Below are 57671 nucleotides of genomic sequence, written 5' to 3' on the forward strand. Positions count from 1 at the left end.
GTTACTTTGAGAAGTTACCGTTACCTATCATATCCCAACTTCAACAATGAACGAACTTGACTTTACCTGTCAAATAGATTACAATAAAGGTACGAAGTTTAGTGTAGTTTGATAGTCAATCCTCTGGTTGTCAGACGCATTTTTTTATTCAATTTTCAATGATCTCAGACAAGGTCTTGAAAAAGGTTATTATTTCCAAAACAATACAACCATTGATTGTGCTTGTCAAGAGATTATTTGAAACAATTTAAATTATTTTTGAGGAAAAAAGGAATGGGATTCTTGGAATGTTTAAAGGAATCACGTAAACAAGCTAGATTAATATAAATTGATGTCGCTGAAAAACTAGGAATTTTGCAACAAGTCTATGATTCTTGGGAATGTAGCATTAAAAAAACCAACTCAGGAAAATCTTGTCAAAATCGCTTAGATTTTAAATGTAACAGTTGATTATTTAGTTGGTAATTCTGATGAAGAAATTCTGAATAATAAGTTAGAGGATATTGAAATTCTTTTCCGTAAAAATTCAGAAGGCTTAACTGATGCAGAAAAGTCTGTTTTTAGACAGGAGTTAATCGCATTTATAGAGGAACGGAAAAAACAGTTTGGGAAGTTGTAGATATATGGATACTAGTACTAATTTTGTAATATGTTTTGATACAAATATATATGATAATACAAAATATAATTTTGATGGTCAGTTTTATAAGACATTTAAGGAGTTAAAAAAGGAAAAATTTCCAAATTTAGAAATTTATATCAACTCAATTATTTACAGAGAGGTTATGGCTCATCTGGAAGAGAAGGGGCAAGAAAATAACGAGGTGATTGAAAGGTTTAAAAAAGATGTTTGGAATTTAGAGATTTTTGATGAATTACAAAGAGTATTAAATGATATAGACTTTTTAAGGGAAGCTAGTATTAAAGAAGCTAAAGATAAATTCAATAATTTTCTTTCTCTCTTTTCTGTGGATATTAATAGTCTGAAAGGTAAACTGATTCATGCTGATAATCAAAATTTTGATTTAGGTGAGGTTCTAGATGATTATTTTAATCATAGACCTCCGTTTGAAAATAAAAATAATAAAAAGAACGAATTTCCGGATGCGTTAATTATCCAAAATATCAGTCAACGATTTAAAAATCATGATAATTTTATTGTGGTTAGCTCTGATAACGGATTTCGTAAAGCTGTGGAGCAAAAAATTCCTAAAGCAACTATGTTTGCAAATTATAGTGAGTGTGCTAACTATCTTAACAAGCATCATGAAAACTATGACAAGGTCTGTATGACTATTGAAAAATTGGAATCAGTTATTGAAAAGGAAATTAATCAATTTCTTTCTGATTTAACCTATGATTTCGTCCCAACTTATCATGCTGAGAATTTTGGGATAAAAGTTGATGTTACTAACTATGATCGAAAGGGTCATAGTGAGTTATCCGAATTGGATGAAATGATGATTCAAAAATTCGAACTGAATGATTCTCCTTTAGTTCGTATTTTGAATATAGAGGATAACGGTAATACTACTGCTGAAATAGCTTATGAAGCAATATTTTCAATTTTAGGAAGTGAAGATTCTTCTTATGATTTGATTAATGAGACTCACAAGGTAAAGTATATTGTGGATATTATTGTTAACATTGATACGGATGAGATTTTAGATGTTAGTCCTCAAGAGATCTTTTTAAACAAAGACAGTTTAATAGGTAGAATTATAACAAGGGATTATTTTGAACTTGAGTACGACTAATATAGTCCTATTCTTTATCCCAAGAGTGAAAGTTATGAAGTGATTCATGTTCCTGTGAGAACGTGTTTCCTTTTCCAAAAATGTATGATTTTTCAAGTTGTACCTTGGAAAAAGGTTTAGATGGGATACATATTATGAGCTAGAAAAGTATGAAGTCTGTGATATATGTGTTTGAAATTTCCATATAGATATAAAAATTAACGTACACATGGATTCTACAATTGAGGAGGCAAATATTTATTGTTCTGGAGGTAAAATGGATTTAATATTTGACTTTGTCTGAAAGAATACCATTGCCAAATAAAATTATTGGAAGAGTATCAATATGATGGGAGAAAGATAGGCTGGATAATGTTTGTTTTAAGTATGTTGTGAAAATAGCAGAGATTTCGGTATTAAGATGGAATCTCTAATTAGTGAGAAGTAGGATATATATTAAAATGAACCAAAAATAGTACATAATGTAGTATAGTCTTCTTATGGCATATTCAATAGATTTTCGTAAAAAAGTTCTCTCTTATTGTGAGCGAACAGGTAGTATAACAGAAGCATCACACGTTTTCCAAATCTCACGTAATACCATTTATGGCTGGTTAAAGCTAAAAGAGAAAACAGGAGAGCTAAACCATTAAGTAAAAGGAACAAAACCAAGAAAAGTTGATAGAGATAGACTCAAAAACTATCTTATTGACAATCCAGACGCTTATTTGACTGAAATAGCTTCTGAATTTGGCTGTCATCCAACTACTATCCACTATGCTCTCAAAGCTATGGGCTACACTCGAAAAAAAAGAACCACACCTACTATGAACAAGATCCAGAAAAAGTAGCTTTATTTCTTAAGAATTTTAATAGTTTAAAGCACCTAGCACCTGTTTATATTGATGAAACAGGATTCGATACTTATTTTTATCGAGAGTATGGTCGCTCATTAAAAGGTCAGTTAATAAGAGATAAAGTATCTGGAAGAAGATATCAGAGGATTTCTTTGGTTGCAGGGCTAACAAATGGTGAGTTAATCGCTCCAATGACTTACCAAGAAACAATGACGAGCGACTTTTTTGAAGCTTGGTTTCAGAAGTTTCTCTTACCAACATTAAATACACCATCAGTTATTATTATGGATAATGCAAGATTCCATAGAATGGGGAAGCTAGAGATTTTATGTGAAGAGTTTGGGCATAAACTTTTACCTCTTCCTCCCTACTCACCTGAGTACAATACTATTGAGAAAACATGGGCTCATATCAAAAAGCACCTCAAAAAGGTATTACCAACTTGCAGTACTTTTTACGAGGTGCTTTTGTCTTGTTTTTACTTCAATTGACTATATAGTAGTAATAGAGGATGTTATGAATAAAGTGAAAAAATTGTTAAAATTTGTTACAAAAGGGCAAAATTTTTCTGGGGCAAGTGTGGCTATTATCTTGTATACATTGATAGTTGCTATGTTTTTTAAGGGAAACATAATACTTATATTATTTGCGTTACTTTTATGGCTGGTTTTGGCTGCTTGGATTATCGTATTTATTATATATAGCATATGCTCATTGTATAAGAAAGAACGATTTGTACTATATCTTCAAATGTTACTCACATTTTTGATTGTCTCCCCTTTGTTGTTAATCGTTTTTTTAAGGGAGACCCCATCAATAGATTCAGTGAAAACATTTTATGCTATAGGTGTTAGCATTGGAGCTAACTATGTAATTGATAGTGCTTTTAAGCGGGCAGAAATAGGACTTACATCTCTTCAGAAAGACTCACTAACAAAAAAAGCTACTCTTACTAAAATATTGTTTAATACTGTATACATTTCAGAGTATTCATCATTTATTTTAGTAAATTTCTTTGAAGATAAAAAGAACGACATTAAACCAGAATTACTAAATACTATTTTAAAGCCCTTTTCTGAGTGGGATAGTTGGGTGAAGGTACTTATTTTAACAATAATAATATTCATTATACTTATATCAGTAACATTTGACATAGAAAGAGCAGTTAAAGAAGAAGTTTTACAAGAAACTCCTAATGAATTGACTAAAGTCAAACAGAAATTATCAGAGGAAATAGAACAAATAAATCAATTACAAGGTTCACTGAAAAAGGATGGCCTCACAGAAAGAGTAAAGGAAATTCAAGATAGTTTGGAGAATGAAAAAAGGGAAGTAGATAGACTATTTGATCTATTGAATAAGGATAATATTCTAGCAGAGTTGGAAAAAATTAAGTATCAAAAGCAAGATGAACGTAAAAAATTGGACAAAGATGTAGAGTAAGAATAAATTTCCAGTCTTGGTCTGATAAAAATCCTAAAAACCAGTGGAATTCCGTGTCAGGGTAAGTTCCACTGGTTTTACTAATGCTTGATTTCAGCGCTTTTGTAGCCAAAATGAATCGAAAAAAAGAGCGCACAAAATTCCCTCATCTTAATAATTTTATATCACATTTATTTTGACTTAATCATAACACTATGTTACAATTAATTATATAGAGGAAGTTCTTCTATTTAAAAAGTGTTACCTAGAGTATACTTAGGCATTTACGTAAAAAAATACCCGAAAATTTTTTTACTAGTCTTATTATAGGGTTTTTGGTGAAGACCTCGCCGGGGAAAACCATAAATACGTAAGAGGAGAAATTTTCTCCTCTTTTTTGAAAGGATTAAATATATTTATGCCTCAGAAACTATTAGATGCCATAAATGAATATAAAAAATTAAGATTTACAGGTTATTTTTTTGCTTTAATCTACTCCAAAAAAGGAAAAATAATTTATGATACAAATTTTTTAATACGATTTGAAAAGGAAAATTTTCGGCATCTTATTTTAGGGACTAAACATCTTCAAAATGATCACCTTATTGAAGCAAACTCAAAAAAATTATTTGATGATTTTTCTAAATTAACAAAAAGCAATTATACAAAAAATAAAAATTTCAACTTAATAGTCAACGACCCAAATTATAACTCTATTATAGATAGATTAGAAAACATAAAAAATCTTGATTTATTACTCAAAAATAAGGATATACAAGTTTTTCAAAAATCACAAAGTCCTAATGTTTTACCAACAAGTATCACATTTGATTTTCTTTTGAAATTAAATCGATATAATGATACCATAGATACTCCTTTTCTGTTTATAGAAAGAACAAGCGATAACAGTGTTATCTGTAATCCTGTTAGTACCTTTAGATCAGACAAACGATATGAACAAAATCATAAATTGAAACAAGTACTAACTTTAGATACTACAAAACAAATATATAAAAACTAAGTCATCTAGTAAAAATATGACTTAGTTTTTATATGTTTTTTAAAAGCTTCCAGTTAATTGAATTTATGACTATATAGGTCACAAATATAGAATTTCATTAGACTTCCTGCGAAACAAAACCGGATTGCTAAAAATCTTCTTAGCAACCAAATCATTGGTCGGGCTAATGCCCGGATGACGTAAGGTCATATTTCTTCTCCTTTCATTATAGCACATTTTTTAATCTAGGTTTGCTAGATTCTATGCTTCTATCTATTTATTCGGAAAAAGTATGAAAAATATTGGGTATGGCTCTTTCCAATGGTATTTTTTGGTGCTTTCCTTTATAATGGGTGTATGGATAAGAAAAAATTATTATTGATTGATGGGTCTTCTGTTGCTTTTCGGGCGTTTTTTGCGCTCTATCAGCAGTTGGACCGTTTTAAGAATGCGGCTGGCTTGCATACCAATGCGATTTATGGCTTTCAGTTGATGTTGAGCCATTTATTGGAGCGGGTTGAGCCTAGTCATATTTTGGTGGCTTTTGATGCGGGGAAGACGACCTTCCGGACAGAGATGTATGCGGACTATAAGGGTGGTCGGGCTAAGACTCCGGATGAGTTTCGTGAGCAATTTCCCTTTATTCGTGAGTTGCTGGATCATATGGGGATTCGTCACTATGAGTTGGCTCAGTATGAGGCGGATGACATCATTGGGACACTGGATAAACTAGCAGAGCAGGATGGTTTTGATATTACCATTGTCAGTGGGGACAAGGACTTGATTCAGCTGACGGATGAGCATACGGTGGTTGAGATTTCCAAGAAAGGTGTGGCTGAGTTTGAGGCCTTTACGCCAGATTATCTCATGGAAAAGATGGGCATTACACCGACGCAGTTTATCGATCTCAAGGCGCTTATGGGAGATAAGTCGGATAATATCCCTGGGGTGACCAAAATCGGTGAAAAGACGGGTATCAAGCTCTTGCTGGAGCATGGTTCGCTTGAGGGAATTTATGAAAATATTGATGGGATGAAGGCTTCTAAGATGAAGGACAATCTCATCAATGATAAGGAACAGGCTTTTTTGTCTAAAACACTAGCGACCATTGATACCAAGGCACCGATTGAGATTGATTTGGAGGATTTGGTCTATAGTGGTCCAGATGTGGAAAATCTTGGGAAATTCTACGATGAAATGGGTTTCAAACAGCTCAAGCAGGCTTTAAATGTGTCGTCAGCTAATGTGGCTGAGAGTTTGGACTTTACTATCGTTGACCAAGTCAGTCAAGATATGCTGAGTGAAGAGTCTATCTTCCATTTTGAACTCTTTGGTGAGAATTACCATACGGATGATTTGGTTGGTTTTGCCTGGTCTTGTGGGGATAAGCTCTATGCCACAGACAAACTTGAACTTTTGCAAGAGCCGATTTTCAAGAACTTTTTAGAAAAAACACCTCTGAGAGTTTATGACTTTAAGAAGGCTAAAGTTCTTTTGCATCGTTTGGGTGTGGATTTGCAGGCACCTGCTTTTGACAGTCGCTTGGCTAAATACCTCCTTTCGACTGTGGAGGACAATGAAATTGCGACTATTGCTAGTCTTTATGGTCAGACTTATTTGGTTGATGATGAGACTTTCTATGGTAAGGGAGCCAAGAAGGCCATTCCTGAACGTGAGAAATTCTTGGAACACTTGGCACGTAAACTTGCCGTTTTGGTCGAAACAGAGCCTGTTTTACTTGAAAAACTCAGCGAAAATGGGCAATTAGAGCTTCTTTATGATATAGAGCAGCCTCTGGCTTTTGTCCTTGCTAAGATGGAAATTGCTGGGATTACGGTCAAGAAAGAGACCTTACTTGAGATGCAGGCTGAAAATGAGCTTGTCATTGAAAAACTGACTCAGGAGATTTATGAACTGGCTGGTGAGGAGTTTAATATCAACTCGCCTAAGCAATTGGGTGTACTTCTCTTTGAAAAATTGGGACTTCCTCTAGAGTACACTAAGAAAACTAAGACTGGATACTCGACAGCGGTGGATGTCTTGGAGCGCCTGGCTCCTATTGCTCCGATTGTTAAGAAAATCCTAGACTACCGTCAGATTGCCAAGATTCAGTCTACTTATGTAATTGGCTTGCAGGACTGGATTTTGGCTGATGGCAAGATTCATACTCGTTATGTGCAGGATTTGACCCAGACTGGGCGTCTGTCTAGTGTGGATCCAAACTTGCAAAATATCCCTGTGCGTTTGGAGCAGGGCCGTCTCATTCGCAAGGCTTTTGTGCCAGAGTGGGATGATAGTGTTCTTCTGAGTTCTGATTATTCACAGATTGAATTGCGTGTTTTGGCGCATATTTCTAAGGATGAGCACTTGATTAAGGCCTTCCAAGAAGGAGCGGACATCCATACTTCGACAGCCATGAGGGTCTTTGGCATTGAACGTCCTGAGGATGTGACTGCAAACGATCGTCGCAATGCCAAGGCTGTCAACTTTGGAGTGGTTTATGGAATTTCAGACTTTGGTTTGTCTAATAATCTGGGCATCAGCCGTAAGGAAGCCAAAGCCTACATTGATACCTACTTTGAACGCTTCCCAGGCATCAAAAACTACATGGATGAAGTGGTGCGTGAGGCGCGTGATAAGGGCTATGTGGAGACCCTCTTCAAGCGTCGTCGTGAGTTGCCAGATATCAATTCGCGTAACTTTAACATTCGTGGTTTCGCAGAGAGGACGGCTATCAACTCACCTATCCAGGGTTCGGCAGCAGATATTCTCAAGATTGCTATGATTCAGCTGGATAAAGCCTTGGTTGCAGGTGGTTATCAAACTAAAATGCTTCTGCAAGTGCACGATGAAATCGTCCTTGAAGTGCCTAAATCTGAATTGGCAGAGATGAAAAAATTGGTCAAACAAACCATGGAAGAAGCCATTCAACTCAGTGTTCCCCTTATCGCAGATGAAAATGAGGGGGCAACCTGGTACGAGGCTAAATAAAAAGGGGGCTAGTCCTCCTTTTTTGTAGCAGAATTCTGCAAGCCTTTTCAAAATGTGCTATACTGATGAAAAAGGAGGATTTTTATGAGTCAAGAATTTATCAATCCAAGTGATGGTGTGATTCGTCAGTATCTAGCAACGAGTAAAACCCTTGCTGTGGTGGGCTTGTCAGACCGTGAGGAAACAACTAGCAATCGAGTGACCAAGGAAATGCAGGCTCGGGGTTATAAAATCATCCCAGTCAATCCCAAGGCGGCAGGTGGCGAAATCTTGGGTGAGAAGGCTTATGCCAGCCTAGCTGAGATTCCTTTTCCTGTAGATATTGTCAATGTTTACCGTCGCAGTGAGTTTTTGCCAGATGTGGCGCGTGATTTTCTCAAGGCTGATGGTAAGATTTTTTGGGCACAGCTGGGACTTGAAAATCTAGAAGCGGAAGAAATCTTGCGTGCTGGTGGATGCGATGACATTGTGATGAATCGCTGCATTAAGAGAGAACATACTCGCTTGATTGAGGAAGCATAAAAAAAGGTAGCTGGTAGGCTACCTTTTGTGTTATACTCAATGAAAATCAAAGAGCAAACTAGGAAACTAGCCGCAGGCTGCTCAAAACACAGTCTTGAGGTTGTGGATAGAACTGACGAAGTCAGCTCAAAACACAGTTTTGAGGTTGTAGATAAGACTGACGAAGTCAGTAACCATACCTACAGCAAGGCGACGTTGACGTGGTTTGAAGAGCTTTTCGAAGAGTATTAGAAAATACCGATAAGGGTCTGCATACCAAGACTGGTGAGGATGATGGCGATCCAGCAGATGGCTCCGAGAACAATGGATTTTCCACTGGATTTGACCATAGCTACCAGATTGGTTTTGAGACCGATAGCACTCATGGCCATGACAATAAGGAATTTAGAGAGTTCTTTGAGAGGGGTAAAGAAACTACTGGATACACCTAGAGAGGTGAGTAGTGTAGTGAGGAGAGAGGCAAGGATAAAGTAAAGGATAAAAAGTGGGAAGACTTTTTTCAGTTGTAGGCTTTGCTTGTTTTCTTGTTGGCGACTTTGCCAGTAGGATAGAAAGAGCGTGATGGGGATGATAGCTAGGGTGCGCGTGAGTTTAACAATGGTTGCAGACTCGAGGGTATTGCTTTGGTAAAGGCTGTCCCAAGCGCTGGCGGCAGCCGTTACAGAGGAAGTGTCGTTGACCGCAGTCCCTGCAAAGAGGGCGAAGCCTTCATTGGATAGATGAAGCCAGGTGCCGAGGGTTGGAAAGATGAGCGCAGCCAAGACATTGAAGAAAAAGATAACGGAAATGGATTGGGCTACTTCCTTTTCCTTGGCATGGATAACGGGCGCTGTCGCAGCAATGGCAGAGCCCCCACAGATAGAAGAACCTACTCCAATCAAGGTGGCCAGTTTTGTGTCCAGTGCAAAGAAGCGCTGGAAGAGATAGGCAACAATCAAGGCTATTGAGATGGTGGACAGAATGACAGGGAGTGAAGATTGCCCAACTGCGAAGACTTGCGAGATATTGAGACCAAAACCAAGCAAGATAACAGCATACTGGAGCAATTTCTTGGAACTAAAGGTCAATCCAGCATCCAGTTGTTTATATGACGAGAGAAAGGGATGTAGGAGCATGCCCATAAAAATCGCAAAAACGGGTGCACCAATAACAGGAAAGAATCCTCCTAAGTACCAAGATACGATTGAAATGAGAAGGCAGGCCAAGATGCCTGCTCCATTTTTTGATAGAAATGACATAAAAACCTCCAAATAAAATCTTTTACCATTGTAGACATAAAAACAGGAAAAGTCAAATAGAAAGTGGAGCTAACAATTATTTGACAAGTAGTGCTAATTATGTAATAATAATCCTACAAGAACTGTAACGAAGTCTTGGCAAAAACAAAAATACCAGAGCTCCACCTCTGGTATTTCTTTTTGTCCAGTTACATTAAAACTAAACTCAGGTTATATTTTTTTGTCGCGCTTATCTAACCACTTTCTGACTATCCACTCAGAAATGACATTACCGGTAATAGTAATCAGTAATGGTGCTAGAATAACTGTAACGAAGATTAGCAAAAACTCAATACTCGTCGAAAATCTCATGATACGTTGTCATCTTCGGCTTACCTAACTTTAGTTATGCTTTCACCTTGATTCCTAGTCTCATGAGATTTTCATTGAGTATTCTAAAAACATAGTGTTGTGATGAATTTAAATTAACATACTTCAATTTGTTATGCTAGCGTTATTCTATAATGTATTTTTGCGGTCAGGGGGCTTTTGTAGTATAATAGAGATACGTTTTGACAGTAGGAGGTATCTATGGACTTAACTAAGCGCTTTAATAAACAGTTAGATAAGATTCAAGTTTCGTTGATTCGTCAGTTTGACCAGGCTATTTCGGAGATTCCTGGGGTCTTGCGTTTGACCTTGGGAGAACCTGATTTTACAACGCCAGATCATGTCAAGGAGGCGGCCAAGCGAGCGATTGACCAGAACCAATCCTACTATACAGGGATGAGTGGCTTGCTGACTCTACGTCAGGCGGCCAGTGATTTTGTTAAGGAAAAGTATCAACTGGACTATGCTCCTGAGAATGAAATCTTGGTTACAATTGGGGCGACAGAGGCTTTATCTGCTACTTTGACGGCTATTTTGGAAGAGGGAGACAAGGTGCTCTTGCCAGCTCCCGCTTATCCAGGCTATGAACCGATTGTCAATCTAGTTGGGGCAGAGGTTGTCGAGATTGATACGACTGAAAATAATTTTGTCTTGACTCCTGAAATGTTGGAGAAGGCCATTTTGGAGCAGGGTGATAAGCTCAAAGCGGTTATTCTCAACTATCCAGCCAACCCGACAGGAATTACCTATAGTCGGGAGCAGTTGGAGGCCTTGGCAGATGTTTTACGCAAGTATGAGATTTTCGTTGTCTGTGATGAGGTCTATTCAGAATTGACCTATACGGGCGAAGCTCATGTGTCTCTAGGAACCATGCTGAGAGATCAAGCTATTATTATCAATGGTTTGTCTAAATCGCATGCTATGACAGGTTGGCGTTTGGGTCTGATTTTCGCTCCTGCGGCCTTCACAGCCCAGTTAATCAAGAGTCACCAGTACTTGGTCACTGCTGCAAATACCATGGCTCAACATGCTGCGGTAGAAGCCTTGACGGCTGGTAAAAACGATGCGGAACCTATGAAGAAGGAATACATCCAGCGTCGGGACTATATTATCGAGAAAATGACTGCTCTTGGTTTTGAGATTATCAAACCAGACGGTGCCTTCTATATCTTTGCTAAGATTCCAGAGGGTTACAATCAAGACTCCTTTGCTTTTCTGAAGGATTTTGCTCAGAAGAAGGCTGTTGCCTTTATCCCTGGTGCAGCCTTTGGGCGTTACGGGGAAGGTTATGTGCGCCTGTCTTATGCGGCTAGCATGGAGACTATCAAAGAAGCCATGAAACGACTTGAGGAGTACATGAGAGAAGAATGATTCAGTCTATCACGAGTCAAGGCTTGGTGCTCTACAATCGCAACTTTCGTGAGGATGATAAGCTAGTCAAAATCTTTACAGAGCAGGCTGGCAAACGCATGTTTTTTGTCAAACACGCTGGTCAGTCCAAACTGGCTCCTGTTATTCAGCCCTTAGTGCTGGCACGATTTCTCTTACGAATCAATGATGATGGGCTTAGCTACATTGAGGACTATCATGAGGTGATGACTTTTCCCAAGATTAATAGCGATCTCTTTGTCATGGCTTATGCGACCTACGTAGCAGCTCTTGCAGATGCGAGTTTGCAGGACAATCAGCAGGATGCTCCCTTGTTTGCTTTTTTGCAAAAGACTTTGGAGTTGATGGAAGCTGGCTTAGATTATCAGGTTTTGACCAATATTTTTGAAATCCAAATCTTGACTCGATTTGGGATTAGCCTCAATTTTAATGAGTGTGTCTTCTGCCATCGGGTTGGTCAGGCTTTTGACTTTTCTTTCAAATATGGAGCCTGCCTCTGCCCAGAGCATTATCATGAGGATGAGAGACGTTGCCATCTCAATCCCAATATCCCTTATCTGCTCAATCAATTTCAAGCCATTGATTTTGAGACTTTGGAGACCATTTCGCTCAAGCCTGAAATCAAGCAAGAGCTACGCCAATTTATGGATCAACTCTATGAAGAGTACGTTGGGATTCACCTAAAATCAAAGAAATTTATTGATTCCCTAGCAGACTGGGGACAATTACTAAAAGAGGAAAAGAAATGAAAAAAATCGCAGTAGATGCCATGGGGGGCGATTACGCACCTCAAGCCATCGTTGAGGGTGTCAATCAAGCTCTAGCTGACTTTTCAGATATCGAGGTTCAACTCTATGGAGATGAAGCTAAAATCAAGCAATATCTGACAGCGACAGAGCGCGTCAGCATAATCCATACGGATGAAAAGATTGATTCAGACGATGAACCTACGAGAGCTATTCGGAAGAAGAAAAATGCCAGTATGGTATTGGCGGCCAAGGCTGTCAAAGAAGGTGAAGCAGACGCTGTTCTCTCGGCTGGGAATACAGGTGCTTTACTAGCAGCAGGATTTTTCATCGTGGGTCGTATCAAGAATATCGATCGTCCTGGACTTATGTCGACCTTGCCGACTGTAGATGGGAAGGGTTTTGACATGCTGGACCTCGGTGCTAATGCAGAAAATACAGCCCAGCACCTCCATCAATATGCAGTTCTAGGTTCTTTCTATGCTAAAAATGTTCGTGGCATTGCGCAACCACGTGTTGGCTTGCTCAATAACGGAACAGAGAGTAGTAAGGGCGACCCGCTTCGTAAGGAAACTTATGAATTACTGGCGGCTGATGAAAGTTTGAACTTTATCGGAAACGTGGAAGCGCGTGATTTGATGAATGGCGTTGCAGATGTTGTTGTGGCAGATGGTTTCACGGGAAACGCTGTGCTCAAATCCATCGAAGGGACAGCTATGGGAATCATGGGCTTGCTCAAGACCGCTATTACAGGTGGTGGTCTTCGAGCGAAACTAGGTGCCCTCCTTCTCAAGGACAGCCTCAGAGGTTTGAAAAAACAGCTCAACTACTCAGATGTTGGTGGAGCGGTCTTGTTTGGTGTCAAGGCACCTGTTGTCAAGACTCATGGCTCAAGCGATGCCAAGGCTGTTTATAGTACAATTCGCCAGATTCGTACCATGCTAGAGACAGACGTAGTTGCCCAGACTGCGCGTGAATTTTCAGGAGAATAAAAGAGATGACAGAAAAAGAAATTTTTGACCGTATTGTGACTATTATCCAAGAGCGACAGGGAGAGGACTTTGTCGTGACAGAATCCTTGAGTCTGAAAGACGATTTGGATGCTGACTCAGTTGACTTGATGGAGTTTATCTTGACACTGGAAGATGAATTTAATATCGAAATCAGTGACGAGGAAATTGATCAACTGCAGAGCGTAGGAGATGTGGTTAAGATTATTCAAGGAAAATAAAGATAAGAAGTTCCAAGGCATTTGCTTTGGAATTTTTCTTTGGTTCAAGTGACCGTTTAGGAACAGATTTAGTCTTTCTAGGGACAGTAGAAATCTGAGGACAAATAAGGGATATAATGAAATCAGAAAAATCAATCTCCAAAAAGGAGAAAAAGAAAGGATTTTCACGATGAAAAAATATCTTTATTCTAGTTTGTTGGTTCTTGCAGGAGGCGTTCTCCTAGCAAATACTACGGTAGCCTATGCTGATTCTCCATCAGCAAGTGAGAAAGAAGCGATTGCTCAATTAGTTAATCAAGGCAAGATAAAAGCTGAAGAAGCTGATCAAGTAAAATTGATTGGTTTTGAAGATAAAGAAACTCAAGCAGAGGGCAATCAAGAGAAGAAAGCTTTCAATCAATATCGTGATCCGAAAGGAACATGGATGCAAACCAATGGTAAATGGTGGTTTAAATACGGTTCAGGTGGGTATGCTAAAAATTGGGAACAATTAGATGGCAAGTGGTACTATTTTGATGACCAAGGATGGATGAAAGAAAATACTTGGATTCAACCTGATGGTAATTATTACTACTTATCTGCTAGTGGTGCTATGGTCACTGGTTATCAACGTGTGAATGGTACACCATATTTCTTTAGAGAAAGTGGTGTATGGGTAGAAAATCGTGGGCAAGCTCTTGGTGAATACGCAAAGACATTTGTAGGAAAAATCCCATATGTTTGGGGTGGGGCAGATTTGAATAGTGGCGTAGATTGCTCAGGATTTACGATGGCTATTCATGCTAAGTTTGATATTAGTATTCCTAGAGTAACCTATGGTCAAGCGACAGGAGGAAGCTATGTAAGTAATGGCTCACAACTTCCTGGAGATTTAATATTGTACAATGGCGACCAAGGTTCAAATCAACATGTGGGTATTTATGTTGGTGGTGGCAAGGTAGTTCATGCTCCAGATAGAGGTCAAGATGTTTCTTATATGAATCAATACGGTATTACTCAAAATACAATTCGTAGATATTGGTAATATTGTCTAATTTTTCACAATATTATTGACTTTGACAATGAAAAGTATTAGAATATAGCTAAATAAAGAGGGGAAGCCCTCTTATAGCTGTTCGATAAAGGAGGAAATAGCTATGAAAAAATCTAAATTACTTACTCTTGGTTTGCTTGCAGGTGCTGGTCTGCTTTTGTCTATTAACCAAGCACAGGCTGCAGATACTTGGGTTAAAAATGGGTCTGACTGGAATCTTTCTCAAGATGGTAGCCTCGCTAAGGATAAATGGGTGCAAAATGCTGGTTATTGGTATCACTTCGACAGCACTGGTAACATGCAGACAGGCTGGCTAAAAGACGGCAATACTTGGTATTCACTAGCAGATAGTGGTGCTATGCGCACTGGCTGGTACAAGGAAGGCAACACATGGTACTCACTAGCTAATAGTGGTGCCATGCGTACAGGTTGGTACAAAGAAGGGTCTACATGGTACTATCTTCATTTTAGTGGTTCTATGATGACAGGTTGGGTGTTCATAGATGGTAAATGGTCTTACTTTGAAAAATCAGGTGCTATGGTTGCAGATAGAGCTGTTCCAGCCAGTGATGGGGAAAGTTATGTCATTGGTAAGGATGGCTATCTAGCAAATAGAAAAGATGCTGGATACAGTATTCATGATATTGTCAAACTTGGAGATGGGCAAGAATATTTGCTAAATGCTAAAGGTGACGATGTTATTATTGAAAAAAATGCTTGGTATATCAGACCAGAGTTCAAGAAGTTTTCTAATAAATATGGAGATGAGGTTGCAAATACTACCTTAGCTTTAGTGGATAATAAAGAAGAAGGACAAGAAATTGATCCTAAGGCAGTTGTACAGAACTTCCAAAACTTACCAAATCGCTACTACTTTGATGAAAATGGACATCGTGTGGTTAATATCCCAGCAATGACAACCTATTCAGAGATTAAAAAAGTTGGCAATGATGTCTATTTAGAAAATCCAGGTGCACGACTTCGTCTTGGAGCTACCCACTTTACAATCAATAACAATAAACTATACTATTTAGAAAATGAGCAAGGTAAGCTCAAAACAGGTTACTTTGTATTGATTGATGATGGTATGGCTACAACCCACTATCACATCCTAGCCTATGCGGATCAATCTGGTGAAATTCTTAAGATGAAACGCTTGCCATCAGGAGTTTCAGATTATCTGGATAAAGAAATCGATGGTTTATATGGTGAAAAAATTAAGATTGAATCTCCACACTCAAACGAATATTATAAAGTGGTTGTGGTTAAATAAAAATAACATCTTCACAACTAATCGTTAACGCTCTAACCAATATACCATTTTCAGGAGGCTTTAGATTTCTTGTATTTTAAAAGGAAACTAAAGCCTTTTGTAGATGGAGCAGGGGATAGAGTTATCTATAAAATAATGAAAAGGAGTCTGTCATGGAAATGAAAAACACATTTGTAGAATTGGAACAATTTGAAGAGTTAACCCCAGAGGTTTTGGAGGAAGTGAATGGTGGAGGGATTTTTGAAGATACTGTAAAATGGTGCAATAAATTATTTGGTACGGGTAGACACGTTGCTTAAATTCACAGTATTAGTTAGAGATTAGATTTATTTATGCTTATTTTAGAATTCTTATTTTCTGTGATATATCTACTGTTGGTAGTCGTTTCAACCATAGTTCCTACTATTTATTTGGGCGCTCAAATTTCCCCAGAATTTTATAAAAAACGTTATTGGATACTTATATTTTTAATTAGTTTATCTGCTCGTCAAACATTTGGAGAATTATTTCATATAGGAGTTCTTATCTACTTTTACTGTATTTTTTTATTAGTATTGCACAAGGGAAAAGGGGAATCTCTTTTTCTTTCTCTGTATCTTTTTCTCTTCTTTCAAAGTATTCGTTATTTATTTTTGACAATTTGGATTCGTGTATTATCTGGTGAGCATTGTTGTTTCGTAGATTCGTTTTCTACTTTATATATATCTATATTTGATTTATTATCAATCTTTCTATGTTGTAAAATTATGAAGCGTTGGTCTTTGGATTTGGATTTATTCTTTTCAGATACTTTTAAAACCCACTATCGTAAGAGCTTTTTCATTATCCTACCTCTGACTGGATTTAGGATATTCTCTTCGTTCATGACCAATAGAAATAGTTCTTTTTACGTTCGCTTTGACACGACCATTTCTCTCCTGATTTTCATTCTCTTTTTCTCCTGGCTCTTTTATATCAGACACTTAGAGCAGGTTTATCGTGATGAGCAGACCATTCAGAGACAGGAAGAAGAAAATCGTTCCTTGCAAGGGATGGTGGATAAGTTGGGTCATCTCTATGATGAGGTTCGAGGTTTCCGTCATGATTTTGCAGGGATTGTCGCTAGCATGGAGCCTGCCATAGCGAATCAAGATATGGCTGAGGTGTCTACCATTTATCAAGATGTCTTTTTAAAGACAAATGAAAAGCTGAGGAAGGCAGATTACACGGCCTTTAATCTTCATAATATCCATGATATAGCCATTCGCAATACCTTGGCAAAAGCTATGATTGTGGCAGATAATCAGGGAATTCATTTTAGTTTGGAGACGGTGGGGGTTGTCGAAGAGCTGGATTTGCCGATGTTGGAGGCTATCCGTATCCTCTCTATCCTCACGACAAATGCCTTAGAGGCAGCCAGTGAGGCGGAAAATCCGCAGATTCGGGTTGCTTTATTGGCAGGTGATAGGAGTGTCCGTTTTATCATTGAAAACACTCGTAAGAAAGAAGAACTGAATCCCATCATTCTCAGTCAAAAGGGTTACTCTACCAAGGGAAACCACAGTGGACTGGGTTTAGCGACCTTGGAGGATATGGTTTTTCATTATGATTTAAACTTAGATACCCAGCTAGGAGAGACGACTTTTAGACAAGATTTAGAATTACCATTTAAGGATGAGAAACGAGGGGGAGAGGAATGAGAATTTTAGTTTTGGAAGACGATAGAGTTCAGCAGGGACGGATAGAGCAGACTTTGCTAGATATCGGTCGCTCTCGCAATTTGAGATTGGAAATTGATATTGCCAAAAACTATGGGGAAGTTGAAAAGTATTCTCAGTATTTTGACCATTACCAGCTCTATTTATTAGATTTAGAGATTGATGGAGAGCGTGAACGGGGCTTTCAGGTTGCTCAACAGGTTCGGGAGCGAGATCCCTTTACAAGCATTGTCTTTGTGTCCACGCACTCGGAGGCCTTGCCTCTAGCTTTTCGCTATCACTTGTCTGCCTTGGATTTTATTTCCAAGGATCAGCCTGAGGAGGATTACCGTCATCAGCTGGAGCGCTGTCTGGACTATGTACTGGCAGTAGATAAGAGGGAAAATATGCGTCTCTTCACCTATAGTTTTGAGGGAAGACGGGGCTTTACTCTGCCCTACCATGAGATTTTAGCCTTTGAAACCTCAGTGGAATCTCATCGTATCAAGGTCTATTATGCCAATCATTCTATCAAGACCATTTATGGCAGTCTCAAGGATATTGCTGCCAAGGCTGAAAAAGATTACTTTGTCTATGCCAATCGCAATACGTTAGTCAGTTTACAGGCCATTGAAGAGATGACTGCCACAGAAGTGACCTTGTTAGAAGGCTTGCACTTCCCCGTATCGCGAACAGCCAGAAGAACACTTAAAAAACATCTTAATGTCTAGTATCTGTTAGATTTGAATGAGTTTATCAATAAGAATATCGGAAAATTTTCTGATATTCTTATTTTTTGACTTCTTTTTCGAATAGATAAGTAAGAGGAAAAGGAAGGAGTTTGCTTTATGTATCTACCAATCTTGTATCCGTGGTTCATTAAATTATTTTTTAAATAAAATTTAATTTAGTTGTACATTTTCGACTTCTTTTTCGAATAGATAAGTAAGAGGAAAAAGAAAGGAGTTTGCTTCATGTATCTACCAATTTTCTATTCATGGTTTACTAAATTATTTTTCAAATAAAATTTGATTTAGTTGTACATTTTCGAAATTTTTTTCGAATAGATAAGTAAGAGGAAAAGGAAAGGAGCCTAGTTCATGTTTATATCAATGTTCTACCAATGGTTCACTGAGTTATTTTTTAAATAAATTTAATTTAGTTGTACATTTTCGAATTATTTTTCGAATAGATAAGTAAGAGGAAAAAGGAAGGAGTCTGGTTTATGTATCTACCAATTTTTTATCCGTGGTTTACTAAATTATTTTTCAAATAAAATTTGATTTAGTTGTACATTTTCGAAATTTTTTTCGAATAGATAAGTAAGAGGGAAAAGAAAGGAGCCTGGTTTATGTATCTACCAATTTTTTATCCGTGGTTTGCTAAATTATTTTTCAAATAAAATTTGATTTAGTTGTTTATTTTCGAATTGTTTTTCGAATAGATAAGTGAGAGAAAAAAGAAAGGAGTCTGGTTTATGTATCTACCGATTTTCTATTCATGGTACATTAAATTATTTTTTAAATAAAATTTAATTTAGTTGTACATTTTCGAATTGTTTTTCGAATAGATAAGTAAGAGGAAAAAGAAAGGAGTCTAATTCATGTATCTACCAATTTTTTATCCGTGGTTTACTAAATTATTTTTCAAGTAAATTTAATTTAGTTGTACATTTTCGAAATTTTTTTCGAATAGATAAGTAAGAAGAAAAAGAAAGGAATAAAATAATGAAAGAACATTATTACGGATTTGTTGAGCTAACTTCGGAAGAATTGACCGATATTCAAGGTGGAGAAAGTTGGGTGAAGACCCTTGCAGATTGGTACATTGGATTTCGTAGAGGTTTTGGTTTTTAGGAGGATAAGAGATGAATGAAATGAATGATAAGTATACTATTGAAGTATTAAAGGAGAGCGACTTAGCTTTGCTGGTGGGTGGTAGCAAGGAAAGTTATCAACGGGGTTTAATTACAGGTCTATTGTTACGCGGTATATTTATTGGAACCCCATTTTTTAGAAGATAAGATTTAGAAAAAATAGAACAAGAGGAGAAAAAGATGACAAATTTTGACAAAATGGAACAGAACTTTGTAGCTCTTACAGAAGAAGAGTTGATGAATGTAGATGGGGGAATTGCTTGGGAGGTAGTCTCTTTGGGTATTGCGATTGGCTGGGGGATTTACCAAGCTGGTGAAGCTGCTGGTAAAACATTCTACTATATTACTCATCCATAGTATTTGATAAATATGAGCAAGAAAACATTTTGGATTATACTACTCGTTATTACAATTGTGGTGACTGCCGTTGGTTTAGGATTGTCTGCATATAATTATTATGTTTTTGATAGACCTTTTTTCAATAGTACTACTAAAGGACTGTTATCTGCATTTGTTATGAGTGTATTGATGATTATTATTGGTGTATTAAAAGAAAACTAATTTTTATTATTAAAATGGAGGATAAATATGTCAAATTTACAAACTATTGAACAAAATTATACTACGTTAAGTGATATTGAATTGCAAGAAGTTGATGGTGGAGGAGTGTTACTTTTGGTTGGTGGTGGTATTTTGGCTGTCGGACTATTAGCTTGGGGTGCGTATAATGGTTATCAGTCGGCATCACGAGGTGGATAAAAGGATGGTAGATTGTTTTTTAGTAAATAGGAGTCTACCATGAAACAATTCTTATTAGGATTTGCTGAGGGTTATTTTACCGTATCGCTCATAATCTACATCGCAACGTATTTGATGTTGAGAAATCCAATCAATACCCTATTTTATCCAGAAATTTACCTCGTTTTATTTGGGCTCTTTTATCTAGGATATAAGGCCAATAAAAAGCGAGTAGAGTGAGCAGTTAAGAATGACTTGTTAATCTGCACTAAAATGACTAGGCTAGAATCTAAGAATGCATCACATTGGAGTTTAATATGAAATTTGTTAAATCAATACTGAAAGTTTGGCCTGAAATTATGGTATTACTTAGTTCAATGTCTTATATCATCATCAGATTAGTATCTGATATGAATAAAGTATCTTTACCTACTTGGCTTGATAGTTTCAATATACCAACGATTGCATTATTTGTGATGGTCTTCATTCTTTTATACAGAAGTAAAGAAAAAAAGAATGGATAAATTTGAGGTAGTAGACAATCTATGGGTAAATAGGAGTCTTATAGTAACGAATCAAAAAAAGGAGTAACTATGAATCGTAATTTAGAACGGTGTTATCTATTCTGACTATGAATAGATCATACCATAGGTGGCTTAGAAATAGCAGGGACATTAGTAATTGAAGTAATAAATAGGATGTCATAAATGTTACTATCAATGATTTATTTGTCCCAAGCTTGCCTAGGGTGTCAGAAAAAAATCATTTTCCTTTCAATAGCATATTTTTAGTAGGTAGGACATTTGTTCTGCCTATTTTTGCTAAAAAGTTCAGTTGAGGTGTTTATTTAGAGTTTTACATATATTTTTGATAAAATAGGTATAGAAATTAGGAAAGTTGAAGAAAAGAAATGAAGAAGGTTTTAAGATATTTTTTAGTATTTGTTTTTCTATTTTTGATGAATATTTTCATCTTTAAGATACTAACAACTCTGGGATTTCAGCTGACAATGAGTGAAAAGAGTTATATTGTACCACCGCTGTTTTCGATTATCGTTTTGTACATGATTGACAAAAGAATTAGGAAGAAAAAGAAATAAATATATATTTTGGGTAGGACGCTTGTTCTGCCTATTTTTTTATCCTAAAAGTACATTTGGGAGGGAGATAGGCACATTTGGGAAGGAAGTCCAGTTTTTGTTTGGGGATTGGGGTAAGATAGTTGTTATCAGATGAGTTTATACTCTTCGAAAATCAAATTCAAACCACGTCAACGTCGCTTTGCAGTATATATGTGACTGACTTCGTCAGTCTTATCTACAACATCAAAACAGTGTTTTGAGCAGCCTGCGGCTAGTTTGCTCTTTGATTTTCATTGAGTAATAGGAAAAAGGAGATGAATATGAAATTTGGGAAACGTCACTATCGTCCGCAGGTGGATCAGATGGACTGCGGTGTAGCTTCATTAGCCATGGTTTTTGGCTACTATGGTAGTTACTATTCTTTGGCTCACTTGCGAGAATTAGCCAAGACGACCATGGATGGGACGACGGCTTTGGGCTTGGTCAAGGTGGCAGAGGAGATTGGCTTTGAGACGCGAGCCATTAAGGCGGATATGACGCTTTTTAACTTGCCAGATTTGACTTTTCCTTTTGTTGCCCATGTGCTTAAGGAAGGGAAATTGCTCCACTACTATGTGGTGACTGGGCAGGATAAGGATAGCATTCATATTGCCGATCCAGATCCTGGGGTGAAATTGACCAAACTGCCACGTGAGCGTTTTGCGGAAGAATGGACAGGAGTGACTCTGTTTATGGCACCTAGTCCAGACTACAAGCCTCATAAGGATCAAAAGAATGGTTTGCTCTCTTTTATCCCTATATTAGTGAAGCAGCGTGGCTTGATTGCCAACATCGTCCTAGCGACACTTTTGGTGACCCTGATTAACATTGTGGGTTCTTATTATCTGCAGTCTATCATTGATACCTATGTGCCAGATCAGATGCGTTCGACGCTGGGGATTATTTCTATTGGATTGGTTATCGTTTATATTCTCCAGCAGATCTTGTCTTATGCTCAGGAGTATCTCTTACTTGTTTTGGGGCAACGTTTGTCGATTGATGTGATTTTGTCCTACATCAAGCATGTTTTTCACCTGCCTATGTCCTTTTTTGCGACACGTCGGACAGGGGAAATCGTGTCTCGTTTTACAGATGCTAACAGTATCATCGATGCGCTGGCTTCGACCATTCTTTCGATTTTCCTAGATGTGTCAACGGTTGTCATTATCTCCCTTGTTTTATTTTCACAAAATACCAATCTCTTTTTCATGACCTTATTGGCACTTCCTATCTATACAGTGATTATCTTTGCCTTTATGAAGCCGTTTGAAAAGATGAATCGGGATACCATGGAAGCCAATGCGGTTCTGTCTTCTTCTATCATTGAGGACATCAACGGTATTGAGACTATCAAGTCTTTGACCAGTGAAAGTCAGCGTTACCAAAAGATTGACAAGGAATTTGTGGATTATCTGAAAAAATCCTTTACCTATAGTCGGGCAGAGAGTCAGCAAAAGGCTCTGAAAAAAGTTGCCCATCTCTTACTCAATGTCGGCATTCTCTGGATGGGAGCTGTTCTGGTCATGGATGGCAAGATGAGTTTGGGGCAGTTGATTACCTATAATACCTTGCTGGTTTACTTTACAAATCCTTTGGAAAATATCATCAATCTGCAAACCAAACTTCAGACAGCGCAGGTCGCCAATAACCGTCTAAATGAGGTTTATCTAGTAGCTTCGGAGTTTGAGGAGAAGAAAACAGTTGAGGATTTGAGCTTGATGAAGGGAGAGATGACTTTCAAGCAGGTTTCCTACAAGTATGGCTATGGTCGAGATGTCTTGTCGGATATCAATTTGACCATTTCCCAAGGGTCTAAGGTGGCTTTTGTGGGAATTTCAGGGTCAGGTAAGACGACCGTAGCTAAGATGATGGTTAATTTTTATGATCCAAGTCAGGGAGAGATTAGTCTGGGTGGTGTCAATCTCAATCAGATTGATAAAAAGGCCTTGCGCCAGTATATCAACTATCTGCCTCAACAGCCCTATGTCTTTAACGGAACGATTTTGGAGAATCTTCTCCTTGGAGCCAAGGATGGGACGACTCAAGAGGATATCTTACGGGCGGTCGAGTTGGCAGAGATTCGGGAGGACATTGAGCGCATGCCATTGAATTATCAGACAGAATTGACTTCGGATGGGGCAGGAATCTCAGGTGGTCAACGTCAGAGAATCGCTCTGGCGCGTGCTCTCTTGACAGATGCGCCGGTCTTGATTTTGGATGAGGCGACTAGCAGTTTGGATATTTTGACAGAGAAGCGGATCGTAGATAATCTCATGGCTTTAGACAAGACCTTGATTTTCATTGCTCACCGCTTGACCATTGCAGAGCGGACAGAGAAGGTTGTTGTCTTGGATCAGGGCAAGATTGTCGAAGAAGGAAAGCATGCTGATTTGCTTGTACAGGGTGGCTTTTATGCCCATTTGGTGAATAGCTAGAAAGAGGAGAGGATGAAACCAGAATTTTTAGAAAGTGCGGAGTTTTATAATCGTCGTTACCATAATTTTTCCAGTCGAGTGATTGTACCTATGTTCCTTCTGCTCGTGTTTTTGCTTGGCTTTGCAACATTTGCAGAGAAGGAGATGAGTTTGTCAACTAGAGCTACTGTTGAGCCTAGTCGAATCCTTGCAAATATCCAGTCAACTAGCAACAATCGTATTCTTGTCAATCATTTGGAAGAAAATAAGTTGGTCAAGAAGGGGGAGCTTCTTGTTCAATATCAGGAAGGGTCAGAGGGTGTCCAAGCGGAGGCCTATGCTAGTCAGTTGGACATGCTTAAGGATCAAAAAAAGCAATTGGAGTATTTGCAAAAAAGTCTGCAAGAAGGGGAGAACCACTTTCCAGAGGAGGATAAGTTTGGCTACCAAGCCACCTTTCGCGACTACCTCAGCCAAGCGGCTAGTCTTAGGGCTAGTACATCGCAACAAAATGAGACCATCGCGTCCCAGAATGCAGCAGCTAGCCAAACCCAAGCTGAAATCGGCAACCTCATCAGCCAAACAGAGGCTAAAATTCGCGATTACCAGACAGCTAAGTCAGCTATTGAAACAGGCACTTCCTTGGCCAGTCAGAATCTAGCCTACTCTCTCTACCAGTCCTACAAGTCTCAGGGGGAGGAAAATCCGCAAGCTAAGGCACAAGCAGTTGCGCAGGTTGAAGCACAGCTTTCTCAGTTAGAATCTAGTCTTGCTACTTACCGTGTTCAGTATGCAGGTTCAGGTACCCAGCAAGCCTATGCTTCAGGCTTAAGCAGTCAATTGGAGTCCCTTAAATCCCAACACTTAGCAAAGGTTGGTCAGGAATTGATCCTTCTAGACCAGAAAATCTTGGAAGCAGAGTCAGGTAAGAAGGTACAGGGAAATCTTTTAGACAAGGGGAAAATTACGGCGAGTGAGGATGGGGTGCTTCATCTTAATCCTGAGACCAGTGATTCTACCATGGTAGCAGAGGGGACTCTACTAGCCCAACTCTATCCGTCCTTGGAAAAAGAAGGGAAAGCTAAACTAACAGCTTATCTTAGTTCAAAAGATGTAGCAAGAATCAAGGTCGGTGATTCTGTTCGCTATACGACGACTCATGATGCCAATAATCAACTTTTCCTAGATTCTACTATTACAAGTATTGATGCGACAGCTACCAAGACTGAAAAAGGGAATTTCTTTAAAATCGAGGCGGAGACAGATCTGACTGTTGAGCAGGCTGAAAGACTTCGATATGGGGTGGAAGGCCGCCTACAGATGATTACGGGCAAGAAAAGTTACCTACGTTATTATTTGGATCAATTTTTGAACAAAGAGTAATGTTCGTGTTTTTAGAGTTAAATGATTTTAAAACTGTGAGAAAGATACTTCTTGCAGTTTTTTCTTTACGATTTTTGAGATGATCATTCTATTTATTCGGTTAAATTCTTGTAATTTTAAGTTTTTTATGGTAGAATGTGCTCAAGTAATACGAAAGGCGAACTTTTAAATGTCAAAACAATTGATCTATTCGGGAAAAGCTAAAGATATCTATACAACTGAGGATGAAAATCTTATTATTTCAACTTACAAGGACCAGGCGACTGCTTTCAATGGTGTCAAGAAGGAGCAGATTGCAGGTAAGGGAGTGTTGAATAATCAGATTTCATCTTTTATTTTTGAGAAATTAAATGCGGCTGGTGTGGCGACTCACTTTGTGGAGAAGCTTTCAGACACGGAACAACTCAATAAAAAGGTTGAGATTATTCCTCTCGAGGTTGTGCTTCGCAACTACACGGCTGGTTCCTTTTCAAAACGTTTTGGCGTAGACGAAGGTATAGCATTTGAGACTCCGATTGTCGAATTTTACTATAAAAATGATGATTTGGATGATCCCTTTATCAATGATGAGCATGTGAAATTCCTACAGATTGCGGATGACCAGCAGATTGCTTACTTGAAGGAAGAAACCCGTCGTATCAATGAACTCTTGAAAGGCTGGTTTGCTGAGATTGGGCTTAAGTTGATTGACTTTAAGCTAGAGTTCGGTTTTGACAAGGATGGCAAGATTATCTTAGCAGATGAATTTTCACCAGATAACTGCCGTTTGTGGGATGCGGATGGCAACCACATGGATAAGGATGTTTTCCGTAGGGGATTAGGAGAGCTAACAGACGTTTATGAAGTTGTCTGGGAGAAGTTGCAAGGTTTGAAATAATCTGTTTGCAACGGAAAACCTTCGTCTCTCAACTAAAAGGACTCAGGCTGAAAAGGTCCCCCAGACCTTTTCACTCCGTAGAGGATTGGGAGAACTAACAGACGTTTATGAGATTGTTTGGGAAAAGTTGCAGGAATTGAAATAACAACTTCAAGGCTGTTTGGGAACATTGCAAGAGCTGAAATAAAGGAATAAGGATTGATGGATAAACGTATTTTTGTTGAAAAAAAGGCTGATTTTCAGGTTAAGTCAGAGAGTTTGGTGAGAGAACTCCAGCATAACTTGGGACTGTCAACTTTGAAAAGTATTCGCATTGTGCAAGTTTATGATGTCTTTGATTTGGCAGAGGACTTGTTTGCACCTGCAGAGAAACACATCTTCTCTGAGCAGGTAACCGATCATGTTTTAGATGAAGTATCTGTGCAGGCGGATCTTGCCAACTATGCTTTCTTTGCGATTGAAAGCCTACCAGGGCAGTTTGACCAGCGTGCAGCATCTTCACAGGAAGCCTTGCTTTTACTAGGAAGTTCGAGTGATGTAACGGTTAATACAGCCCAACTTTACTTGGTGAATAAAGATATTGATGCGACTGAGTTGGAAGCGGTCAAGAACTATCTGCTCAACCCAGTTGATTCTCGTTTCAAGGACATCACGACAGGGATTGCCAAGCAGGAATTTTCTGAGTCGGACAAGACCATTCCTAAATTGACTTTCTTTGAAAACTATACAGCAGAAGACTTTGCTCGCTACAAGGCCGAGCAAGGGATGGCTATGGAAGTGGATGATTTGCTCTTTATCCAAGACTATTTCAAGTCAATCGGGCGCGTGCCAACTGAGACGGAACTCAAGGTTTTGGATACTTACTGGTCTGACCACTGCCGTCACACAACTTTCGAGACAGAGTTGAAACACATCGACTTTTCAGCTTCTAAATTCCAAAAGCAATTGCAGTCAACCTATGACAAGTATATTGCCATGCGTGAGGAGTTGGGGCGTTCTGAAAAACCTCAAACCTTGATGGATATGGCGACTATTTTTGGTCGTTATGAGCGTGCTAATGGACGTTTGGATGATATGGAAGTGTCAGATGAAATCAATGCTTGCTCTGTCGAAATTGAAGTGGATGTTGATGGTGTGAAAGAACCATGGCTCCTCATGTTTAAAAATGAAACTCACAACCACCCAACGGAAATTGAGCCATTTGGTGGGGCGGCTACTTGTATCGGTGGGGCCATTCGTGATCCATTGTCAGGTCGTTCCTACGTTTATCAAGCCATGCGTATTTCAGGTGCGGGTGATATTACAGCACCGATTTCGGAAACGCGTGCTGGGAAGTTGCCACAACAAGTCATTTCTAAAACAGCTGCCCATGGCTATTCTTCATATGGTAACCAGATTGGGCTTGCGACGACCTACGTTCGTGAGTATTTCCACCCAGGTTTCGTTGCTAAGCGTATGGAGCTAGGTGCTGTTGTCGGTGCAGCTCCCAAGGGCAATGTTGTCCGTGAAAAACCGGAAGCGGGAGATGTGATTATTCTCCTTGGAGGTAAGACTGGACGTGATGGTGTCGGTGGTGCGACAGGTTCTTCTAAGGTTCAAACAGTTGAGTCCGTGGAGACTGCTGGAGCTGAGGTTCAAAAAGGGAATGCCATCGAAGAACGTAAGATTCAGCGCCTCTTCCGTAATGGTGATGTCACTCGTCTCATCAAGAAATCCAACGACTTTGGTGCAGGTGGAGTCTGTGTAGCCATCGGTGAATTGGCAGACGGTCTTGAAATCGACCTCAACAAGGTGCCTCTTAAATACCAAGGCTTGAATGGTACCGAAATTGCCATCTCTGAATCACAAGAACGTATGGCGGTCGTGGTTCGTCCTAAGGATGTAGATGCCTTCGTTGCAGAATGTAATAAAGAAAATATTGACGCTATTGTTGTTGCGACAGTGACAGAAAAACCAAATCTAGTTATGCACTGGAATGGTGAAACCATTGTAGACTTGGAACGTCGTTTCCTTGATACAAACGGTGTGCGCGTAGTCGTTGATGCCAAGGTTGTAGACAAGGATGCTAAACTCCCAGAAGAACGCACAACAAGCGCTGACACACTTGAAGCAGATACCCTTACGGTTCTATCTGATTTGAATCATGCGAGTCAAAAAGGATTACAGACTATCTTTGACTGCTCTGTTGGACGCTCTACGGTTAATCACCCACTTGGTGGTCGCTACCAACTTACACCAACTGAGGCTTCTGTGCAGAAGTTGCCAGTTCAACACGGTGTGACTCATACTGCGTCAGTCATGGCCCAAGGATTCAACCCTTATCTAGCAGAATGGTCTCCATACCACGGTGCTGCTTATGCGGTTATTGAAGCGACTGCTCGTTTGGTTGCTGCTGGTGCAAACTGGTCTAAGGCTCGCTTCTCTTACCAAGAGTACTTCGAGCGCATGGACAAACAAGCAGAGCGTTTTGGTCAGCCAGTAGCAGCTCTTCTAGGTTCAATCGAAGCACAAATCCAACTTGGTTTGCCATCTATCGGTGGTAAGGACTCCATGTCTGGTACCTTTGAAGAATTGACCGTGCCACCAACCTTGGTCGCTTTTGGGGTGACAACGGCAGATAGCCGTAAGGTGCTTTCGCCTGAATTCAAGACTGCTGGTGAAAACATCTACTATATCCCAGGTCAAGCTCTTGCTGCAGAGATTGATTTTGACTTGATTAAGTCTAATTTTGCTCAATTTGAAGCCATCCAAGCTGAACACAAAGTAATATCTGCATCAGCTGTCAAATATGGTGGTGTGGTTGAAAGTTTGGCTCTTGCTACTTTTGGAAATCATATTGGTGCAGAGGTGACCTTGCCTGAACTTGAAAGTTCTTTGACAGCACAATTGGGCGGATTTGTCTTCACATCACCTGAAGAAATTGCTGGAGTAGAGAAGATTGGACAAACAAGTGCAGACTTTACACTCCTTGTCAACGGTGTGAAGCTAGATGGACAGAAACTTGACAGTGCCTTTCAAGGCAAATTGGAAGAAGTTTACCCAACAGAATTTGCACAAGCGAAAGAATTGGCTGAAGTACCAGCTGTGGCATCAGATGTTGTGATTAAAGCCAAAGAAAAGGTTGAAAAACCGGTGGTTTATATCCCAGTCTTCCCAGGCACCAACTCAGAATATGACTCAGCCAAGGCATTCGAAAAAGAAGGTGCAGAGGTTAACTTGGTGCCATTTGTGACCTTGAATGAAGAGGCTATTGTCAAGTCAGTTGAAACCATGGTTGACAACATCGGCAAGGCTAACATTCTCTTCTTTGCAGGTGGATTCTCAGCTGCGGACGAGCCAGATGGTTCAGCCAAGTTTATCGTCAACATCCTGCTCAATGAAAAAGTGCGTGCGGCTATTGATGGCTTTATCGCCCGTGGTGGCTTGATTATCGGTATCTGTAATGGATTCCAGGCCTTGGTCAAATCAGGTCTTCTTCCATACGGAAACTTCGAGGATGCCAGCAGTACTAGCCCAACTCTCTTCTACAATGATGCCAACCAACACGTGGCCAAGATGGTGGAAACTCGCATTGCCAATACTAACTCACCATGGCTTGCTGGAGTGGAAGTTGGTGAGATTCATGCTATTCCTGTTTCGCACGGTGAAGGGAAATTTGTCGTGACGGCTGAGGAATTTGCGGAGCTCCGTGACAATGGTCAAATCTTTAGCCAATATGTTGACTTTAACGGCAAACCAAGTATGGACTCTAAGTACAATCCGAATGGTTCTGTCCATGCCATCGAAGGAATTACCAGCAAGAACGGCCAAATCATTGGTAAGATGGGCCACTCAGAACGTTATGAGGAAGGTCTTTTCCAAAATATCCCAGGAAATAAAGACCAGCACCTGTTCGCGTCAGCGGTTAAATATTTCACTAGAAAATAAGACTTGCAGATTTTCTAATAGATAGTATCAGTAATGTAAAAGTCATGTAGATTTAGCTCTTGGTGCTACACAAATAAAAATTAGGTATATAAAATGACATACGAAGTAAAATCTCTTAATGAAGAATGTGGTGTTTTCGGTATCTGGGGACATCCAGATGCTGCTAAATTGACCTATTTTGGTCTCCACAGTCTTCAACACCGTGGTCAGGAGGGGGCAGGAATCCTCTCCAATGATCAGGGGCAATTGAAGCGCCATCGTGACATGGGGCTTTTATCAGAAGTCTTCAGAAATCCTGCTAATTTGGATAAATTGACGGGGACTGGTGCGATTGGGCATGTGCGTTATGCGACTGCTGGCGAAGCTTCTGTAGATAACATCCAGCCCTTCCTCTTCCGGTTTCACGATATGCAGTTTGGCTTGGCTCATAATGGGAATCTGACCAATGCGGCCTCTCTCAAGAAAGAATTGGAAGATAGAGGAGCGATTTTCAGTGCGACTTCGGACTCGGAAATCTTAGCTCACCTCATTCGTCGCAGCCACAATCCTAGTCTGATGGGCAAAATCAAGGAGGCGCTCAGTCTAGTTAAAGGTGGTTTTGCCTATATCTTGCTGTTTGAAGACAAGTTGATTGCGGCTCTTGATCCCAATGGTTTCCGTCCGCTTTCTATCGGGAAAATGGCCAACGGAGCGGTGGTTGTTTCCTCTGAAACTTGTGCTTTTGAGGTCATTGGTGCTGAATGGATTCGTGATTTGAAGCCAGGTGAGATTGTGATTATTGATGACAAGGGTATCCAGTATGACAACTATACAGATGATACTCAGTTGGCGATTTGTTCTATGGAGTATATCTATTTTGCCCGCCCTGATTCTAATATCCACGGTGTCAATGTCCATACGGCTCGCAAACGTATGGGTGCTCAATTGGCGCGTGAATTCAAGCATGAGGCGGATATCGTGGTCGGTGTGCCCAATTCTTCCCTCAGCGCGGCTATGGGATTTGCGGAAGAGTCCGGGCTACCAAATGAAATGGGCCTCATCAAGAACCAATACACCCAACGTACCTTTATCCAACCGACTCAAGAATTGCGGGAGCAAGGAGTGCGGATGAAACTCTCTGCTGTTTCTGGTGTTGTAAAAGGCAAGCGTGTGGTTATGATTGATGACTCTATTGTACGTGGAACAACCTCTCGTCGTATCGTTCAGCTTTTGAAAGAAGCGGGTGCAACTGAGGTTCACGTTGCTATTGGTAGTCCAGCGCTAGCTTATCCATGCTTCTACGGGATTGATATCCAGACCCGTCAGGAGCTAATTGCGGCCAATCATACGGTCGAAGAAACGCGCCAAATCATTGGTGCGGACAGTCTGACTTATCTTTCTGTTGAGGGATTGATTGATTCGATTGGTATTGAAACAGATGCTCCAAATGGTGGTCTCTGTGTCGCTTACTTTGACGGTGACTACCCAACACCTCTCTACGATTATGAGGAAGACTATCGTCGAAGTTTGGAAGAAAAGACTAGTTTTTACAAGTGAGTTACTGAAGATTCTCCATTAAAGAAAAGGAAAAATAAAATGGCAAATAAAAATGCATACGCTCAATCTGGTGTGGATGTTGAAGCGGGTTATGAAGTTGTTGAACGGATTAAAAAGCACGTGGCTCGTACGGAGCGTGCAGGTGTCATGGGAGCTCTTGGTGGCTTTGGTGGTATGTTTGACCTTTCAAAAACAGGTGTTAAAGAACCTGTCTTGATTTCAGGGACTGACGGTGTCGGAACCAAGCTCATGCTGGCTATCAAGTACGACAAGCACGATACCATCGGTCAGGACTGTGTAGCCATGTGTGTCAATGATATCATCGCTGCGGGTGCGGAACCCCTCTATTTCCTTGACTACGTCGCAACTGGCAAGAATGAACCAGCTAAGCTAGAACAAGTGGTTGCTGGTGTGGCAGAAGGTTGTGTGCAGGCAGGCGCTGCCCTCATCGGTGGGGAAACGGCTGAAATGCCTGGCATGTACGGCGAAGATGACTATGATTTGGCTGGTTTTGCGGTCGGTGTGGCTGAAAAATCTCAAATCATTGACGGTTCAAAGGTGGCAGAAGGAGATGTTCTTCTTGGACTTGCTTCAAGTGGGATTCATTCCAATGGTTACTCTCTCGTCCGTCGTGTCTTTGCGGATTACACAGGTGAGGAAGTCCTGCCAGAATTGGAAGGCAAAAAACTCAAGGAAGTTCTTCTTGAGCCGACTCGTATCTATGTCAAGGCTGTTTTACCACTTATCAAGGAAGGCTTGGTAAATGGCATTGCCCACATCACTGGTGGTGGCTTTATCGAAAATGTCCCTCGTATGTTTGCAGCTGACTTGGCTGCTGAGATTGAGGAAGACAAGGTTCCAGTTTTACCGATTTTCAAAGCCCTTGAAAAATACGGTCAGATTAAACACGAAGAAATGTTTGAAATCTTCAATATGGGTGTGGGACTTATGCTAGCAGTTAGCCCTGAAAATGTAATTCGTGTCAAGGAATTGTTGGATGAACCAGTCTATGAAATTGGTCGCATCGTCAAGAAAGAAAACGAAAGTGTCATCATCAAATGAAAAAAATAGCGGTTTTTGCCTCTGGTAATGGCTCAAATTTTCAGGTGATTGCCGAAGAATTTCCGGTTGAGTTTGTCTTTTCAGACCATCGTGACGCCTATGTGCTCGAGCGTGCAGACAAGCTCGGCGTTCTGTCCTATGCTTTTGAACTCAAGGAGTTTGAGAGCAAGGCAGACTACGAAGCAGCCCTTGTCGAACTCTTGGAAGAGCACCAGATTGACTTGGTTTGTCTAGCAGGCTACATGAAAATCGTTGGGCCTACTTTACTGGCAGCTTATGAAGGTCGGATTATCAACATTCATCCAGCTTACCTGCCAGAATTCCCAGGAGCTCATGGGATTGAGGATGCTTGGAATGCTGGCGTTGCTGAGAGCGGCGTGACCATTCACTGGGTGGATTCAGGTGTGGATACAGGAAAGGTCATCAAACAAGTACGTGTACCAAGGCTAGCTGATGATACCATAGCCAGCTTTGAAGAACGTATTCATGAAGCAGAGTATAAGTTGTATCCGGAGGTTCTGGATAGTTTGGGAGTGGAAAGGATAAATAAGAGAATTTTATGAATAAAGTAGTTGATGATTTGTTGAAAAATATAAAAGAATTTGAAGCATCCTTTAATGAATATGAAAAACAATTTTATCCTGAAATACGGAAAGAGAGACAAAGGTTGATGATATACTTTATCTTATGGATACTGTTTATCATAGGAGCTGCAATTGTATTCCAATTTTTCCCTAAATTTGTTTGTTTGAGGAATATTCTTATTTTTCTTACCATAATTTTTACAGTATTAGTTTTATTTTATACTATAAAATTTGATGAAGTTTCAGTTGGGGTGCCTAGTAAATTTACTAAATTATGTGATAAAGTCAAGTATAGATTGAAATATCTTTACGGAGATAATGCTAAAGAAGTCGCTGATATGTTGGTTAATGATTTAAGCGAGAAAAGAAATAGTCAGCTACAAAAATATGAAAATATAGTTAAAGCTATAGGTACTATTGGGAAAGTTTTGGTAACAGCAACTATTACTCTGGCTTTAAATAGATTATTCGTTGAAGATAAAACAAACATTTCTGGCGAAACGTTTGGAAATATAATTATTATTGTAGCTATAATGGTAATTTTAATCAAACTTATAGATAGTGGGATTAAAAAAATTATTAAATATCCTGTATTTGGAAAGGCTTCAAAAGAAGTGTATTTAACAGATATTTTATACGAAGTGAAGTATATGATATTAGAAAAGGAAGATAACTAACATGATTAAACGCGCCTTAATCAGCGTCTCAGACAAAGCGGGCATTGTTGAATTTGCCCAAGAACTTAAAAAACTTGGTTGGGAGATTATCTCGACAGGTGGGACAAAAGTTGCCCTTGACAATGCTGGGGTGGAGACCATTGCGATCGATGATGTGACTGGTTTTCCAGAAATGATGGATGGACGTGTTAAGACCCTTCATCCAAATATCCACGGGGGTCTTCTTGCTCGTCGTGACTTGGATAGTCACCTAGAAGCGGCTAAGGACAATCAAATCGAGCTCATCAACCTTGTTGTGGTCAACCTTTACCCATTCAAGGAAACCATTCTCAAACCAGACGTGACTTACGCTGATGCTGTGGAGAATATCGATATTGGGGGTCCATCTATGCTTCGCTCAGCAGCTAAAAACCATGCTAGTGTAATAGTTGTGGTAGACCCTGCTGACTATACAGTGGTTTTGGACGAATTGGCAGCAAACGGCGAAACCTCTTACGAAACGCGTCAACGTCTGGCAGCCAAGGTTTTCCGTCACACAGCGGCTTATGACGCCTTGATTGCAGAGTATTTCACAGCTCAAGTGGGCGAAAGCAAACCTGAAAAGCTTACTTTGACCTATGACCTCAAACAAGCTATGCGATATGGGGAAAATCCTCAACAGGATGCAGATTTCTACCAAAAAGCCTTGCCGACTGACTACTCGATTGCATCTGCTAAACAGCTTAACGGTAAGGAATTGTCATTCAACAATATCCGTGATGCGGATGCTGCCATTCGTATCATCCGTGACTTCAAAGATCGTCCAACCGTTGTGGCTCTCAAACACATGAATCCATGCGGTATCGGTCAGGCTGATGACATCGAGACTGCTTGGGATTACGCTTATGAGTCTGACCCAGTGTCTATCTTTGGTGGAATTGTTGTTCTCAATCGTGAGGTGGATGCTGCGACAGCTGAGAAGATGCACGGCGTTTTCCTTGAAATCATCATCGCACCAAGCTATACGGATGAGGCGCTAGCTATTTTGACCAATAAAAAGAAAAACCTGCGCATCCTTGCCTTACCATTTGATGCTCAAGATGCCAGCGAAGTGGAAGCAGAATACACAGGTGTAGTTGGTGGTCTCCTTGTGCAAAATCAAGACGTAGTGAAAGAAAGCCCAGCTGATTGGCAAGTGGTGACCAAACGTCAGCCAACTGAGACAGAAGCGACAGCTCTTGAGTTTGCTTGGAAGGCTATCAAGTATGTCAAATCAAACGGAATCATTGTAACCAATGACCACATGACACTGGGTGTTGGTCCAGGTCAAACTAATCGTGTGGCCTCTGTTCGTATTGCCGTTGACCAAGCCAAAGACCGCCTTGACGGCGCTGTGCTTGCTTCGGATGCCTTCTTCCCATTTGCGGATAATGTGGAAGAAATCGCCAAAGCAGGGATCAAGGCCATCATCCAGCCCGGTGGCTCAGTCCGTGACCAAGAGTCTATCGAAGCTGCGGATAAATATGGCTTGACCATGGTCTTCACAGGAGTGAGACATTTTAGACATTAAGAAAACGAAAGGGAAGAAAACAGTTTCTTTCCTTTTTTGCGTAAAAATGCGGAGTGAAATAAGATTAAAACGAACGTTTATGGTATAATGTTATTAAATAATTCGCAAAAGAGGTTGTGAGATGAAGCTGTTAGTTGTAGGTTCAGGTGGTCGTGAACATGCGATTGCTAAGAAGTTACTTGAGTCAAAAGACGTTGAAAAAGTATTTGTAGCTCCTGGGAATGATGGGATGACTCTGGATGGTTTGGAGTTGGTAAATATCTCCATTTCCGAACATTCTAAATTGATTGAGTTTGCAAAAACCAACTATATTGCTTGGACCTTTATCGGGCCAGATGACGCCCTTGCGGCTGGTATCGTGGATGATTTCCATGCAGCGGGTCTCAAAGCCTTTGGTCCGACAAGATTGGCAGCGGAGCTGGAGTGGTCCAAGGATTTTGCCAAGGAAATCATGGTCAAATATGGCGTTCCGACAGCAGCCTATGGCACATTCTCGGATTTTGAGGAAGCCAAGGTCTATATCGAAAAACAGGGTGCGCCTATCGTGGTCAAGGCGGATGGCTTGGCGCTTGGGAAAGGTGTCGTCGTTGCGGAGACAGTCGAGCAAGCGGTCGAAGCAGCTCACGAGATGCTTTTGGACAATAAATTTGGTGACTCAGGTGCGCGTGTAGTTATTGAGGAATTCCTTGAAGGAGAGGAATTTTCACTCTTTGTCTTTGTCAATGGCGACAAGTTCTATATCATGCCGACAGCGCAAGACCACAAACGTGCCTATGATGGTGACAAAGGGCCTAACACGGGTGGTATGGGTGCCTATGCGCCAGTTCCACACTTGCCACAGAGTGTAGTTGACACAGCGGTTGAGACTATTGTCAAGCCAGTTCTTGAAGGGATGATCAAAGAAGGCCGTCCGTATCTTGGCATCCTCTACGCAGGGCTTATCCTGACAGCAGAAGGTCCTAAAGTCATCGAGTTCAATGCTCGCTTTGGAGATCCTGAAACACAGATTATCTTGCCTCGTTTGACATCTGACTTTGCACAAAATATTACAGATATTCTGGATAGCAAGGAGCCAAACATCACCTGGACGGATAAGGGTGTGACTCTGGGTGTGGTTGTCGCATCCAAGGGTTACCCGCTAGAATATGAAAAGGGTGTTGCATTGCCAGCAAAAACCAATGGCGGCATTATCACCTACTATGCAGGTGCTAAGTTTGCGGCAAATAGCAGAGCACTGCTATCAAACGGTGGACGTGTCTATATGCTCGTTAACACAGCAGATACCGTCAAAGAGGCTCAAGATACCATCTACCAAGAACTCGCCCAACAAAACACAGAAGGCCTCTTTTACCGAACAGATATCGGAAGCAAGGCAATTAGATAAAGGTATAAGAAAAAAGCGACGCAGTCGCCAAACACGATAATGGTCGCCGTGGTGAAAAGATCAGAACAATTTCTGTTCTGGTCGGGGGAAACTTTGAGACTTTAGGCTCAAAGTTTAGGAATGAAACCGAAGGTTTGCTTCCGTCCCCACCACCTAAGACCATTATCAAAAAAGAAGAAAAAAGGAAAAATTATGACTAAACCAGTAATTTCCATCATCATGGGCTCAAAATCCGACTGGGCAACCATGCAAAAAACTGCCGAAGTCCTAGACCGCTTTGGTTTAGCCTACGAAAAGAAAGTTGTCTCTGCCCACCGTACACCAGACCTCATGTTCCAACATGCCGAAGAAGCTCGTAGTCGTGGCATCAAGGTTATCATCGCAGGTGCTGGAGGTGCAGCCCATTTGCCAGGTATGGTCGCTGCTAAAACAACCCTTCCAGTCATTGGTGTGCCAGTCAAATCTCGTGCTCTTAGTGGAGTGGATTCACTCTATTCTATCGTTCAGATGCCGGGTGGGGTGCCTGTTGCGACAATGGCTATCGGTGAAGCTGGTGCGACAAATGCGGCTCTCTTCGCCCTCCGTCTTCTTTCAGTAGAGGATCAAGCTATCGCGACAGCTTTGGCAGATTTTGCAGAAGAACAAGGAAAAATCGCAGAGGAGTCTACCAATGAGCTCATCTAAAACAATCGGAATTATCGGTGGCGGTCAGCTGGGTCAGATGATGGCGATCTCAACTATCTATATGGGGCACAAGGTCATTGCGCTGGATCCTGCTGCGGATTGCCCAGCCTCTCGTGTGGCGGAAATCATTGTGGCGCCTTATAACGATGTGGATGCCCTTCGTCAGCTAGCTGAGCGTTGCGATGTCCTGACTTATGAATTTGAGAATGTAGATGCTGACGGTCTTGATGCTGTTATCAAGGATGGGCAACTCCCTCAAGGGACCGACCTGCTTCGCATCTCCCAAAACCGGATCTTTGAGAAAGACTTCCTCTCAAACAAGGCTCAAGTCACTGTAGCACCTTACAAGGTTGTGACTTCTAGCCAAGACTTGGCAGATATCGACCTGTCGAAAAACTATGTCCTCAAGACGGCAACAGGTGGTTATGATGGCCATGGACAAAAGGTCATTCGCTCGGCAGAAGACTTGGAAGAAGCCAATGCACTAGCCGATTCAGCAGACTGTGTTTTGGAAGAATTTGTCAATTTTGACCTTGAAATTTCTGTCATTGTATCAGGAAATGGCAAGGACGTGACGGTTTTCCCAGTTCAGGAAAATATCCACCGAAACAATATCCTTTCAAAAACCATTGTGCCTGCTCGCATTTCAGAAAGTCTAGCTGAAAAAGCCAAAGCCATGGCTCTACGAATCGCTGAACAACTTAACTTGTCTGGAACTCTTTGCGTGGAAATGTTTGCGACAGCTGATGACATTATCGTTAACGAAATTGCTCCACGCCCACATAACTCAGGGCACTACTCTATAGAAGCCTGCGACTTTTCTCAGTTTGATACCCATATCTTAGGCGTTCTCGGAGCGCCATTGCCAGACATCAAACTACATGCACCAGCAGTCATGCTAAATGTTCTCGGTCAACACGTAGAGGTTGCTGAAAAATATGTCACAGAAAATCCAAGCGCCCACCTCCACATGTATGGTAAAATAGAAGCGAAGCACAACCGTAAGATGGGACATGTCACTTTGTTTAGTGATGTGCCGGATAGTGTGGATGAGTTCTAGTCATAGCATCAAAACTGAATGTTAGTAATGAATAGGAGATAATATGAGAGGTACTATAAGCAAGATATCTTCGTACTATGGAATTATAACTTTTGATGAGAATCGAAAAAATGAGAATGAAGCTTATACTGTCAATAGGAGTGTGCCGTTCTTTTCAAGCGATATATCTCAATATGGTGTTGGTGATGAGGTTGATTTTTTAATTGATTATCCATCAAGTAGTGACAGCGAAAATACTCTGTTGGTACGAGGTCAGCCAGTACAGTTTGCTACCAATATAACTATAATTAATCATGGCAAAGCAGAACCGATTGACAACTCGTTAGATTTTTATCAGTTATTAAATTTGAAAATTACTCCATGTCCTGAGTTGCACGATGAAATTTCAGTGTTAGATTATTTGAAAAGAAATAATCTGAGGTATTCTACATTTAATGAAATATTGGTATTGTGTAATCTTATTGAGGAACAAATCACAATTACTAATCTTCAGGATATAATTAATTATGATAAAAAATTTAAAGAGTTTATTATGAAATGGGTGCTATTTGTTGAAGATAATATAAAGGCTAGAATTGAAAATAGAATTGCGGAACTGTGTATCTCAGAAGTTGATTTATTTGATAAGGCTATTTCCAGTGATAATAAAACTTTAAAAAAATTGCTTAAGAATTCTCTTAAAAGCTTGCGGAAAAATTACTTGTTGAGAGATAGTGGAGATATACGTCTTCCATATGAAGCGACAACTGATGAAATTCCAAAGCTAGAGTTTGCTCCTATAGATATGCTATTGGATCAATTTACAGTTGGAGATTTATTGGTATTTATTAAATTTATTAATGATGAATATAGTGCTTTTAAAGATGATGTCAATACTGATTGGGAAAAAACTAGTGATTTTCTTTCTGAATTAAAATTAGTTCGTAATATTTCTGCACATGGGAACTCTTTTTTATCAGCTATACTTGATGAAAAGAATAATCCGAATTATTTGTTAGAAGAAAACTCACATATTTTTGGAGTAGATCCTTTTTATATAGATTCTAGTAAAGAAACGAGTATCTTTCATTTAGTTCGTTCTCCGATTAAATTGATGTTAAAAAGTCACGTGAGTAATCCTCAACATATTGCGGTTTTTTGGACTCAGAAAATATTGAATAACCAAACTCTTCGTTCTTTTGTTTATTTTTATTTTATGGTCTGTTATTTAACCCAAGATAGCAGTTCAAAAGAAGAGTTTAAAAATGAATTGAGGGAAGTGTTTGGCGAGTATGATAAAAAAGTTAATTTTGATAATGTTATAATTGATGTGCACTTTCACCCAGATTTAGATGAAAAAAATAGAAAGAATTTATTGACTTCCTTAATTCCTCAAGCAATTAATATGTTTGATTATGTGAAAGAACATGATTATGAGTATAAGGGTTCAAGCGGGAATAGCATTTATGAAATTACTTATTTTAAGAAGAGTGTTCGAATTAATTTAAGTGATAATGCAAGCTGGCATTTACAAATGCTAGAAGATATTGCGAACAAACATCCAAATAATGATACAATGAAGTCCTCGATTTGGCCAGAGTGTAAAGAAATATGGGAAAACTTTGGAATTTTCTTTAAGGAAAATTCTAATGCAAAAGAAACTTTAATAAACATGTTGGATTCTAATTTAGAAGTTGAATTTGATGAAGGGATTGAGCAGTTATTTAAAATAGAAGATTTTAATAAGTTGAAGTTTCTATTTTTAGATATACTGAACACGTTTTCATAGGTATAGCAGTTTTTAATTTCAGAAAGGTAATAATATATTGAATTCGTTAAAAAGTTTTATATTTAGTATATTTAATTGGTTCTATCCGTTTGTTGCGTTTGCCTTAACAAATTGTGTTTTAGATTGTCTTTCATCGTATTATACAGGTTATAAGAATGCTTTAGGCGCTATATTATTGAGTATCTTATTGATAATTCCATATATTGTTTTTAGATTGTGCAAATACGTTGGAGTGAAGACTTATAAGAAATATTTTATTTTTGAAAATCTATGGTTGATTTTTTTCACACTTTTTAGTTTAATTTCCTCTTCATTTGAATATATAACTACTGTGTGGGGGATTGCTTTCATTGGAATTTCAATAGTTGACAAAATAATTGAAATCGAGACTGAATAGAATATTTTCGATTAATCAAATGAGATGCAAAAGTTCATACTTTTACAAAAGTTAATAATGTAGTTTTAAAAAATAACTTTAACAGTTAGAAAGGAACAAGGGTTCTCGTATTCACCAAAACTAAATACGGGCTCCGTACTTCCTAATTGTAAACAAACAAAGAAAGGAAAGGACACCAGATTTCAGCGTAACTGAACCCGGACGGAAAGCTCGGAATTTAGATACCCCTCCTAGGATGCTTGCATCCTAGGAGGGACCCTAAAATTCAGTCGCTTTCTGGTCGTCCTTGGTATCTTAAATCATGATCAACCGTTACTCTCGCCCTGAGATGGCGAATATTTGGAGTGAAGAAAATAAATACCGTGCTTGGCTTGAGGTGGAAATCTTGGCTGACGAGGCATGGGCTGAGTTGGGGGAAATCCCTAAGGAAGATGTGGCTTTGATTCGCGAGAAGGCGGATTTTGACATCGACCGTATTTTGGAGATTGAGCAGGAGACTCGTCACGATGTGGTTGCCTTCACACGTGCGGTTTCTGAGACGCTTGGTGAAGAGCGCAAGTGGGTTCACTATGGTTTGACTTCTACCGACGTGGTGGATACGGCCTACGGTTACCTCTATAAGCAGGCTAACGACATCATCCGTCGTGACCTTGAAAACTTTACCAACATCATCGCTGATAAGGCTAAGGAGCACAAGTTCACCATCATGATGGGGCGTACCCATGGTGTGCACGCTGAGCCGACAACCTTTGGTCTTAAATTGGCGACTTGGTACAGCGAAATGAAGCGCAATATCGAGCGTTTCGAGCATGCGGCTGCTGGTGTGGAAGCTGGTAAGATTTCTGGTGCGGTTGGGAACTTTGCCAATATCCCACCATTCGTTGAGCAATACGTCTGCGACAAGTTGGGCATCCGTGCTCAAGAAATCTCTACACAGGTCCTTCCTCGTGATCTTCACGCTGAGTACTTTGCGGTTCTTGCCAGCATCGCGACTTCTATCGAGCGTATGGCGACTGAGATTCGTGGTTTGCAAAAATCAGAACAACGCGAAGTGGAAGAATTCTTTGCTAAAGGGCAAAAAGGTTCATCTGCAATGCCTCACAAACGCAACCCTATCGGTTCTGAGAACATGACAGGTCTAGCGCGTGTCATCCGTGGTCACATGATTACGGCTTATGAAAACGTAGCTCTTTGGCATGAGCGTGATATCTCTCACTCATCAGCTGAGCGCATCATCACACCAGATACAACTATCTTGATTGACTACATGCTCAACCGCTTTGGAAATATCGTCAAGGACTTGACAGTTTTCCCAGAAAACATGATTCGAAACATGAACTCGACATTTGGTTTGATTTTCAGCCAACGTGCCATGTTGACCTTGATTGAAAAAGGGATGACCCGTGAGCAAGCCTATGACCTGGTGCAACCAAAAACAGCTTACTCTTGGGACAATCAAGTAGACTTTAAACCACTTCTTGAGGCAGATCCAGAGGTGACATCACGCCTCACACAAGAGGAAATCGACGAGATCTTCAACCCTATTTACTACACTAAACGAGTGGATGATATCTTTGAACGTCTTGGTTTAGGATAATTAAAATAAAAATCGAATTTCTATCACTCCATTTATAGGAGTAGCAGAACTTCGATTTTTCTTTTTTATTAAAGTGCTTTTGAAAAAAATAACCAATATTTTATAATATGTTGAATATAGAATATATACTGTGACTTCTAAAATATTACTAGAAATTGATTTGAATTTCCTAATCGATTTGTCCATATTCTATTTCAATCTACTATGTTATACAATAAGCATAGAAAAAGCCCAAGCGATTAGGCTCAGGCTTTCTTCTTAGTGATCACGGTCACATGAGATGAATTTAATCTTGTAATAATCAGATCGTTTGTAAGTTTCACTGTATCCTAAAACTTGACCAGTTGATTCGAGTTTGGTGATTTTAGTTTGTAGGACAGTAGGGAATTGTTCATCGACTCCGAGGACTGAAGCCGCATGTTCTGGAGTTGGAAAGACTATTTCGTTGATTTCTTCAAAGTGTTCATCATTCATGTGAATGTGGTAGTCTAACTTGAAACGATTATAGATGGAACTATAGTATTCAAGGTTTGGATAATTTGCGTTGATATATTGTTCTGGGATGTAGGATGTATGGTAGATATAAACGACACCGTTTGATTCGCGGATACGTTCAATTTTGTAGTAGAATTGATCGCCGCGTAGACCCAATTTTTCCAAGTAAACGAGCTTGTTTCCGCGTTCAATTGAAAGAACAGTTACCTTATCATCTTTAGCATTAAAGAGTTCAATATCTGAAAACTCTACAAGCTTGTGTTTGCGTGCACGTGAAACGAAGGTTCCTTTTCCTTGTTGGCGGACAATATAGCCATCTTTAGCAAGGTCGTTTAAGGCGCGGACAACTGTGATAGAACTGACATCGTACATTGAAATGAGCTCTGCTTCAGTGTAAAATTTATCTCCACTGCTAAACTGCCCAGAGATGATTTTATTTTTTAATTCGTCTTTTATGTATTGATATTTGGGAATTGCCATATTTTTACCTCTATTTTCCTTCTCCATAGAAAATTTTACCATAAAAGCGAAAAAAATAGTAGTCTTTTGAATAAAAAATTAGAAAAATAGTTTGAAAAATTAAGCTACATAAGCATTGCTCATATTTTATACAAAATTATTTTAGGTTCCCTATTCCGAATTTAAAAAGCGTTTGAAATGGGTCTAAAAATGTTTGAAACTAATTGAACGTGTGTATAATAGTAAAATTGCAGTAAATATTCCTACAATTTCTATTGACAATTCAAACAGATTGGTTTATAATTGCTATAACAACAAATGAAAGCGCAAACTTTCACGGTCAGAAGGTAGTTTTATGACACGATTTGAGATACGAGATGATTTTTATCTCGATGGAAAATCATTTAAGATTTTATCTGGCGCCATTCATTATTTTAGGGTTCCTCCAGAGGATTGGTATCATTCGCTCTATAACTTGAAGGCTCTTGGTTTTAATACGGTAGAGACTTATGTGGCTTGGAATTTACACGAGCCTCGTGAGGGCGAGTTTCATTTTGAAGGAGCTCTGGATTTGGAGCGATTTCTACAGACAGCGCAAGACTTGGGTCTTTACGCTATCGTTCGTCCCTCGCCCTTCATCTGTGCAGAGTGGGAATTCGGTGGTTTACCAGCCTGGCTCTTAACCAAGGATATGAGGATCCGTTCATCAGATCCAGCCTATATTGAGGCTGTCGGTCGCTATTATGATCAGCTCTTTCCACGATTGGTTCTACATCTGTTGGACAATGGTGGCAATATCCTCATGATGCAGGTTGAAAATGAGTATGGTTCTTACGGAGAAGATAAGGATTACCTAAGAGCCGTTCGACAGCTGATGGAAGAGCGTGGCGTAACCTGTCCCCTCTTTACGTCAGATGGTCCTTGGAGAGCAACTCTGAAAGCTGGAACTTTAATCGAAGATGACCTCTTTGTAACAGGCAACTTTGGTTCTAAGGCACCTTACAACTTTTCACAGATGCAGGAATTCTTTGATGAACATGGCAAGAAATGGCCACTCATGTGTATGGAGTTCTGGGATGGCTGGTTCAATCGTTGGAAAGAACCGATTATCACACGGGATCCAAAAGAATTGGCAGATGCAGTTCGAGAAGTTTTGGAGCAAGGTTCCATCAATCTATACATGTTCCATGGCGGCACAAACTTTGGCTTCATGAATGGTTGTTCAGCTCGAGGGACTTTGGACCTGCCACAAGTTACGTCTTATGATTACGATGCCCTTCTGGATGAAGAAGGAAATCCAACTGCCAAATATCTGGCAGTCAAGAAGATGATGGCAACACATTTTCCAGAGTATCCGCAGCTGGAACCACTCTACAAAGAGAGTATGGAGTTGGATGCTATTCCACTAGTTGAAAAAGTTTCCTTGTTTGAAACCCTGGATAGCTTGTCAAGTCCAGTAGAAAGCCTCTATCCTAAAAAGATGGAGGAGTTGGGACAAAGTTATGGCTACCTACTCTATCGAACAGAAACAAACTGGGATGCAGAAGAAGAAAGACTTCGTATCATTGACGGTCGAGATAGGGCTCAGCTGTATGTCGATGGTCAATGGGTCGAAACCCAATATCAGACAGAGATTGGGGAAGATATTTTTTATAAAGGTAAAAAGAAAGCGCTGTCTAGGATTGATATCTTGATAGAAAATATGGGGCGTGTCAACTACGGTCACAAGTTCTTAGCGGATACGCAACGTAAGGGAATTCGGACAGGGGTTTGTAAGGATTTGCATTTCTTACTAAACTGGAAACACTATCCACTCCCACTAGACAATCCTGAGAAAATTGATTTTTCAAAAGGATGGACTCAAGGACAACCAGCCTTTTATGCTTATGACTTTATGGTCGAAGAGCCAAAAGATACTTACCTAGACTTGTCTGAGTTTGGTAAGGGAGTTGCCTTTGTCAATGGGCAGAATCTAGGACGTTTTTGGAACGTCGGCCCAACCCTCTCACTTTATATCCCTCATAGCTATCTCAAGGAAGGTGCCAACCGCATCATTATCTTTGAAACAGAAGGTCAATATAAAGAAGAGATTCATTTAACTCGTAAACCTACACTAAAACACATAAAGGGGGAAAACTTATGACAATTGTAGGATGCCGTATCGATGGACGTTTGATCCACGGACAAGTAGCCAATCTTTGGGCTGGAAAACTAAATGTTTCACGCATTATGGTTGTAGACGACGAAGTTGTCAACAACGATATTGAAAAGAGTGGTTTGAAACTTGCGACACCACCAGGTGTGAAATTGAGTATTTTGCCAATTGAAAAAGCGGCAGCCAATATTCTTGCTGGTAAGTACGATAGCCAGCGTCTCTTTATCGTGGCTCGTAAGCCAGACCGCTTCCTTGGTTTGGTAGAAGCAGGTGTACCACTTGAAACCCTTAATGTTGGGAATATGTCTCAAACACCAGAAACTCGCGCCATCACGCGTTCTATCAACGTAGTGGACAAGGATGTGGAAGACTTCCACAAACTGGCAGAAAAAGGTGTTAAACTTACTGCTCAAATGGTTCCAAATGATCCAATTTCAGACTTTTTGAGCTTATTAAAATAGGAAAAAATTTTTAGGAGGTCATTGTTATGATACAATGGTGGCAAATTTTACTTCTCACTTTGTACTCAGCTTATCAAATCTGTGATGAGTTGACGATCGTTTCATCTGCAGGTTCCCCTGTATTTGCTGGTTTCATTACTGGTTTAATCATGGGAGATGTGACTACTGGTCTGCTTATCGGTGGTAACTTGCAACTGTTCGTTCTTGGGGTTGGTACCTTCGGTGGTGCTTCTCGTATCGACGCAACTTCTGGTGCGGTTCTTGCGACAGCCTTCTCTGTTTCACAAGGAATTGATGCACCGCTTGCAATTACTACAATCGCTGTACCAGTAGCAGCTCTCTTGACTTACTTCGACGTTCTTGGACGTATGACAACTACCTTCTTCGCTCACCGTGTGGATGCTGCAATCGAACGCTATGACTATAAAGGTATTGAACGCAACTACTTGCTTGGTGCGATTCCTTGGGCTCTATCTCGTGCCCTTCCAGTCTTCTTTGCCCTTGCTTTTGGTGGTGAATTTGTACAAGGTGTAGTAGACTTCGTTACAGAATACCAATGGATTGCAGATGGTTTGACACTCGCAGGACGTATGCTTCCAGGTCTTGGATTTGCAATCTTGCTTCGTTACCTTCCAGTTAAACGTAACCTTCACTACCTTGCTATGGGATTTGGTTTGACAGCTATGTTGACTGTTCTTTACTCATATGTAACAGGTCTTGGTGGCGCTGTTGCTGGTATCGTAGGTACTCTTCCTGCTGAAGTTGCTGAAAAAATTGGTTTCGTGAACAACTTCAAAGGATTGTCTATGATTGGTATCTCTATCGTAGGTATCTTCCTTGCAGTGCTTCACTTCAAAAATAGCCAAAAAGTAGCTGTAGCAGCACCTTCTACACCATCAGAAAGTGGGGAAATCGAAGATGACGAATTCTAATTACAAACTAACAAAAGAAGATTTTAATCAAATCAACAAACGTAGCTTGTTTACTTTCCAATTAGGTTGGAACTACGAACGTATGCAAGCTTCTGGTTACCTTTACATGATCTTGCCTCAATTGCGTAAAATGTATGGTGATGGAACTCCTGAATTGAAAGAAATGATGAAAGTTCATACTCAATTCTTCAATACTTCACCATTCTTCCATACCATTATCGCTGGTTTTGACCTTGCCATGGAAGAAAAAGATGGTGTGGGTTCAAAAGACGCCGTTAACGGTATCAAGACAGGTTTGATGGGACCATTCGCTCCTCTTGGGGATACAATCTTTGGTTCACTTGTACCTGCTATCATGGGGTCAGTCGCAGCAACTATGGCTATCGCTGGCCAACCTTGGGGTATCTTCCTTTGGATTGCAGTTGCAGTTGCTTATGACATCTTCCGTTGGAAACAGTTGGAATTTGCCTACAAAGAAGGGGTTAACCTTATCAACAACATGCAAAGTACCTTGACAGCTTTGATTGACGCTGCATCTGTACTTGGTGTCTTCATGATGGGTGCTCTTGTAGCAACAGTGATTAACTTTGAAATTTCTTACAAGTTGCCAATCGGTGAAAAGATGATTGATTTCCAAGACATCTTGAACCAAATCTTTCCACGTTTGCTTCCAGCAATCTTTACTGCCTTTATCTTCTGGTTGCTTGGTAAGAAAGGTATGAACTCTACTAAAGCTATCGGTATTATTATCGTACTTGCTTTGGCTCTTTCTGCCCTTGGTCACTTTGCATTTGGAATGTAATTCCTTATGACCAAATCATTAATTTTGGTGAGTCATGGTCGCTTCTGTGAGGAGCTTAAAGGTAGCACAGAAATGATTATGGGCCCACAAGACAACATTTACACAGTAGCTCTTCTTCCAGAAGATGGCCCAGAAGACTTTACTGCAAAATTTGAAGCTGCTATTGAAGGATTGGATGATTTCCTAGTCTTTGCGGATCTTCTCGGTGGAACACCATGTAACGTGATAAGCCGTTTGATTATGGAAGGTCGTGACATCGAACTTTATGCAGGGATGAATCTTCCAATGGTGATTGAATTTATCAATGCGAGCCTTACAGGCGCAGATGCGGACTACAAGAGCCGTGCTGCAGAAAGCATTGTGAAAGTTAATAACCTGTTAGCTGGCTTCGATGATGACGAAGACGAATAATACTCTTCGAAAATCTCTTTAAACCATACTAGTGTCGCCTTGCCGTAGGTATATGTTACTGACTTCGTCAGTTCTATCTACAACCTCAAAGCAGTGTTTTGAGCAGCCTGCGGCTAGTTTCCTAGTTTGCTCTTTGATTTTCATTGAGTATACGATGTGACAGCGTGAAAATCACAGGGAAAATAGGCGATAGAAGGATGGAGCGATGCTCCGACGATAATCGGTCTTTTTCCCATAGGTTTTAGTTGGAACTTGATTCAATTCATATGACAACGTGAACATCGTCAGAACAACTGATATAGAATATACATGGGAATGGGGCTTACTCCCATTCCCATATTTAATAGAAAAAGAGGAACTCAATGCTACATTATACAAAAGAAGACTTGCTCGAATTGGGTGCAGAAATCACTACACGTGAAATCTACCAACAGCCTGATGTATGGAAAGAAGCTTTTGAATCTTATCAAGCAAAACGTGAAGAAATTGCAGCCTTCCTACAAGGAATTGCTGATAAACATGACTATATCAAGGTTATTTTGACAGGTGCGGGGACTTCTGCTTATGTGGGAGATACCTTGCTACCTTACTTTAAGGAAGTCTATGACGAACACAAATGGAATTTTAATGCCATTGCGACAACAGATATCGTTGCCAATCCAGAAACTTATTTGAAAAAAGATGTGGCAACTGTCCTTGTGTCTTTTGCTCGTAGTGGGAACTCGCCTGAAAGTGTGGCGACTGTTGATTTGGCAAAAGCCTTGGTGGATGAGCTTTATCAAGTGACGATTACTTGTGCAGCTGACGGTAAATTGGCTCTCCAAGCCCATGGTGATGACCGCAATCTCTTGCTTTTGCAACCATCTGCTTCTAATGACGCTGGATTTGCCATGACTTCTAGCTTTACGTCTATGATGTTGACAGCTCTCTTGGTCTTTGATCCTACAGAATTTGCTGTTAAAGCTGGACGTTTTGAAGTGGTGTCTAGTCTTGCTCGTAAAATTCTAGACAATGCAGAAGATGTCAAAGAACTTGTTGACCTAGACTTTAACCGTGTCATCTACCTTGGTGCGGGTTCATTCTTCGGTCTTGCTCATGAAGCTCAGCTCAAGATTTTGGAATTGACAGCTGGCCAAGTGGCGACCATGTATGAAAGTCCAGTCGGCTTCCGTCACGGTCCAAAATCTCTGATCAACGAAGATACAGTTGTTTTGGTCTTTGGTACAACGACAGACTACACTCGTAAGTACGACTTGGACTTGGTTCGTGAAGTTGCTGGTGACCAAATTGCTCGTCGTGTTGTGCTTTTGAGTGATCAAGCCTTTGGTCTTGAAAATGTCAAAGAAGTGGCCCTTGGTTGTGGCGGTGTCTTGAATGATATTTACCGTGTCTTCCCTTACATCGTTTATGCCCAACTCTTTGCCCTATTGACTTCACTCAAGGTAGAAAACAAACCAGATACACCGTCTCCTACTGGTACAGTAAACCGTGTGGTACAAGGTGTTATCATCCACGAATATCAAAAGTAAGACAGTGTTTATGAATTCTTGAAAGAGGATTTGTAAATCATCAGATAAACCATAGATTGTCAAGGCGCTTTCTATGGTTTGTTTGCTTGAGAGAAATAGTAAAAGGAGAACAGAATGAAAGCATACACAGAGCGTGTATTTGGAAATGTTGAGGGCAAGGATGTCTTGGCCTATCGCTTTGAGACAGACGGTGGCTACCAGCTTGAGGTTATGACTTATGGTGCGACCATCTTGCGTTATGTCACACCTGACAAGGCTGGAAATTTTGCCAATGTTATCTTGGGATTTGATGACTTTGATAGCTATGTAGGCAATAGTCCCAAGCATGGGGCTAGTGTAGGGCCTGTAGCAGGACGTATTGCTGGTGCGACATTTGAGCTCAATGGCAAGACTTATGACCTTGAAGTCAACAATGCTAGCAACTGTAACCACAGTGGTTCAACTGGTTGGGATTCCAGCTTGTTTGAAGTTGTAGAAGTAAGTAATCATGGCTTGACCCTCTACACAGAGCGTACAGATGGGACAGGAGGGTTCCCTGGTAACCTCAAGATTTGGATCAGTTACCACTTGGAAGAAACTGGTGCCTACGAAATCAGCTACAAGGTAACAACAGATCAGGATACGCTGGTCAATCCAACCAACCACAGTTATTTCAACTTGTCTGGTGATTTCACAAAGACGATTGACCGCCATGTCTTCCAGCTAAACACAGAGGGGATTTACCCAATCGCTCCCGACGGTGTTTCAGCCAAAACTCCAGAAGCCGACCGTGATGTGGCCAAACACATCTACAATGGTGCCTTGTTGAAGGATATTTTTGCAGAAGAAGATGAGCAAATCCAACTGGTATCTGGTTTGGATCATCCAATCGCTCTTCCTGCAAGTCATGACAATGCTGGTTTCCTTTATGACCAAAACTCAGGTCGCTTCTTGCTCTTCAAGACAGAGGCTCCTTGTTTTGTAGTCTACACAGCAAACTTTGTGGATGAAAGTGTCATCATAGGGGGTCAGCCAATGGTACAGCACAATGGGATTGCCCTTGAAGCGCAAGCTTTACCAGATGCCATTCACAGTGACCTCAGAGACCAAGTCATCCTTAAAGCCGGTCAAACCTTCACAAGTAAGACACGTTATGAACTTGTTGTGAAGTAAAGAATGAAGTTTCTACTTTGCGGGGTGAATAGCATTTGCCTTATAACACTAGTAGAAACAGGCAAAGAATAGGAAAATATGATATAATTAAGTGTCAAAAAGTATTTATCAAGATACGATTCAAAAGATATAAGGAGTAAACAATGAAGAAAATTGTATTTGCTAGTGCTTTGGCTTTGACCTTGGCAGGAGCAGTTTTGACAAATGATGTTTTTGCCAATGACAGATTGGTGGCAACGCAATCTGCTGATGGTAATGTATTGACCTCAGAGGTGCTAAAACCTTCTAGTGGCAATGTTTTGGTTGGAATCAAAGGAGAATTTGTAGCTCCTCATCAACAATCTATTTTGGATGCCATTAATGCTATTCGTAAAGAAGCAGCTGACGAAGGTTTGGTAGATAAGTATGTCCCTATCAAATGGTCAACTGACCTAGAAAAGGCAGCTTTTGTTAGAGCTACAGAAGCATCTGTGACTATGAAACATGAGCGTCTTTCTAATAAAGAAATCTGGAGCGCCTTTCCAACTGGTAACAGCATGATGGGAGAAAATTTGGCATGGAATCATGACGGTTTTCTAAAAGCTATTGAACAATGGCGTTCTGAAAAAGCAGATTATGTGAAGAAAAAAAATAGTGGTTCAGACAACGGGAAATCTGGTCACTATGAGTCGCTAATTAACCCTAAATTTACACACATGGGAATGGCAGCTTTTAAAAATCCTAACAATCAATACAAAGCTATTACAATCGCTCAAACTCTAGGTGATGATGCTTCTTCAGAGGAATTGGCTGGTGGATATGGTTCTGCTGTTCAGTACACAGAAGTGACTGCCTCAAACCTTTCAACAGTTAAAACTAAAGCTACGGTTGTAGAAAAACCACTGAAAGATTTTAGAGCGTCTACGTCTGATCAGTCTGGCTGGGTGCAGTCTAATGGCAAGTGGTATTTTTATGAGTCTGGTGATGTGAAGACAGGCTGGGTGAAAACAGATGGTAAATGGTACTATTTGAATGACTTAGGTATTATGCAGACTGGATTTGTAAAAGTTTCTGGTAGCTGGTATTATTTGAGCAATTCAGGTGCTATGTTTACAGGCTGGGGAACAGATGGTAGCAGATGGTTCTACTTTGATGGCTCAGGAGCTATGAAAACAGGCTGGTACAAGGAAAATGGTACCTGGTATTACCTTGATGAATCAGGTATCATGAAGACAGGTTGGTTTAAAGTAGGCAAGTACTGGTACTATGCATATGGTTCAGGAGCTTTGGCTGTGAACACAACAACACCAGATGGTTACCGTGTAAATGCTAATGGTGAATGGGTAAGCTAGGCTGAACATGCCGACTGAGAGGTAAGTTATCCGTCTCACTAGCAACAAGAATGAACGATAAGAAAGAGGTTGATGGCGAACATTGACCTCTTTTTTGGAGTGTCTCGAGTCAGTTGCTATTCACTGAAAATAAGGACGAGTCATCGCTGGAGTATTCCTAATTCAAAAATCAAGTTTGAACATTTGCTTTTGGTATCTGTTTATTTCTGGAATGTGAGCTTTATACTCTTCGAAAATCTCTTCAAACCACGTCAGCTTCGCCTTGCAGTATATATGTTACTGACTTCGTCAGTTCTATCCACAACCTCAAAACGGTGTTNNACAGTGTTTTGAGCAACCTACGATTCGCTTCCTAGTTTGCTTTTTGATTTTCATTGAGTCTCATCTGCAATAGAAAAGCAGTGTGAGAAGCAAATACACACCAGAATAAAAGAGAAACTCTAGGAAAGAAAATGTAAAGAAATACGAAAGTTTTCAAAACAATTTTCATAAAAACTTTGATAAAACAAATAAAATCCCGAACAAAAATGTAACAAAAATTTAATATAAAACACTTGACAAAGATTTGTGGGGGGGGTATACTTAATATAGGCATAGTCTGAAAATGATTATCAGAAAAGAGGTAAATGATGAATAAGAAAAAAATGATTTTAACAAGTCTAGCCAGCGTCGCTATCTTAGGGGCTGGTTTTGTTGCGTCTCAGCCTACTGTTGTAAGAGCAGAAGACGCTCCACAAGCTGTCGAACAATCTTTATCAGAGAAGCAACGAGAATTCTTATCTAATTTTGATAAAGCTGCAGAAGCTATAGTTAAAGAATTAGAAGAATATTTAGAGAATGCAAAAGGAGATCCAGAATTAGAAAAACAAATTCAAGGGTTTATTGATGAATTTAAAAAACGAACTGAAGCTCAGAAGGCTGACTATGAAAAACGCTTCAAAGAAGGTCTAACTGTAGAAAAGGCTGAAGAAGAAGTAGAAGAAAAAGCTAAAGAAGAGGAAGTTGCAGAAGAAAAAGAAGCTAAGGAAGAAGCAGCTGCTCAAAAAGAATTCTTATCTAATTTTGATAAAGCTGCAGAAGCTATAGTTAAAGAATTAAAAGAAGATTTAGACAATGCAAAAGAAAATCCAGAATTACAAAACCAAATTCAAGGGTTTATTGATGAATTTGAAAAACGAACTAAGGCCCAGAAGGCTGACTATGAAAAACGCTTCAAAGAAGGTCTAACTGCAGAAGACGCTGAAGAAGCAATAGATGAAGCTAATAAAAAAGCTGCAGAAGAAGCTGCAGAAAAAGCTAAGGAAGAAGCAGCTGCTCAAAAAGAATTTTTAGCTAATTTTGACAAGGCATTAAAGGATACGATTGCAAAATTAGAAGAAGATGCAAAAAATAATCCTGAAATAGAAGAACAAATTCAAGATACGATTGCAAAATTAAAAGCAGAAGCAGATAAAACAAAAGCTAAAATCGTAGAAGGTTTCAAACAAGGCTTAACTGCAGAAGACGCTGAAAAAGCAATCGATGATGCAAATAAAAAGTCAGCAGAAAAAGAGAAAGCGGCTCAGGAAGAATTTTTAGCAAACTATGATGCAGCATTGAAAGCAGCAATCGCAGAATTAGAAAAAGCTGAAACTAATAGTCCAGAAGAAGCAAAAGCAAAAGCTGATACAATTGCAGCATTAAAAGCAGCATCAGATGAAACAAGAAAACAAATTGTAGAAGGCTTCAAAAAAGGCTTAACTGCAAAACAAGCTGAAAAATTTATCGATGAATTAAATAAGAAAGCTGCAGAAGAAGATAAAGCTAAAGAAAAACCAGCAGAAAAACCAGCGGAAAAACCGGCGGAGAAACCAGCAGAAAAACCAGTGGAAAAACCGGCAGAGAAACCAGCAGAAAAACCGGCAGAAAAACCGGCGGAGAAACCAGCAGAAAAACCAGCGGAAAAACCGGCGGAAAAACCAGCAGAAACTCCAGCAGAAAAACCAGCGGAAAAACCAGCAGAAAAACCAGCTGAAGAGCCATCTCAACCAGCTCCAGAAACTCCAGCCCCAGCTCCAAAACCAGCTGGAGACACTCCAGCACAACCTTCTGTTCCTGCAAGACCATCTAATCCGACATATGTCCCTTCATACCCTTCATATGTTCCATCATACAGCTCATATTCTGTAGTAGAACCAGCTAAACCAGCCGCTCCAAAAACAGGTTGGAAACAAGAAAACGGTATGTGGTACTTCTACAATACTGATGGTTCAACGGCGACAGGATGGCTACAAGACAACGGTTCATGGTACTACCTAAACGCTAATGGTGCTATGGTAACAGGTTGGCTACAAAACAATGACTCATGGTACTACCTCAACAGCAATGGCGCTATGGCGACAGGATGGCTCCAATACAATGGCTCATGGTACTACCTCAACGCTAACGGCGCTATGGCAACAGGTTGGGCTAAAGTCAACGGCTTATGGTACTACCTAAACGCTAATGGTTCAATGGCAACAGGTTGGGTGAAAGATGGAGATACCTGGTACTATCTTGAAGCATCAGGTGCTATGAAAGCAAGCCAATGGTTCAAAGTATCAGACAAATGGTACTATGTCAATGGCTCAGGTGCCCTTGCAGTCAACACAACTGTAGATGGCTATAGAGTCAATGCCAATGGTGAATGGGTAAACTAAATCTAATATAACTAGTTAATACTGACTTCCTGTAAGAACTCTTTAAAGTATTCCCTACAAATACCATATCCTTTCAGTAGATAATATACTCTTGTAGGAAGTTTAGATTAAAAAATAACTCTGTAATCTCTAGCCTGATCTATGGCGCTAGAGACTACGGAGTTTTTTGATTGGTAAAGAATGGCGGCACTCAAGAGACTCTTAGTTTGCTATTTGATTTGAAAATTACAAATTCTTTCTCTTCTTGGCATTCTTGGTCAGGGAAACCTGGTAAGTATCCTGTTCTTTAGTGAGGTAATGGATGACTTGAAAATCATCGGTTTGAGCCTTGAAATCCACTTCGTAGACAGTGGTGACTTGTTCTCCATCATTGCTGGTATCAATGGAGATGAGGTCTAACTCAGTACAGAATTGTGATAGCCCAGATTGGATAGTTTGAAGTTGATTTTCTTGGTTGGCGATTGTGATAGTTAATAGTCTGCGACGTTGGTGATTGCTCTTGCTTTGTTGCTTTTCTAAAAGAAGCCATACCGCTAAGATAAAGACAGTGAAGAGAACAGCTAAGGCTAGGTAGCCTGTCCCTGCTGCCAGCCCAATAATCATAGCAAGAAAGATAGCAATTAGTTCCCGTGAGCCACTGGTGGCTGAACGGAAACGAATGAGGCTAAAGGTTCCTGCAACGGCAATAGAGGTTCCTAAGCTACCATTTACCAGAAAGATGACCAAGGTCATCAAGCAGGGGAGTAGTGTCAAACTAACAGCAAATTCCCGTGTATAGAGGGTACGGTGTTTGTAAGCCCAGGTCAGCGCCAAACCTAAAATCAGGCTGACCAAGAGAGCCAGAAAGAGCTGGATAGGATTGGCAGTGGCAGTTGTGTCGTTGAAGATAGAGTTGAAAAGATTAGACATAAGTAGTACCTACACTTTCTGTGCTTGGTCGTGGGCTATAGTCCAGCCCCTGAGACTTGTGGTAGGCGCAGCTGTATTTTGAAAATTTCTGCTCTACCAGTCCATATTGGTCTAGAATATCTTGTAGCCATTGGGGTTTTCTACCCGGAGCTTTGATTTCCATGATGACAATGTCCTCGTTTAGTAGAGGGAAACCGTCCTTTCCTGAGAATAAACTGACATTCTCATCACGATAGGTTAGATTTTGGTCAATGGTGACACGAATTTTATTGTAGGGAAATCCGCTAATTTCTTTCTTTTCCTTGAGAGAAAAGCGGTCGTAGTAGATATACATACGAGGGATGATGGCTTGCTGATATTCCTCTTGGAGTTGCTGGATTTTTTCAATCATCATTTGGTCCTTGATGCTGCTATCCAGCTGTCCTTTAGTCATAAACTGGGTGATAGATTGGGGATTCGACAAGAGACGATATTTTCGTCCGACACCAGTCCTGTCCTTGGATTTGATTTCTAAAAATACCTGACTATCGGGCTGGACTTGACTTAGATAGGTTCGCATCCGAATCTTTTCTTTACGCTTAGTACCTTGGCCATCCTCCTGAATCATATCAAATTGCTCTGTATCAAAGTAGATGTTGGAAATGGTTGAAGTTGGATAATCATCCTCGACGAGGTATATTTTTAAGTCTTCTATTAAATCAGCCAAGTCAGTCTTGGCAACGACATATTTGGTTTCAATTCGTTTAAAGCTTGTTTCAATTGGTTTCATAAATCCTGTCTCCTTTATCAAACTGTTTCAGCACTCTATCTTATCAGCAGATAGGTGTGTCTGGGCAAGTTGCACTTGCTTGTGACTAGTCTAGGGAACTTTCCTAAAACTTTTGTTAAAGATAACTTAACTGAAACTGAATTTAAGAAAACTTTCAGAAAAAGTTCAGACTTTTTTCAGATTTCCCCTGTAAACTAAGCTCAAGCTAAATGAAGGCGAGGAAAAAAGTATGAAATCAAAAAAATGGACTCTAATCTTAACCAGTTTAACAGCTTTGACCTTGATGACAGCTTGTGGGCAGTCAACGACCAAGTCAAATACAACTGCAGCGGCAGATACCACTGCTATTACAACTTCAACTAAAAACAGTCAATCTTCTTATTTTACAGAAAAGGACTACGATACATCTTATGATGAAAATACAGCCTCTAAGATTGAATTGTCGGGCTCATCTGCAAGTGTCTCTGGAGACGGTGTGACAGTTTCTGGCTCAACAGTGACTATCTCAAAAGCAGGTACCTATGTCATTTCTGGTCAGTCTGACGGAGTGCAAATTAAAATTGCAGCTGATAAGTCTGATGATGTGAAACTTGTTCTCAAAGGCGCGACCATGACTAATACAGATGCGGCTATTTCAGCGACATCAGCCGGTCATGTCTACCTAACTCTGGCAGAAGGAACGACAAACAGCCTGTCCGACTCAAGCTCTAATAGTGATGAAAAGGCAAATGCCGCTCTCTTTTCTAAGGTTGATTTGACCATCAATGGTTCAGGAACTCTCAATGTAGATGGCAAGAAAAGCAATGCTATCAAGGCTAACGACACCCTCCACATCACAGGTGGAACCTTTAACATCACATCGGTAGGCGATGCCTTTAATGTCAATGATGAACTTAACATCACTGGTACGACCATGACGATCGATGCCAAGGAAGATGGTGTCAAAGTTGACAATGATGACGATATGACTGTGGGAAATATGTATTTGGCGAACAATACCATAACAGTCACAGCAGGCGATGACGGCATTCACGCTTCTGGCAACCTAGTGATTGATAGTGGTACTTACACAGTCAAGAATGCGACTGAAGGAATTGAAGGGAAAGCCATTACGATCAATGGTGGTGATATCAATGTCTACTCGACAGATGATGGAGTCAATGCAGCCAATAAAAATGCCCAGCAAAGTGACATTTACTTTACCATGACAGGTGGAAATCTAACTGTCGAAGTCGGTCAAGGGGACACAGATCCGATTGACTCAAACGGGAATATCACAGTCACAGGCGGAACCATTAAATTGATAGGACAATCAGGCTTTGACTTTGATGGAACAGCAACCTATACAGGTGGGGATATTTACATCAACGGCGAAAAACAAACTGATATTGTCAATTCTATGCCTGGAGGCGGCGGTCCGAATGGAGGTCCTCAAGGCGGCGGTCCAGCCCCTGGCGGACGAGGATAAACAG

The 57671-nt window shown here is 40.2% G+C and carries 50 protein-coding genes and 2 pseudogenes; 48 read left to right on the top strand and 4 right to left on the bottom strand.

The window, feature by feature from the left end; all coding sequences use genetic code 11:
• Positions 1–327: 327 nt before the first annotated feature.
• From HT728_RS10635 to HT728_RS04980, 7 genes and pseudogenes are all read left to right on the top strand, one after another.
• Positions 328–619 (top strand): annotated as a pseudogene (locus HT728_RS10635) (helix-turn-helix transcriptional regulator).
• A 4-nt stretch (positions 620–623) separates the two neighbouring features.
• Positions 624–1757, top strand: a complete 1134-nt coding sequence (locus HT728_RS04955) for a PIN domain-containing protein (RefSeq protein WP_173234144.1) — start codon at positions 624–626, stop codon at positions 1755–1757.
• Positions 1758–2236: 479 nt separating this feature from the next.
• Positions 2237–3084 (top strand): annotated as a pseudogene (locus HT728_RS04960) (IS630 family transposase).
• 25 nt (positions 3085–3109) lie between these two features.
• The gene (locus tag HT728_RS04965) at positions 3110–4036 is read left to right on the top strand and encodes a hypothetical protein (RefSeq protein ID WP_173234146.1); all 927 of its coding nucleotides are present in this window, start codon (positions 3110–3112) and stop codon (positions 4034–4036) included.
• A gap of 397 nt (positions 4037–4433) precedes the next feature.
• Positions 4434–5036 carry a hypothetical protein gene (locus HT728_RS04970; protein WP_173234148.1) on the top strand — a complete coding sequence of 201 codons (603 nt, stop codon included), beginning with the start codon at positions 4434–4436 and terminating at the stop codon, positions 5034–5036.
• Between the two features lie 336 nt (positions 5037–5372).
• Entirely contained in the window at positions 5373–8006 is a 2634-nt protein-coding gene (gene polA, locus HT728_RS04975) for a DNA polymerase I (protein WP_173234149.1), read from the top strand.
• 84 nt (positions 8007–8090) lie between these two features.
• Positions 8091–8528, top strand: coding sequence for a CoA-binding protein (locus HT728_RS04980; RefSeq protein ID WP_173234151.1), 438 nt, complete (start codon positions 8091–8093; stop codon positions 8526–8528).
• Positions 8529–8755: 227 nt separating this feature from the next.
• Here HT728_RS04980 and HT728_RS04985 read toward each other — a convergent pair whose 3' ends face one another.
• Complete coding sequence (locus HT728_RS04985) at positions 8756–9766, bottom strand: YeiH family protein (protein ID WP_173234154.1); 1011 nt, start codon at positions 9764–9766, stop codon at positions 8756–8758.
• Positions 9767–10336: 570 nt separating this feature from the next.
• On the opposite strand from HT728_RS04985, the gene HT728_RS04990 reads away from it, so the two are divergent.
• The 31 genes from HT728_RS04990 to purB all read left to right on the top strand — a co-directional run bounded on the left by HT728_RS04990 (position 10337) and on the right by purB (position 42116).
• Positions 10337–11506, top strand: a complete 1170-nt coding sequence (locus tag HT728_RS04990) for a pyridoxal phosphate-dependent aminotransferase (protein WP_173234156.1) — start codon at positions 10337–10339, stop codon at positions 11504–11506.
• Positions 11503–12273 (top strand): DNA repair protein RecO, encoded by a 771-nt coding sequence (gene recO / locus HT728_RS04995; protein WP_000616135.1) that lies wholly within the window; start codon positions 11503–11505, stop codon positions 12271–12273. Before HT728_RS04990 ends, recO begins: the two co-directional genes overlap by 4 nt.
• Positions 12270–13262 (top strand): phosphate acyltransferase PlsX, encoded by a 993-nt coding sequence (gene plsX, locus HT728_RS05000; protein WP_023932889.1) that lies wholly within the window; start codon positions 12270–12272, stop codon positions 13260–13262. Before recO ends, plsX begins: the two co-directional genes overlap by 4 nt.
• Before the next feature lie 5 nt (positions 13263–13267).
• Positions 13268–13501: an acyl carrier protein gene (locus HT728_RS05005; protein WP_000136446.1), complete on the top strand. Its 234-nt coding sequence runs from the start codon at positions 13268–13270 to the stop codon at positions 13499–13501.
• A gap of 169 nt (positions 13502–13670) precedes the next feature.
• Positions 13671–14525 carry a C40 family peptidase gene (locus HT728_RS05010; protein ID WP_173234158.1) on the top strand — a complete coding sequence of 285 codons (855 nt, stop codon included), beginning with the start codon at positions 13671–13673 and terminating at the stop codon, positions 14523–14525.
• Positions 14526–14637: 112 nt separating this feature from the next.
• Positions 14638–15807 (top strand): N-acetylmuramoyl-L-alanine amidase family protein, encoded by a 1170-nt coding sequence (locus tag HT728_RS05015; RefSeq protein ID WP_173234160.1) that lies wholly within the window; start codon positions 14638–14640, stop codon positions 15805–15807.
• A 152-nt stretch (positions 15808–15959) separates the two neighbouring features.
• On the top strand, positions 15960–16106 hold the full coding sequence (locus tag HT728_RS05020; RefSeq protein WP_000425304.1) for a smi_0057.1 family bacteriocin-like peptide: 147 nt from the start codon (positions 15960–15962) through the stop codon (positions 16104–16106).
• Between the two features lie 564 nt (positions 16107–16670).
• On the top strand, positions 16671–17486 hold the full coding sequence (locus HT728_RS10640) for a GHKL domain-containing protein (protein WP_226946482.1): 816 nt from the start codon (positions 16671–16673) through the stop codon (positions 17484–17486).
• Positions 17483–18214, top strand: a complete 732-nt coding sequence (locus tag HT728_RS05030) for a response regulator transcription factor (protein ID WP_020900480.1) — start codon at positions 17483–17485, stop codon at positions 18212–18214. Before HT728_RS10640 ends, HT728_RS05030 begins: the two co-directional genes overlap by 4 nt.
• A 996-nt stretch (positions 18215–19210) precedes the next feature.
• Positions 19211–19339 carry a smi_0059.1 family bacteriocin-like peptide gene (locus tag HT728_RS05035; RefSeq protein WP_000658224.1) on the top strand — a complete coding sequence of 43 codons (129 nt, stop codon included), beginning with the start codon at positions 19211–19213 and terminating at the stop codon, positions 19337–19339.
• Between the two features lie 11 nt (positions 19340–19350).
• Complete coding sequence (locus HT728_RS05040) at positions 19351–19506, top strand: hypothetical protein (protein WP_001004584.1); 156 nt, start codon at positions 19351–19353, stop codon at positions 19504–19506.
• 33 nt (positions 19507–19539) lie between these two features.
• A complete protein-coding gene (locus HT728_RS05045) occupies positions 19540–19716 on the top strand; it encodes a class IIb bacteriocin, lactobin A/cerein 7B family (protein ID WP_112444937.1) in 177 nt (58 codons plus the stop codon).
• A gap of 231 nt (positions 19717–19947) precedes the next feature.
• Positions 19948–20118 carry a H354_08695 family bacteriocin-like peptide gene (locus HT728_RS05050; RefSeq protein ID WP_000067699.1) on the top strand — a complete coding sequence of 57 codons (171 nt, stop codon included), beginning with the start codon at positions 19948–19950 and terminating at the stop codon, positions 20116–20118.
• 39 nt (positions 20119–20157) lie between these two features.
• Positions 20158–20337 carry a hypothetical protein gene (locus tag HT728_RS05055; RefSeq protein WP_173234162.1) on the top strand — a complete coding sequence of 60 codons (180 nt, stop codon included), beginning with the start codon at positions 20158–20160 and terminating at the stop codon, positions 20335–20337.
• A gap of 77 nt (positions 20338–20414) precedes the next feature.
• The gene (locus tag HT728_RS05060) at positions 20415–20621 is read left to right on the top strand and encodes a bacteriocin immunity protein (protein WP_173234164.1); all 207 of its coding nucleotides are present in this window, start codon (positions 20415–20417) and stop codon (positions 20619–20621) included.
• A 386-nt stretch (positions 20622–21007) separates the two neighbouring features.
• On the top strand, positions 21008–21196 hold the full coding sequence (locus tag HT728_RS10650; protein ID WP_049511906.1) for a hypothetical protein: 189 nt from the start codon (positions 21008–21010) through the stop codon (positions 21194–21196).
• A gap of 302 nt (positions 21197–21498) precedes the next feature.
• Positions 21499–23652, top strand: a complete 2154-nt coding sequence (comA, locus tag HT728_RS05065; protein ID WP_173234166.1) for a peptide cleavage/export ABC transporter ComA — start codon at positions 21499–21501, stop codon at positions 23650–23652.
• A gap of 12 nt (positions 23653–23664) precedes the next feature.
• Positions 23665–25014 carry a competence pheromone export protein ComB gene (comB, locus tag HT728_RS05070; RefSeq protein WP_173234168.1) on the top strand — a complete coding sequence of 450 codons (1350 nt, stop codon included), beginning with the start codon at positions 23665–23667 and terminating at the stop codon, positions 25012–25014.
• Positions 25015–25183: 169 nt separating this feature from the next.
• A complete protein-coding gene (purC, locus tag HT728_RS05075) occupies positions 25184–25891 on the top strand; it encodes a phosphoribosylaminoimidazolesuccinocarboxamide synthase (protein ID WP_000043282.1) in 708 nt (235 codons plus the stop codon).
• A gap of 1 nt (position 25892) precedes the next feature.
• Positions 25893–26036, top strand: a complete 144-nt coding sequence (locus tag HT728_RS10785; protein ID WP_079211609.1) for a phosphoribosylaminoimidazolesuccinocarboxamide synthase — start codon at positions 25893–25895, stop codon at positions 26034–26036.
• A gap of 56 nt (positions 26037–26092) precedes the next feature.
• On the top strand, positions 26093–29818 hold the full coding sequence (locus HT728_RS05085) for a phosphoribosylformylglycinamidine synthase (RefSeq protein ID WP_173234170.1): 3726 nt from the start codon (positions 26093–26095) through the stop codon (positions 29816–29818).
• A gap of 93 nt (positions 29819–29911) precedes the next feature.
• Positions 29912–31354 (top strand): amidophosphoribosyltransferase, encoded by a 1443-nt coding sequence (gene purF, locus HT728_RS05090; RefSeq protein ID WP_057488099.1) that lies wholly within the window; start codon positions 29912–29914, stop codon positions 31352–31354.
• A gap of 39 nt (positions 31355–31393) precedes the next feature.
• On the top strand, positions 31394–32416 hold the full coding sequence (gene purM / locus HT728_RS05095) for a phosphoribosylformylglycinamidine cyclo-ligase (RefSeq protein ID WP_173234172.1): 1023 nt from the start codon (positions 31394–31396) through the stop codon (positions 32414–32416).
• Positions 32413–32979, top strand: coding sequence for a phosphoribosylglycinamide formyltransferase (gene purN / locus HT728_RS05100; protein WP_173234173.1), 567 nt, complete (start codon positions 32413–32415; stop codon positions 32977–32979). The genes purM and purN overlap by 4 nt, the downstream gene beginning before the upstream one ends.
• Positions 32976–33677 carry a hypothetical protein gene (locus tag HT728_RS05105; protein ID WP_001045459.1) on the top strand — a complete coding sequence of 234 codons (702 nt, stop codon included), beginning with the start codon at positions 32976–32978 and terminating at the stop codon, positions 33675–33677. Before purN ends, HT728_RS05105 begins: the two co-directional genes overlap by 4 nt.
• Before the next feature lies 1 nt (position 33678).
• On the top strand, positions 33679–35226 hold the full coding sequence (gene purH, locus HT728_RS05110) for a bifunctional phosphoribosylaminoimidazolecarboxamide formyltransferase/IMP cyclohydrolase (protein WP_173234174.1): 1548 nt from the start codon (positions 33679–33681) through the stop codon (positions 35224–35226).
• Between the two features lie 121 nt (positions 35227–35347).
• On the top strand, positions 35348–36610 hold the full coding sequence (gene purD / locus HT728_RS05115) for a phosphoribosylamine--glycine ligase (protein WP_173234175.1): 1263 nt from the start codon (positions 35348–35350) through the stop codon (positions 36608–36610).
• A gap of 192 nt (positions 36611–36802) precedes the next feature.
• Positions 36803–37294, top strand: a complete 492-nt coding sequence (purE, locus tag HT728_RS05120) for a 5-(carboxyamino)imidazole ribonucleotide mutase (RefSeq protein WP_173234176.1) — start codon at positions 36803–36805, stop codon at positions 37292–37294.
• Positions 37281–38354, top strand: a complete 1074-nt coding sequence (gene purK, locus HT728_RS05125; RefSeq protein ID WP_173234177.1) for a 5-(carboxyamino)imidazole ribonucleotide synthase — start codon at positions 37281–37283, stop codon at positions 38352–38354. Before purE ends, purK begins: the two co-directional genes overlap by 14 nt.
• Before the next feature lie 43 nt (positions 38355–38397).
• The gene (locus HT728_RS05130) at positions 38398–40122 is read left to right on the top strand and encodes an Abi family protein (protein ID WP_173234178.1); all 1725 of its coding nucleotides are present in this window, start codon (positions 38398–38400) and stop codon (positions 40120–40122) included.
• Between the two features lie 698 nt (positions 40123–40820).
• Positions 40821–42116, top strand: coding sequence for an adenylosuccinate lyase (purB, locus tag HT728_RS05135; protein ID WP_049512620.1), 1296 nt, complete (start codon positions 40821–40823; stop codon positions 42114–42116).
• A gap of 258 nt (positions 42117–42374) precedes the next feature.
• Here the strand turns inward: purB and HT728_RS05140 are convergent, their stop codons facing one another.
• Positions 42375–43091, bottom strand: coding sequence for a GntR family transcriptional regulator (locus tag HT728_RS05140; RefSeq protein WP_049512623.1), 717 nt, complete (start codon positions 43089–43091; stop codon positions 42375–42377).
• Between the two features lie 334 nt (positions 43092–43425).
• Here HT728_RS05140 and HT728_RS05145 point away from each other — a divergent pair, with 334 nt between their 5' ends.
• From HT728_RS05145 to HT728_RS05185, 9 genes are all read left to right on the top strand, one after another.
• Positions 43426–45213, top strand: a complete 1788-nt coding sequence (locus HT728_RS05145) for a beta-galactosidase (RefSeq protein ID WP_173234180.1) — start codon at positions 43426–43428, stop codon at positions 45211–45213.
• Positions 45210–45686 (top strand): PTS system mannose/fructose/N-acetylgalactosamine-transporter subunit IIB, encoded by a 477-nt coding sequence (locus HT728_RS05150; protein WP_061409943.1) that lies wholly within the window; start codon positions 45210–45212, stop codon positions 45684–45686. Before HT728_RS05145 ends, HT728_RS05150 begins: the two co-directional genes overlap by 4 nt.
• A gap of 26 nt (positions 45687–45712) precedes the next feature.
• Complete coding sequence (locus HT728_RS05155; protein WP_050236526.1) at positions 45713–46618, top strand: PTS mannose/fructose/sorbose/N-acetylgalactosamine transporter subunit IIC; 906 nt, start codon at positions 45713–45715, stop codon at positions 46616–46618.
• On the top strand, positions 46605–47420 hold the full coding sequence (locus HT728_RS05160; protein WP_000185297.1) for a PTS system mannose/fructose/sorbose family transporter subunit IID: 816 nt from the start codon (positions 46605–46607) through the stop codon (positions 47418–47420). Before HT728_RS05155 ends, HT728_RS05160 begins: the two co-directional genes overlap by 14 nt.
• A gap of 6 nt (positions 47421–47426) precedes the next feature.
• Positions 47427–47831, top strand: coding sequence for a PTS sugar transporter subunit IIA (locus HT728_RS05165; protein WP_173234181.1), 405 nt, complete (start codon positions 47427–47429; stop codon positions 47829–47831).
• Between the two features lie 362 nt (positions 47832–48193).
• On the top strand, positions 48194–49360 hold the full coding sequence (locus tag HT728_RS05170) for an SIS domain-containing protein (protein WP_173234183.1): 1167 nt from the start codon (positions 48194–48196) through the stop codon (positions 49358–49360).
• A gap of 114 nt (positions 49361–49474) precedes the next feature.
• The gene (locus tag HT728_RS05175; RefSeq protein WP_173234185.1) at positions 49475–50512 is read left to right on the top strand and encodes an aldose epimerase family protein; all 1038 of its coding nucleotides are present in this window, start codon (positions 49475–49477) and stop codon (positions 50510–50512) included.
• Between the two features lie 143 nt (positions 50513–50655).
• Positions 50656–51843 carry a CAP domain-containing protein gene (locus HT728_RS05180; protein ID WP_173234187.1) on the top strand — a complete coding sequence of 396 codons (1188 nt, stop codon included), beginning with the start codon at positions 50656–50658 and terminating at the stop codon, positions 51841–51843.
• A gap of 629 nt (positions 51844–52472) precedes the next feature.
• The gene (locus HT728_RS05185; RefSeq protein WP_173234189.1) at positions 52473–54521 is read left to right on the top strand and encodes a hypothetical protein; all 2049 of its coding nucleotides are present in this window, start codon (positions 52473–52475) and stop codon (positions 54519–54521) included.
• Positions 54522–54746: 225 nt separating this feature from the next.
• Here HT728_RS05185 and HT728_RS05190 read toward each other — a convergent pair whose 3' ends face one another.
• Positions 54747–55430, bottom strand: a complete 684-nt coding sequence (locus HT728_RS05190) for a DUF4956 domain-containing protein (RefSeq protein WP_173234191.1) — start codon at positions 55428–55430, stop codon at positions 54747–54749.
• Complete coding sequence (locus tag HT728_RS05195) at positions 55423–56199, bottom strand: polyphosphate polymerase domain-containing protein (RefSeq protein WP_173234193.1); 777 nt, start codon at positions 56197–56199, stop codon at positions 55423–55425. The genes HT728_RS05190 and HT728_RS05195 overlap by 8 nt, the downstream gene beginning before the upstream one ends.
• A gap of 229 nt (positions 56200–56428) precedes the next feature.
• Here HT728_RS05195 and HT728_RS05200 point away from each other — a divergent pair, with 229 nt between their 5' ends.
• A complete protein-coding gene (locus tag HT728_RS05200; RefSeq protein ID WP_173234195.1) occupies positions 56429–57667 on the top strand; it encodes a carbohydrate-binding domain-containing protein in 1239 nt (412 codons plus the stop codon).
• Positions 57668–57671: the final 4 nt, after the last annotated feature.

Source organism: Streptococcus sp. 544, assembly GCF_013277385.1.
Classification (GTDB): Bacteria; Bacillota; Bacilli; order Lactobacillales; family Streptococcaceae; genus Streptococcus; species Streptococcus mitis_BA.

What these genes read in the sequence shown, in the direction of transcription:
- HT728_RS05185 (WP_173234189.1), top strand. Translation starts at nt 52,473, where the DNA reads ATGAATAAGAAAAAAATGATTTTAACAAGTCTAGCCAGCGTCGCTATC.
- purH (WP_173234174.1), top strand. Translation starts at nt 33,679, where the DNA reads ATGATTAAACGCGCCTTAATCAGCGTCTCAGACAAAGCGGGCATTGTT.
- HT728_RS04965 (WP_173234146.1), top strand. Translation starts at nt 3,110, where the DNA reads ATGAATAAAGTGAAAAAATTGTTAAAATTTGTTACAAAAGGGCAAAAT.
- HT728_RS04970 (WP_173234148.1), top strand. Translation starts at nt 4,434, where the DNA reads ATGCCTCAGAAACTATTAGATGCCATAAATGAATATAAAAAATTAAGA.
- HT728_RS05170 (WP_173234183.1), top strand. Translation starts at nt 48,194, where the DNA reads ATGCTACATTATACAAAAGAAGACTTGCTCGAATTGGGTGCAGAAATC.
- HT728_RS05140 (WP_049512623.1), bottom strand. Translation starts at nt 43,091, where the DNA reads ATGGCAATTCCCAAATATCAATACATAAAAGACGAATTAAAAAATAAA.
- HT728_RS04955 (WP_173234144.1), top strand. Translation starts at nt 624, where the DNA reads ATGGATACTAGTACTAATTTTGTAATATGTTTTGATACAAATATATAT.
- HT728_RS05030 (WP_020900480.1), top strand. Translation starts at nt 17,483, where the DNA reads ATGAGAATTTTAGTTTTGGAAGACGATAGAGTTCAGCAGGGACGGATA.
- HT728_RS05020 (WP_000425304.1), top strand. Translation starts at nt 15,960, where the DNA reads ATGGAAATGAAAAACACATTTGTAGAATTGGAACAATTTGAAGAGTTA.
- HT728_RS04990 (WP_173234156.1), top strand. Translation starts at nt 10,337, where the DNA reads ATGGACTTAACTAAGCGCTTTAATAAACAGTTAGATAAGATTCAAGTT.
- HT728_RS05155 (WP_050236526.1), top strand. Translation starts at nt 45,713, where the DNA reads ATGATACAATGGTGGCAAATTTTACTTCTCACTTTGTACTCAGCTTAT.
- HT728_RS05045 (WP_112444937.1), top strand. Translation starts at nt 19,540, where the DNA reads ATGACAAATTTTGACAAAATGGAACAGAACTTTGTAGCTCTTACAGAA.
- HT728_RS05200 (WP_173234195.1), top strand. Translation starts at nt 56,429, where the DNA reads ATGAAATCAAAAAAATGGACTCTAATCTTAACCAGTTTAACAGCTTTG.
- HT728_RS05150 (WP_061409943.1), top strand. Translation starts at nt 45,210, where the DNA reads ATGACAATTGTAGGATGCCGTATCGATGGACGTTTGATCCACGGACAA.
- HT728_RS05010 (WP_173234158.1), top strand. Translation starts at nt 13,671, where the DNA reads ATGAAAAAATATCTTTATTCTAGTTTGTTGGTTCTTGCAGGAGGCGTT.
- purD (WP_173234175.1), top strand. Translation starts at nt 35,348, where the DNA reads ATGAAGCTGTTAGTTGTAGGTTCAGGTGGTCGTGAACATGCGATTGCT.
- HT728_RS05145 (WP_173234180.1), top strand. Translation starts at nt 43,426, where the DNA reads ATGACACGATTTGAGATACGAGATGATTTTTATCTCGATGGAAAATCA.
- purF (WP_057488099.1), top strand. Translation starts at nt 29,912, where the DNA reads ATGACATACGAAGTAAAATCTCTTAATGAAGAATGTGGTGTTTTCGGT.
- purN (WP_173234173.1), top strand. Translation starts at nt 32,413, where the DNA reads ATGAAAAAAATAGCGGTTTTTGCCTCTGGTAATGGCTCAAATTTTCAG.
- plsX (WP_023932889.1), top strand. Translation starts at nt 12,270, where the DNA reads ATGAAAAAAATCGCAGTAGATGCCATGGGGGGCGATTACGCACCTCAA.
- HT728_RS05175 (WP_173234185.1), top strand. Translation starts at nt 49,475, where the DNA reads ATGAAAGCATACACAGAGCGTGTATTTGGAAATGTTGAGGGCAAGGAT.
- purM (WP_173234172.1), top strand. Translation starts at nt 31,394, where the DNA reads ATGGCAAATAAAAATGCATACGCTCAATCTGGTGTGGATGTTGAAGCG.
- purE (WP_173234176.1), top strand. Translation starts at nt 36,803, where the DNA reads ATGACTAAACCAGTAATTTCCATCATCATGGGCTCAAAATCCGACTGG.
- HT728_RS05085 (WP_173234170.1), top strand. Translation starts at nt 26,093, where the DNA reads ATGGATAAACGTATTTTTGTTGAAAAAAAGGCTGATTTTCAGGTTAAG.
- HT728_RS05165 (WP_173234181.1), top strand. Translation starts at nt 47,427, where the DNA reads ATGACCAAATCATTAATTTTGGTGAGTCATGGTCGCTTCTGTGAGGAG.
- comA (WP_173234166.1), top strand. Translation starts at nt 21,499, where the DNA reads ATGAAATTTGGGAAACGTCACTATCGTCCGCAGGTGGATCAGATGGAC.
- HT728_RS05190 (WP_173234191.1), bottom strand. Translation starts at nt 55,430, where the DNA reads ATGTCTAATCTTTTCAACTCTATCTTCAACGACACAACTGCCACTGCC.
- HT728_RS05195 (WP_173234193.1), bottom strand. Translation starts at nt 56,199, where the DNA reads ATGAAACCAATTGAAACAAGCTTTAAACGAATTGAAACCAAATATGTC.
- purB (WP_049512620.1), top strand. Translation starts at nt 40,821, where the DNA reads ATGATCAACCGTTACTCTCGCCCTGAGATGGCGAATATTTGGAGTGAA.
- recO (WP_000616135.1), top strand. Translation starts at nt 11,503, where the DNA reads ATGATTCAGTCTATCACGAGTCAAGGCTTGGTGCTCTACAATCGCAAC.
- HT728_RS05180 (WP_173234187.1), top strand. Translation starts at nt 50,656, where the DNA reads ATGAAGAAAATTGTATTTGCTAGTGCTTTGGCTTTGACCTTGGCAGGA.
- HT728_RS05005 (WP_000136446.1), top strand. Translation starts at nt 13,268, where the DNA reads ATGACAGAAAAAGAAATTTTTGACCGTATTGTGACTATTATCCAAGAG.
- HT728_RS04980 (WP_173234151.1), top strand. Translation starts at nt 8,091, where the DNA reads ATGAGTCAAGAATTTATCAATCCAAGTGATGGTGTGATTCGTCAGTAT.
- HT728_RS05035 (WP_000658224.1), top strand. Translation starts at nt 19,211, where the DNA reads ATGAAAGAACATTATTACGGATTTGTTGAGCTAACTTCGGAAGAATTG.
- purC (WP_000043282.1), top strand. Translation starts at nt 25,184, where the DNA reads ATGTCAAAACAATTGATCTATTCGGGAAAAGCTAAAGATATCTATACA.
- comB (WP_173234168.1), top strand. Translation starts at nt 23,665, where the DNA reads ATGAAACCAGAATTTTTAGAAAGTGCGGAGTTTTATAATCGTCGTTAC.
- HT728_RS05015 (WP_173234160.1), top strand. Translation starts at nt 14,638, where the DNA reads ATGAAAAAATCTAAATTACTTACTCTTGGTTTGCTTGCAGGTGCTGGT.
- HT728_RS04985 (WP_173234154.1), bottom strand. Translation starts at nt 9,766, where the DNA reads ATGTCATTTCTATCAAAAAATGGAGCAGGCATCTTGGCCTGCCTTCTC.
- HT728_RS05160 (WP_000185297.1), top strand. Translation starts at nt 46,605, where the DNA reads ATGACGAATTCTAATTACAAACTAACAAAAGAAGATTTTAATCAAATC.
- HT728_RS05040 (WP_001004584.1), top strand. Translation starts at nt 19,351, where the DNA reads ATGAATGAAATGAATGATAAGTATACTATTGAAGTATTAAAGGAGAGC.
- HT728_RS05130 (WP_173234178.1), top strand. Translation starts at nt 38,398, where the DNA reads ATGAGAGGTACTATAAGCAAGATATCTTCGTACTATGGAATTATAACT.
- purK (WP_173234177.1), top strand. Translation starts at nt 37,281, where the DNA reads ATGAGCTCATCTAAAACAATCGGAATTATCGGTGGCGGTCAGCTGGGT.
- HT728_RS05055 (WP_173234162.1), top strand. Translation starts at nt 20,158, where the DNA reads ATGAAACAATTCTTATTAGGATTTGCTGAGGGTTATTTTACCGTATCG.
- HT728_RS10650 (WP_049511906.1), top strand. Translation starts at nt 21,008, where the DNA reads ATGAAGAAGGTTTTAAGATATTTTTTAGTATTTGTTTTTCTATTTTTG.
- polA (WP_173234149.1), top strand. Translation starts at nt 5,373, where the DNA reads ATGGATAAGAAAAAATTATTATTGATTGATGGGTCTTCTGTTGCTTTT.
- HT728_RS10640 (WP_226946482.1), top strand. Translation starts at nt 16,671, where the DNA reads ATGACCAATAGAAATAGTTCTTTTTACGTTCGCTTTGACACGACCATT.
- HT728_RS05050 (WP_000067699.1), top strand. Translation starts at nt 19,948, where the DNA reads ATGTCAAATTTACAAACTATTGAACAAAATTATACTACGTTAAGTGAT.
- HT728_RS05060 (WP_173234164.1), top strand. Translation starts at nt 20,415, where the DNA reads ATGAAATTTGTTAAATCAATACTGAAAGTTTGGCCTGAAATTATGGTA.
- HT728_RS05105 (WP_001045459.1), top strand. Translation starts at nt 32,976, where the DNA reads ATGAATAAAGTAGTTGATGATTTGTTGAAAAATATAAAAGAATTTGAA.